The following is a 57,671-nucleotide window of genomic DNA, read 5'->3' as shown; positions in this document are numbered from 1 at the left end:
GACAAGGGTTTGCCCTTTGGCGCCCCTCAATGACCTCGCTCCTGCCTTCAAACTGCCGTCACGTATCTCGTATAAGGATGCGGTTGTGGCGGGTGAAAAGGAAGGAGGCGAACCGATATGCAGCATGAACGCGAAATCGACGCCCTGCTCTCATCCGGCGAGACCGGATCGATCATCGACCGGCTGATGGCGCTGCCGCGGCCGACCGACAGCGTGAAAAACGAATGGGATCGTGCTGTCAGCAGCCGATTTGAAGTCCGTCTGGCGAGGCAGATCCGCTCGCAGATGGACGCCGGCTGCGAACGACAGAACGCAGCCTGATCTCCCTTTGTCTGTGCATGTCGTTATCCCAAAACCGCGACACACTTTTGGGCGACATGCATCAACCTCGGCGCAGCCTGACCGGGGCTTCGCCGAACGCTCTTGAAAACGCTCTGGAAAATGCCGCGGCGGACGAGAACCCCGTCCGCCCGGCAATATCCGCCATGGCGATTCGCGTGTCGACCACCAGCCGACGCGCCGCGCCCAGCCGCAGCCTGAGATAATATGCGCCCGGCGTCTCGCCGATCGACTTGCGAAAAATGCTCTCCAATGTCCGCGCCGTCACCCCGGCGCGTTTTGCCACCGCGTCGATGGTCAGCGGCTGGTCGACATGCGATTCCATCAGCCGGATAGCCTGCGCCAGACGCGGGTCGTAGCCGTCGAGCCGGCCGAGCGAGACCAGCGGCTGCGCGTCGGTCGCGGCGCGCGCCTGGTCGTAGATGAAGACGCTGGCGACATCGAGCGCGATGGCCATGCCGAGCCGGGTGCGGATCAGATGCAGCATCAGGTCGAAGGTCGGCGACGCCCCGCCCGAGGTGAACACCGGTCCGTCGATGACGTAGCGGTCCGGACGCACGTCGACGCCGGGAAAGGCGGAGGAAAAATCCTCCATGTCTTCCCAATGGGTGGTGGCGCTGCGGCCTTCGAGGAGGCCGGCGCGCGCCACCAGCCATGTGCCGGCCTCGACGCCGCCGCAGGCGCGAGCCGCGCGGGCCGCTCGCCGTAATCCGGAAAGCAGAGCCGATGTCGCGTAATTCTGGGTGCCGAAGCCGGCGACGACGACAAGCACGTCGGTCGGCTCGGCCGCATCGAAGCGGCCCCTGACCGCCACCGGCAGGCCGCATGTGGTGACCGGCGCCTCGCCGGTGACCGAGACCAGTTTGAAATCGAACAGCGTCTCGCCGGAAATGCGATTGGCGGCGCGCAGCGGGTCGACGGCCGACGCCACGCACATGATGGACGAGCCTGAAAACACCAGCAGCGTCACCTTGAGCGGCGATCGCTCGGCGCGAAAGATGGTCGGTTTTTCGCTTTTGATCATGAGAGCTTCGTAAATCGCAAAACAGTTTCCAGCAAGTCGGGCATTGTTGGGTCTGTTTCTATGGGAGGAGATGTCCATGCCGCTCGCGATGAACCGTGAGGTTTTCATTACCTGTGCCGTGACCGGGTCCGGCGGCTCGCAGGACCGCTCCCCGCATGTGCCACGCTCGCCCAAGCAGATCGCCGATTCGGCGATCGATGCGGCCAAGGCCGGTGCCGCCATCGTCCACTGCCATGTCCGCGACCCCGAGACCGGCAAGCCGCGCCGCGATGTCCATCTCTACCGCGAAGTGACGGACCGCATCCGCGCGGCAGAAGTCGATGTGATCCTGAACCTGACCGCCGGGATGGGCGGCGACATGGTGTTCGGCTCACCGGAAGCGCCGCTGCCGCTCAATGAAAAAGGCACCGACATGGGCGGCGCCACCAACCGCATGGAACATGTGCGCCAGTGCCTGCCGGAAATCTGCACGCTGGATTGCGGCACCATGAACTTCGCCGAGGCCGATTATGTCATGACCAACACGCCCGGCATGCTGCGCGCCATGGGCGGCATGATGACGGCGCTCGGCGTCAAGCCGGAGATCGAAGCCTTCGATACCGGCCACCTCTGGTTCGCCAAGCAGCTGGTCGAAGAAAAGGTCTTGAATCCCGACGCGCTGGTGCAGCTCTGCATGGGTGTGCCGTGGGGGGCGCCGGACGACCTCAACACCTTCATGGCCATGGTTAACAACGTGCCGTCGACCTGGAACTGGTCGGCCTTCGCCATCGGCCGCAACCAGATGGCCTATGCAGCCGCTGCAGTGCTCGCCGGCGGCAATGTCCGCGTCGGTCTCGAAGACAATCTCTGGCTCGACAAGGGCGTGCTGGCCACCAATGCGCAGCTGGTCGAGCGCGCCGCCAGCATCGTCACCAATCTCGGCGCCAGGATTTTGGGGCCGGAGGAAGTGCGCAGGAAGCTCAACCTCACCAAGCGGGCGCCGATCGCAGCGGCTGCTTAAGACGGGAGCGGATCATGGCTACCGTCAAATTCACTGCGATGAAGGATGGCGACAGGCAAGACTATGAGTTCCTGACCGCCCATGAGATCGACTATGCCGCCAGGACCGGCGAGCGGCTGCTCGACGCACTGGTGCAACTCGACGAAGGCCTGTCGGGCTACAAGATCACCAGGCTCGGCCATTCGCTGCAGGCGGCGACGCGGGCCTGGCGTGACGGCGCCGACACCGACTGGATCGCCTGCGCGCTGCTGCACGACATCGGCGACATCTACGCTCCCTACAATCACGACGAATACGCCGCCTCGATCCTGAAACCTTTCGTGCGCGAGCAATGCACCTGGGTGGTGGAAAAGCATGGCGACTTCCAGCGGCTCTATTACGCGCATCATCTCGGCGGCAACCGCCATGCTCGCGACCGCTTCGCCGGCCATGCCTATTTCGACGATTGCGACCAGTTTTGCGAACGCTGGGACCAGTCGAGCTTCGACCCGGACTACGACACGCTGCCGATCGAATTCTTCCGGCCCTTCGTGCTCGAAGTCTTCGCCCGCAAGGCCTACGACCCCTCCGTGATCCGCTCCGGCGAGCGCGTGCCTCTCATCGACCCCGAAACCGCCAAGACAAGAACCGGAGCCTGACCATGAGCATCATCAACAGGGCAGCCGCCATTGGCGGCGGTGTCATTGGCGCCGGCTGGGTGGCGCGGCTGCTGCTCAACGGCATCGACGTGTCGATCTTCGATCCGGACCCGGAAGCGTCGCGCAAGGTCTCGGAAGTGATGAAGGGCGCGCGCCGCGCCTACAAGCAGATGGTTCCCGGCGGCCTGCCCAGGGAAGGCAGACTGACCTTTGCCAAGACCATCGCCGAGGCGGTGGCCGACGCCGATTTCATCCAGGAGAGCGTGCCGGAGCGGCTCGACCTCAAACACCGCGTACTGGCCGAGATCGATCTCTACGCGCCGGCCAACGCCATTGTCGGCTCGTCCACCTCGGGCATCAAGCCGACCGACATGCAGGTGGCGATGAAGAAGCATCCGGAGCGTCTGGTTGTCGGACATCCCTTCAACCCGGTCTATCTGCTGCCGCTGGTCGAGATCGTCGGCGGCGAACAGACCTTTCCAGAGGCGATCGAGGTCGCAAAGGAGATCTATGCATCGATCGGCATGAAGCCGGTGGTGATCCGCAAGGAGATCGAGGCCTTTGTCGGCGACCGCCTGCTCGAAGCGGCCTGGCGTGAGGCGCTGTGGCTGATCAAGGACGGCATCTGCACCGTTGAGGAACTCGACGACATCATGCGCTATGGCTTCGGCCTGCGCTGGGCGCAGATGGGCATGTTCCAGGTCTATCGCGTCGCCGGCGGCGAAGCCGGCATGCGCCACTTCATGGCGCAGTTCGGGCCGTGCCTGAAATGGCCGTGGACCAAGCTTGTGGACGTGCCGGAGTTCAACGACGAGCTGGTCGATCTTATTGCCACCCAGTCGGACGACCAGGCGCACGGCCTGTCGATCCGCGAACTGGAAAAGATCCGCGACGACAATCTGGTCGCGATCATGGATGCTCTGTCGAAACAGAACAAAGGCAAGGGCTGGGGCGCCGGCGCCTTGCACAAGGACTATACCAGGCAATTGGCCAAGCTGGCGGCGAAGAAGCCGGCCGCATCCAGGGCCGCCGAGAAGTCCAAGGCATCCAAGCCGGTAAAGAAGGCGGAAAAACCGAAGAAAAAGAAGAAGGGCTGAAGACCATGGATTTCGGGCTGTCGGAGGAACAGAAGCTCATTGTCGAGACGACGCGCGCTTTCGTCGAGAATGAGCTTTACCCGCATGAACGCGAGGTCGAGCGCACCGGCGTGCTGCGCCGCGAGCTGATCGAGGAGATCAAGGTCAAGGCAATCGAAGCGGGGCTCTATGCGGCCAACATGCCGGCCGATGTCGGTGGCGCCGGCCTCGATACGGTGACCTGGCTGCTCTACGAGAAGGAACTCGGCCGCGCCAACTATGCGCTGCACTGGACCTGCGTCGCGCGCCCCTCCAACATCCTGCTCGCCGGCACGCCCGAGCAGCGCGAAAAGTACCTGTTCCCGTGCATCCGCGGCGAGAAGTGGGACTGCCTGGCGATGACCGAGCCCGGCGCCGGCTCCGACCTGCGAGGCATGAAGGCGACCGCGGTGCAGGACGGCCACGACTGGGTCCTTAACGGCACCAAGCATTTCATCTCCCATGCCGATCTTGCCGATTTCGCGATTTGTTTCATGGCTTCGGGCGAGGAAGAAACGCCGCGCGGCAAGCGCAAGAAGATCACCGCCTTCTTCGTCGACAAGGGCACCAAGGGGTTCACCGTGCGCGACGGCTACCGCAACGTCTCGCATCGCGGCTACACCAACGCCATCCTCGAATTCGACGATTGCCGCCTGCCGGCAAGCCAGGTGCTGGGTGAGGTCCACAAGGGCTTCGACGTCGCCAATTCCTGGCTCGGCGCCACGCGCCTGCAGGTCGGCGCCACATGTCTCGGCCGCGCCGAGCGGGCGCTCGGCCACGCCATCGAATACTCGGCGCAACGCCAGCAGTTCGGCCAGCAGATCGGCAAGTTCCAGGGCGTGTCGTTCAAACTCGCCGACATGGCGACCGAATTGAAGGCGGCGGACCTGATGGTGTTCGAAGCCGGCTGGAAGTACGATCAGGGCACCGTCACCGATCAGGACATGGCCATGGCGAAGCTGAAGGCTACCGAAATGCTCGCCTTCGTTGCCGACGAAGCCATCCAGATCCATGGTGGCATGGGGCTGATGGACGACCTGCCGTTGGAACGCATCTGGCGCGACGCCCGCGTCGAGCGCATCTGGGAAGGGACATCGGAAATCCAGCGCCACATCATTTCGCGGGCGCTGCTGCGCCCGTTCGGGGCATAACCCATGCACAAGCTTGAGCGTCTGTTGCGCCCAAAATCCATCGCGGTGTTCGGCGGGGCCCAGGCCGCCGCCGTCGTCGCCCAATCGATCAAGATGGGCTTTGCCGGCGAAATCTGGCCGGTGCATCCGAACAAGGACGAGGTCGCCGGCCGCAAGGCCTATCGCTCGGTCGCCGAATTGCCCGGGGCGCCCGACGCTGCCTTTGTAGGCGTCAACCGGCATCTCACCATCGACGTGATCAAGGCGCTGGCCGAGCGTGGCGGCGGCGGCGCCGTCTGTTTTGCCGCGGGCTTTCTCGAGACCGAGGCCTATGACGACGATGGCGAGCGGCTGCAGGCCGAACTGGTGGCCGCGGCCGGCCAGATGCCGATCATCGGCCCGAACTGTTATGGCCTGATCAACTACGCCGACGGCGCGCTGTTGTGGCCCGACCAGCATGGCGGCATCCGGCTGCCCGAAGGCGCCAAGGGCGTCGCCATCATCACCCAGTCCTCCAACATCGCCATCAACATGACGATGCAGAAGCGCGGCCTGCCGATCGCCTTCCTGATGACGGCCGGCAACCAGGCGCAGACCGGCCTCTCCGAAATGGCGCTCGGCCTGATCGAGGACGAGCGCGTCACCTCGCTCGGCCTGCACATCGAAGCCTTCGATTCGGTAGCCGGCTTCGAGAAGCTGGCCGCGCGCGCGCGCGAACTGAAGAAGCCGATCATCGCCATGAAGGTCGGTCGCTCCGAACAGGCGCGGCAGGCGACGGTCTCGCACACGGCATCGCTGGCCGGCTCGGACGCTGCCTCGGGCGCATTCCTGCGGCGGCTCGGAATTGCCCGCGTCGATTCCATCCCCGCTTTCATCGAGGCGCTGAAGCTGCTGCATGTCACCGGGCCGCTGCCCGGCTATCGTCTGTCATCGATGAGTTGCTCGGGCGGCGAAGCCTCTGTCATGGCCGACAGCGCCGAAGGCCGCTGGGTCAATTTCCCGGAGCTCACCAGCAAACACCGCGCCCATGTCAAATCGACGCTCGGGCCGCTGGTCGCGGTCGCCAACCCGTTGGACTATCACACCTTCATCTGGAACAATGAACCGGCGATGACCGCCACCTTCACCGCCATGGTGTCGGGCGGTTTCGACCTCAACATGCTGGTGCTCGATTTCCCGCGCCCCGACCGCTGCTCGGTCACCGACTGGTGGGCGACGCTGCGCGCCTTCGAGGCGGCGCTGAAGACCAACAAGGCGCATGGCGCGATTGTCTCGTCGCTGCCGGAGAACCTGCCGGAGGAATACACCGCCGAGCTGATGGCGCGCGGCATGGTGCCGTTGTTCGGTATTTCCGAGGCCATGGATGCCGCAGGCGCGGCGGCCTTCATCGGCTGGGCCTGGGCCGAGCCGCAGGCGCAGCCGATCGACACGTCGGCTGCAGGTGCTGCCGGCGGCGACCATGTCACCCCTGACGAGGCCGAAGCCAAGGCGCGGCTGATCAAGGCCGGCTTGCCGGTGCCGAAGGCAGAACGTGCCGCCAACGCTGTCGAGGCCGTCATCTCATCCATGGCGCTCGGCTTCCCGGTGGCGCTGAAGGCGCTCGGCGTCACCCATAAGTCGGAAGTCGGCGCGGTGCGGCTCAATCTGAAAGACGCCGAATCCGTGAGCACGGCGGCGCATGATCTGCTGCCGCTCGGCACCGGCCTCTATGTCGAGCGCATGGTGCGCGACGGCGTTGCCGAACTGATCGTCGGCTTCACCCGCGACCCGATGTTCGGCGCCGTCATGACGCTGGGCACCGGAGGCGTGCTGGTCGAGCTGTTGCGCGACAGCGTCACGCTGATGCTGCCGGCGACGCGCGACGACATCGAGGCGGCCCTGCGTGGCCTTAAACTGTTTCCGCTGCTGGACGGCTATCGTGGCCGGCCCAAGGCCGATGTCGGGGCTGCCATCGACGCCATCGCGGGCATTGCCGGCTTCGTGCAGACGAATGCCGGAGAGATCGAGGAACTCGACATCAACCCGCTGATCGTCTGCGCCGAGGGCAAGGGCGCCTGGATCGCCGACGCGCTGCTGGTGCTGGGAGAGAAGAAGAATGTCTGACGTCATTTCCACCCGCCGCGAGGGCACCATCATCGAGGTCACGCTCGACCGGCCCAAGGCCAACGCCATCGACCTCAAGACCTCGCGGCTGATGGGCGAGACCTTCAAGGCGTTCCGCGACGATCCCGGATTGCGCGTCGCCATCGTCAAGACCGCCGGCGACAAGTTCTTCTGCGCCGGCTGGGATTTGAAGGCAGCCGCCGGTGGCGACGCGGTCGACGGCGACTATGGCGTCGGCGGTTTTGCCGGCCTGCAGGAGCTGCGCGACATGAACAAGCCGATCATTGCCTGCGTCAACGGCATGGCGGTGGGCGGCGGCTTCGAGCTGGCGCTGTCCTGCGACCTCATTTTCGCCTCCGACCATTCCTCCTTCGCCCTGCCCGAAATCCGCGCCGGCACGCTGGCTGATGCCGCGACGATCAAGCTGCCCAAGCGCATTCCCTATCATGTCGCCATGGACCTTCTGCTCACCGGCCGCTGGATGGATGTGGCGGAAGCGCATCGCTGGGGGCTGGTCAACGAAGTGCTGCCCAAGGACAAGCTCGAGGAGCGCGTCTGGGAGATCGCAAGGCTGCTCGCCGGCGGCCCGCCGCTGGTGTTCGCCGCGATCAAGGAGACGGCGCGGGTGGCCGAGGCGCTGACCTTCCAGGACGCGATGAACCGCGTGACGCGCCGGCAATTGGCGACGGTCGATGCGCTTTATGGCTCGGAGGACAATATGGAAGGGTTCCGGGCTTTTGCGGAGAAGCGCGACCCGGTGTGGAAGGGGAAGTAGCCTCTTTACCCTCCCCTCGATGGGGAGGGTCGGACCGAAGGTCCGGGGTGGGGTGATGCGCCACCCCGCCCCCCCCCCCCCCCGCGGCGGCGGGGGCGGGCCCCCCCGCCGGGGGGGGGGGGGCCCCCCCGCCCCACCACCCCCACCCGCCGCTTCGCGGCGACCTCCCCCATCAAGGGGGAGGTAAAGGAGCTGCATGACCGACTACAAAACCCTCATCGACGCGGAAACCTGGGCCTTCATCGAGAAGACCAACTCCTACTATCCTCCCGACACGATCGACTACACGATCGCCCAGCAGCGTGCGATCTATGACAGGATGTGCCGCGAGTTTTTTGCCGGCTATCCCGATGGCGTGACGGCGGAAACGACAATCATTGCCGCCCACGACATCCCGATCCGCATTTATCGCAGCGCGACACCGGGCCATGCCGCGATGGTGCTTTACATCCATGGCGGCGGCTTCATCCTCGGTGGGCTGGACAGCCATGACGATGTCTGCGCCGAGCTGTGCGCCCGGACCGGCTTCGAAGTGGTCTCCGTCGACTACCGGCTGGCGCCGGAGCATCTGCACCCGGCCGCCTTCGACGATGCGCTGCATGCCTTCGAATGGGCGGCCTCAAACTACGACTGCCCAAATTTGCTCTGCGGCGACAGCGCCGGCGGCAATCTCTGCGCGGCTCTCGCCCACGCAACGCGCAGCCATGCCAAAAAGCCGATCGGCCAGGTGCTGATCTATCCCGGCCTCGGCGGCGACTGGTCGAAGGGCTCCTATGTGACGCAGGCCGAAGCGCCGATGCTGACCATGCGCGACCTCGTGTTTTACAAGAGTATCCGAACCGGCGGCCTCGATGGAACCGGCGACATCACTTTGTATCCACTGGCCGACGCAGATTTCATCGGCCTACCACCGACAGTGCTGATCACCGCGCAATGCGACCCGCTGTCGTCGGACGGCGAGGCCTATCGCGACCGCGTCCTCGCTGCCGGCGGCCATGCCGCCTGGTTCGAGGAGCCGGGACTGGTGCACGGCTATCTCCGGGCCAGGCACACGGTCGGCCGGGCCCGCGCCAGCTTCAACCGTATCGTCGAAGTGGTGTCGGTGCTCGGCAAGGGCGACTGGATCGGGTGAACGGCTCAGCCGCGGACAAAGGCGATCAGCGCCTCGGCCATGCGATCGTTGAACTCCCGGCGAAAGCGGTTTTTCTTCAGCCATTCCGGATTTGAGCCGACGGTCTTGTTGGCATCGACGACAATGCCTTTGCCGTCGACGATGAAATAGTCGATGGCGCCGAAATCCAGATTGAGCCTTTGCCGCACCGCCAGCACCTCCGGCGGCACCGCGCCGCCCACCTCATTGCTCAGGATTTTTGAGCCGGCGCACAACACATCGTCGTAGACCTGCCGCATGTTGATCTCGGCGCCGAGCAGGAACATGTAGCGGTGTTTGACGATGGGCAGGTCGAGGGTTTCGAAGGCGAACTTTTCCACCATCAGGCGATTGTTGCGCCATACATTCCGAGGAACCTCGCCGATCGTCTGGTAGACCTTATAGGGCGGGCACAGGCGGTCCTTGTAGCCGGGTTCGAAGAGCTTGCGGATGACATGCGCGCTCCTGGTCAGGCCGTTGCGATGCTGCCACCAGCGCTGCTCTGGCCGACCCCTGGAGTTGAGGACGGTCTTGACGACAACCGGCCCCTTGTGGCTGTCGCCGGCCTCCAGCTTCAGTGTCGAATAAAGGTGCCGGTGGATGGACAGCGCGCGGCCATTGATGGTGCGGTCGTAGAGGTGGCCGAGACCGCGGTACGTTGGCGGCACGATTGTCAGGTCGACATGCAGAAAGGCCACCGGCGCCCGATCTCGGCCGGCCGGCCGGTCGAGCAGGCGCACTTTCAATCCAGCCTGTTCCAGGTAAGGCAGTAACTGCGCGATGCTATAGCTCCGCACCAGTCGGAAATTGCGCAGGCTCTCTACATAGACATCGAGATCGGCGGCAGACACCGAACGCTATTCCTTGATATCGACGCCCGAGAAATCGTGGTGATCAAAGGGGTCCATGACATAGCCCGTCACCTGTTCGCGCATCGGGATCGAGACCACGGAGTGGGCGATAGCGACCCACGGCATCTGCTCCCTGAAGATCGTTTGCGCCTGCGAATAGAGTTTTGCGCGGGCAGCGGGATCGACGATCCCGGCTGCCTGCTTGAGCAGATCGTCGAAGGCCGGAAAACACCAGTTGGCACGATTGGTGGTGCCGACGCCGGCACAGCCAAGCGGCACCGACAGGAAGTTATCGGGGTCGCCATTGTCGCCAGTGAAGCCGAACAGCATGGCGCCGTCGCGGTCGCGTGACTTCGAGCGGGCAAGGTATTCAGTCCACTCATACGTCACGACTTCCACGGTGACACCGATCTTTGCCAGGTCGGACTGGATCATTTCGGCCATACGCTGCGCATTCGGGTTATACGGACGCTGCACCGGCATCGCCCAGATCTTCATGTGCAGGTCTTTTACGCCGGCATCGGCGAGCCCCTGCCTGGCGGCAGCGGGGTCGAAGACATGATCGGGGCTCGTCTTGTCATAGGCCCAGGAGGTTGGCGGCAGCGGATTGCGTGCGACTTCGCCGGTGCCGCGGAATACGACGTCGACCAGCGCCTGCGTGTCGATGGCAATGGCGATCGCCTTCCTCACCCTTGGATCGTCGAAGGGCTTCTGCAAGGTGTTGAAGGCGAGGTATCCCGTATTGAGGCCCTCCTGCCGCATGACCTTGATACCGGGTGTCGCCTTGATCGCGTCCAGGTCGGCCGGATTTGGATAGGGCATGAGATCGCATTCGCCGGCGCGCAGCTTTTCCATGCGAATGCTGGCATCGGTGGCAATGGCGAAGACGAGATCGTCGATCTTCGGCTTGCCGCGCCAGTAGTCCGGATTGGCCTTGTAGCGGATGACTGCATCCTGCTGGTAGTCGACAAGCTGGAACGGACCCGTCCCGACCGGCTTCAGCGCCAGGTCGAGAAGCCGCTTCTCTGCGACGAGCTTGTCGGCATATTCCTTGGAAACGACCGAAGCGAAATCCATCGCCAGGTCGGCAAGCATCGGCGAATGCGGCGCCTTCAGCGTCATCACCACAGTATGGTCGTCAAGCTTGCGCCAACCGGCGACAAGATCCGGCATGCCGATGCCGTCGAAGTAAATGTACTGGCGTTTGGCGTAATTGTTGAACGGGTTCTGCGCGTTGGCCTGCCGGTCGAAGGTAAACAGCACATCATCGGCGTTGAAGTCGCGGCTCGGCGTAAAACCCTCGACGCTGTGGAACTTCACGCCGTGCCGCAGGTGGAATGTGTAGGTGAGGCCGTCGTCGGAAATCTCCCAGCTTTCGGCAAGGCCGGGGCGCACCTTGGTGGTGCCGGGCTCGAACTCGACCATGCGGTTGTAGAGAGCGGTGGCCGAGGCGTCGCGGGATCCGGAGGCGAGTGCGGGATCGAACGTATCGGGGCTAACCTCGGTGCAGTAGACCAAGGTCTTGGCTACGGATTGATGGACCGGCAACGCACATGGAAAAAGCGCCGCCAGCAAGAGAACGAAGTGCCTGCGTGTCATGATCCCCCCAGGGTTGGGAAGACGCTAGCAGAAGCCGGCACTGACGGTAAGTAAGCCGGCCGGTCTTTCGCGCGCCAAGACTGTTTTCCACCTTGAGTTGACACAAGGAATTAGCCGCGCCTCTGTGAAATGGCGGACAGACCCGGCCGCCGTTTTGCATGAACCTTTCCGCTTCAGCCTGCGACTGACGACCAGGCGCCGCATGGTGCGGGCCGGAAAGGATGCCCCCATGACCAGGACCCCAGAGGCTCCACGGTCTCCGGGACCAACGCAAGCTCAGCGCGACCACCGCCTTCGGGATGGAGTCGATGCGCTGGGCTTTCGGCTGATTCCGTTGACCCTGCGCAGGAGCAGGCGTATCGTGAAGATGAGGAAAGCAGACAATTCGATCAGGGACGAACGTGCCGGAACGCCACGCCTTGCCCTGTTTCGCGCGGCCGGACCGGATGTTCCTCCCGAAAACTTCGGGGGGAGTTTTATGTCCTGCGATCGCGGCGCGTCCATGTCGTCTCCAAGCGGCGGTTTGCGCCGTTCGCTCCATCTGGGCGGCGGTTTGCTTGCCCTGGCGCTGAGCGCCGCGCTCTGGTTGGGCACAGCCGCCCAAGCGCAGGAAACCCAGATCATCTATCCCGGCTCGATGGCGGTCACCGGATTTTCCGGCACCGTCATTCCCAATTTCGACTCTGCCGATTCCGAAAGGGGGGGGCTGCCGCCCGGCGTCGACCCGGTCGACGAAACCTTCATCGACACGACGCGCGCCACCTTGCGCGTCTTCGACGTTTCGGCGCTCGGCGGACCGGCTTCCGGCCAGCTCGTCTACACGCCGCCGCCTTTCGAGGTGACGGCCGAACAGATCGGCCAGGTATTCGCCATCACCTATGATGACGGTATGCGCGACGGCGTTCCCTCGGGCGTCCCCAATCTCTATGCCGGCGCGACCTCGCTGCACGGCATCCGTATCGTCACCCCGGACGAAGATGCCGACGGTCGGCCCGAGCGACAGCGCCGCGGCACCGCAGGCGCCGTCTTCATGGACGGCCAGTTCGGCACCGAAAGCGGTGGCGGTCCGGGCACGATCTGGAAGATCGACGGCATCACCGGCGCGGTCTCCAAATTCGCCGACATTGACACCAACAGCGGTTCCGGCATCGGCGACATCAGCTTCGACAGCAATCACCGCGAGTTCTTCGCCAGCGATCTCGACACCGGCCTCATCCACCGCCTCGACGCCAACGGCACGCTGATCGACACATTCGATCACGGCGTTGCCGGGCGGCCGGCGCATGGGCTGGCTCCCGTCGCCGATGACGGTGCGGTGATGGACATACAGGGTGCTGCCTTCGACTCGGAAGACCCCGACACATGGGGCTACACGCAGGACGAACGCCGCGTCTGGTCCGTCGCCTATCATGGCGGCCGGCTCTATTATTCGGTCGGCGAAAAGGCCGAGATCTGGTCGGTTGGCATTGCCCGCGATGGCAGCTTTGCCGGTGATCCGCGCTGGGAGCTGACGGTCAAGGCCGACAAGGACTACGCCGTCACCGACATCGCCTTCGACAACCAGGGTTTCATGTATCTGGCGCAGCGCGGCCCGGTCGAGAATCGCTACGATTACAGCCAGTTCGCCGATTCCGGCAAGGGCGAGGTCATCCGCTACTGGCGCGAAAACCCGGACGATCCGGCAACGGAATCGGTCTGGGTGGAAGAGCCGCAGGAATATGCGGTCGGCTTCCCGCAAGGCAACCGGCAGTCGGCCGGTGGGCTCGACCTGCAATATGGCTATGACGCCGACGGCAATCTCGACACCGGCGTGTGCACCGACACGCTGGTCAACACCGGCGACAAGCTGCGCGACAACCCGACACTTGCCGACCAGCTCGCCGCCGGCGGGCCGCTTGCCGTGCACGGCGTGCAGATCACGCCGACGCCGTTGGTCAAGCCGGCCAACGTGCCGCCTTTCGGCTCGTGGTTCGTCGACTTCGACGGCTATTTCGAAGACCCAGAAGTGGAAGGCCATGTCGGCGACGTCGAGGTCTGGCACCCCTGCGAAGGCCGTGCCGGCTATTATGAAGAGATCCCCGGCGGTTATCTGCCGCCGTTCTATCCGCCGGACTTCCCACCGCCCGGCGATCTGCCTCCGTGCATCGATGTCGAGGATGTTCAGTTCTACTGCACGCCTCGCGGCCTCCAGGCCGACCTCTATCTCCATGACCATGCCGGCTTTGGCGGCGATTCGATCAAGGTCCAGCCTTCCAGTGAGACAAAGTCCAGGACACCAGGCGTCGGGGTGACATCACCCCAGTCGCATGCTCCCGGTAAGCCTTACACGGTCGACATCACCGGCCATTCTCCGGGCGACAGAGTCGATGTTGGACTTTGCTTCTACAGGCAGTCCGACAAGGACAAGGGTGGCTACTACCCTTGCTGCAAGATGACTTTGCCGCTCAGAACCCCAGCCGTCAGCTGCGAACGTTGAGGAGGGGAAGATGAAAAATCTCGCACTTTCCCCGACCGCGAACAGCAGTCAATCCACCGGCAAGCAGCCAACCGTCATGGAGACCATCATGAAACCCCTGTCATATGCCAGGCGCGGCGCGCGCTGGCTGATGGCGGCCGGTATCGCGGTCGCGATGTTCACCCCTGTGGCAAGCCACGCCGAAGATGCAGTCCCGATCACTCCGGAACTGCGGCTCGACCTGGACAATTCAAAAATCGTCAATCCGAGGCCGGAACGGATCGTGCCGTTCTTCACCAAAACAGGCACACAGAGGAGCTGCGACTACGTCGTCTACTCCCTGAGCTTTGGCCTGCGCGGCGACCCGCAAGGCTTTGCCGACCCAAGCTTTTCGGCCAGGCTGAAGAAACTCCAACTCGACTTCAAGGATCAGCTTCCGCACGGTCTTGCGATCGTCAACGTCAACGTGTCCGGCGACGGCACGGATGCGTCTGGCGGACCGCTGCCGGGTGCGACAATCAGCACCTCGGCTAATCCGAACGATACGGCAACGGTCTCCGATTTCCGGATTTCCACCACCGATCTCGACGGCGCCGGGGCTGGCAATGAACGCGTCATCAATTTCAAGATCACCGCCAAGATCGACCATGCGGCGTTTCCTTCGCCGACCATCGTCGACAACCAGGGCATGATCAAGGTGACGCCGGGCGTCGGCACGGGGGCCATCATCCCGTCGCAGGATCCGGGCAAGCCCGACGACGGCGACTACAAGACCGGGGCCAAGACCTCGATCAAGATCGACCTCACCAATTGTGACAAGCGGCCTCCGCCTCCCGACCGGGAATGTTTCAAGGTGGAGCGCGGCACGGTCGATTGCGTGCAAGGCGGCGGCGCGTTCATCTACCACATGCCTGTCGGCCCGGAGATGGGCGGCAAATGGGTGCAGGTATCGACGACGACCCCAGGCATCACCATCATCCCCGACACGCAATTGGTGCCGGCGGGCGGCGGTGTGCTGAACTGGAAGATCGTCGGTGCGTCGCCCGGCGACGTCATCCACCTCATCGCAACCGGCATCGAGACCTATGCCGGCCCGAAGGAGGGCTGGGGACTATGCTGCACGCAGACCATCGACATCGTCATCCCGCGTGACTTGAGATGTCCGCCCAAGGACAAGGAACCGGACCTCAAGGTCGAGAAACGCGCCGACGTGACGCGTTGCACGATGGGCGGCGGCTGCGACTTCACCATCAAGGTCACCAATGTCGGCGACGGGCCGTATCACGGCAAGATCGTGCTCGACGAGGTGACGCTGCCGGCCGGCTCGACTCTGGATTCAGGGCCCAATCCGCCCTGGGTATGCATGCCCGGCGTGACCCCGATGACGTGCACCTATCCGGTGACCACGCTCAATCCGGGGGCCTCCATCAACCTCAAGCTCGGCTTCAAGCCGGCGGGTGGTTGGCAAGGCAGCGCGCTGCGCAACTGCGCCACCTATAACTACGGCGCCAGCGGCAAGCCGCTGTTCGGCAGCCAGCAGAACGATCGCGGCTGTGCCTCGATCCCGATCTGCCGGCGTGGCGACCGCGACCGCGATTGCCGGCCCCCGGTCGACAAGAAGGTCGACCTGATCCTGAAGAAGCGTGCCCGCATCCCGGTCTGCACGCCCGACGGCATCTGCTACTTCGTGATCGACATCATCAACAATGGCAGCGTCCCCTATAATGGGCCGCTGACGGTTATCGACAATTACCCGGGCGGCGCGCCGGTCTCTTCGACCTTCGGCCCGTCTCCGCCCTGGACATGCGGACCGAACGGTCCTGGCCAGTTCCGCTGCGACAATGCCGGCATCGTGCTGATGCCGGGCGCATCGACGCCGATCGTCGTCAAGGCGATCATGCCGGCCGGCTACCAGTCGGATGCGGTCGAGAACTGCGCGGCGCTGAAGCCCGTCCCCGGTGAGGTCGACCTCACCAACAACAAGGCCTGCGCCAAGGAACGCTTCCGTCGTCCCAATGGCGGCAAGCCGACCCTGCGCATAACCAAGGTGTGCAACGGCTCGCTCGCCGGTGCAGCGGTGGTTTCCTGCCGCATCACCGTCATCAGCCTTGGCACCGCTGCCCCCACCGGTCCGGTGCGGGTCAACGATGCTGCCACGCTGATATCGGGTGGCGCGCCGGTCCAGATCCAGACCGTCACACCCGACGGCGCGGAATGGGCCTGCGGAGCGGTTCCGGCCAACGCGCTGTCGTGCCAGATACCCGGCGCCGCGATGACTCCCGGAACATCGAGGCACTTCGATGTGACGGTCTCGGCCAATGGCGCGTTCGAGAACTGCGCACGCGGCTCATACGGCCCGGCCCCTGGAGACGATATCGTCTACCCGATCGGCCAGGCCTGCGCCAAGGGCGGCGGCACGTCCACCATCAGCGTCAAGAAGACCGGCGATGCCGAGTGCCAGCCCGGGCAACCCTGCTCGTTCGAGATCACCATCACCAATGATGGCCAGACCGCCTTCTCCGGTCCGGTCCGCATCGGCGATGCGATCGGGGTGGACGGCCTGGGGCGGCTGCAAGGCGTCGCGATCACCTCGATCGAACCGCCCTTTGGCTGCTCGCCCGAACCGACGACCTTGCCGTTGACCTGCATTGCCAACCTGACGCTCGGCGCCGGGGAAAGCCATGTGCACAAGGTCACCGTGGTCCTTCCCGACGCTCCCCTGGTCAATCTGCGGGGCAACGTCAGCGGCCAGAACTGCGTCGGCGTCTTGTCTCCCGACACCAGGGTGCAAGGCGGCGGCGACGTACTGCCCGGCGACCTGACCAACGTCCAGGGCGATCACGGCAAGGCCTATGCCTGCCATCCGTTCACCATCAAGCGCGAGGTGAAGAAGGAATGCTCGCCAGGCTTCGTCATGAACGATGCCGGCCGGTGCGTGTGTCCGGAAGGCACGACGTTCCGCAACGGCCAGTGCTCGCCCGACGGCGGCGTCATCATCCAGCCGAAGGATCCGAGGCCCTGCGTGCTGCTCAAGGGCCAGGTCCGCACCGAGGATGGACGCTGTGTCTGCCCGCGCGGAACCGAGCTTGAGAACGGCGCTTGCGTCAAGACCGACAAGCCTGGCTGCGCCATCCCCGGTTCGGTCCCGACGTCGGACGGCAATGGCTGCTACTGCCCGGAAGGTACGCATCTCGACCGACAGGCAAATGCCTGCGTGCGCGACAAGCAGAAGCCCGAGCAGTGCAGCATACGCGGCCAGGTTCATGACGCCGATGGCGATTGTGTCTGCCCGCGTGGGACAGAGGAGCGCAATGGAGCCTGCCGGCCGATCCGGCCAAAGCCTGAACAATGCTCGATCCGTGGTCAGATCCAAAACGCCAATGGCGATTGCGTCTGCCCGGACGGCACAGAAGTCAGGGGCAAGGTCTGCCGGCCGATCCGGCCGAAGCCCGAGCAGTGCTCGATCCGCGGCCAGGTCCACGACGCCAACGGCAATTGTGTCTGCCCGCGGGGTACCGAGGTGCAAGGCAATGCCTGCCGGCAGAAGAAGCCTGTGCTGGAACAGTGCGACATACGCGGCCAGGTGCACAACAAGCGCGGCGAGTGTGTTTGCCCGCGCGGCACCCAGGTGATCGACGGCGCATGCCGCAAGCCGAGGCCGCAGGTGGGAGACTGCGCCCCGGGCTCGCAGATGGTCGGCGGCCAGTGCGTGCCGATCATCAGGCGGCGCTGCCCCGAAGGCACCGTTGGTCGGTTCCCGAACTGCAGAGCCATCCGGCAGCAGCCGTCGCTCGACCCGACCCTGTTGCTCAATCCAGGTGTCCTTCAGCAGTTCATACCGAAGCGCACGCCGCAGACGCAGGTACAGCCGCAAAGGGATCCGGCGGCCAACTTCAAGCCATAGGATCTGATACGAGTCAAAATTCAGAACCCCGCCGGAGCGATTCGGCGGGTTTTTTTCGTCAGCGCGATCGGGGTCCGCCGCATCTCGTCGTTGAAATGCCGGTGCAATCTTCCTCGGACACCAGCAAGCCGCTGTCGCCCGACGGTCCCTCGATAAAGCCGTCCAGCGACGTCAGCATGGAAGAGACGGTCTTTCCCGTCTGAGCTCTCCTTTCTGTTTTCGCCAATTGGGCCATAACCGGAAGCGAGGCCGAGCAGGTAAGGCATCAGCCGGGCCGCTCCTAGCACAACAAATACCGACTTTCCCTTTTCGGGATCATGGTCTAGGCAGACGTTTGGATCGCGCCCGCAAACAGGGCGCCCAAAGGGGCCGCATCATGAGCAGGAAGACCCTGATCGCGCCATCGGTGCTGGCGTCGGATTTCTCGAAGCTCGGCGACGAGGTCGAGGCGGTGACGGCGGCCGGCGCCGACTGGATCCATCTCGACGTCATGGACGGGCATTTCGTGCCCAACATCACCTTCGGCCCGCCGGTGATCAAGGCCATCCGCAACCGCACCAAGGCCTTTTTCGACTGCCATTTGATGATTGCGCCGGCCGATCCTTATCTGGCTGCCTTTGCCGATGCCGGCTGCGACGGCATGACCGTGCATGCCGAGGCCGGACCGCATCTCGACCGCTCGCTTCAGACCATCAAGGGTCTCGGCAAGAAGGCCGGCGTATCGCTCAATCCGGCGACGCCGGAAAGTGCGATCGAATATGTGCTCGACCGGCTTGACCTGATCCTGATCATGACCGTCAATCCGGGTTTCGGCGGGCAGGCCTTCATCCCGGCCATGGTCGACAAGGTCAAGCGGGTGAAAGCTCTGATCGGAAACCGGCCGATTCGCATCGAGATCGACGGCGGCGTGTCGCCGGAAACTGCCCCCCTTGTCACATCAGCCGGCGCCGATGTGCTGGTGGCAGGCGCCGCCATCTTCAAGGGCGGCAGCGTCGAAGCCTACCGGGCCAATATAGAAGCCATCCGAACCGCGGCCGACCGGGCTGCCGGCTGACATCAGTTCCAGGGCAAGTTCCCGGCTGGTCGGTTCTCCTCGGCCTGATCTCCCTGCCTGATCCTTCGATCTCCCAAGAAGCCGTCAACGGGTGGCAGCCGCAAGGGCATCGCGGCACGCGACAGGATCGCGGCATCCGGCACTAGTTTTGGCCCATAAACCTAGTGGATAACTGCCGAAGGGATCTGCATGCGGGGAGAGGTCAATCCGGCGGCATGACGCGCGTTAAGACAAAATTATCCGTATTCGGGATCTCGAAGCTGTTTCTCGAGGGCACCTGCCATGCTGGGAGACAAACTTTCTTCAGAAGAACAAGTTTTTCACGATTTTAGTTACTTCCGGCGGATAAGATGCGGCCAACCTTCCTCTTTAAGTCGAATATCGTGATCTTTCGCTTGAGGGGCGGATGCCTTAGGAGCTACAGTAGATTCACACGGGAAATCGTTTGCTTCGCGAACGGGCTAGCGGAGCTTGGGAGAGCTACAGGAGTCATATTGACCTACGGATCTACCGATGTGAGCGAAGGCGCGGGACCCAAGAGCACACTCGCTAGTACGGTCTATCAACAGCTTCGCGACGATCTCCTGCGCGGCGTGTTTGAAAGTGAAAGCAAGCTTCGTGTCGAATGGGTGGTTTCCCGTTACGGCGCCGGCGCCTCACCGGTTCGCGAGGCCCTCAACCGACTTGCTTCGGAGGGTCTGCTCGGCCGCCACGACCAGCGCGGTTTCTTCATCATGCCGGTCAGTGCCCCGGAACTTGAGGAATTGACGCGCACTCGCTGCTGGCTGGAAGAGCGGGCCCTGCGTGAATCCATTGCCAACCGCACCGGCGAATGGGAAGAGCAGCTCGTGCTGGCCTTGCATCGCCTGGCGCGTGCCCCGCGCCGCTTGCCGGAGGATCCGTCCTCGAACAATCCGGAATGGGAAAAGCTGCACCGCGCCTTCCATCGGGCACTGATCGCAGGCTGCCGCTCGCATTGGCTGACCGGCTTTTGCGACCAGCTTTCGGATCAGGCCTCCCGCTACCGGCTGATCTCCCAGGACGGCAGCGAGCGCGACGAAATCAGTGAACATCGGCTGATTGCGGAGCGCACGGTGGATGGCGATGCCGATGGCGCCGTTGAAGCCCTCCTCAACCACTACCGTCTGACGGCAGCCATGTGCATGGAGCGCTTCAACGACAGCGGCGATCCACGCGTGAGCGCCACCAAGGCGCTGCGCAGCCGCAGATAGAAGCGCTTCCGGTCCGCTATCCAAAATCCGCCCGCTATCCAAAATCGCCCGTTATCCAAGTCCGCTTGCCTTCATCTGATCGGCGGCAAACCCGATTTCACGTTTTTGCCGGACGGAGGCGAAATCGTTTCCTTTGTTCCAGGCCATCCGGCTTCTAAATCAAAGGGATAGAGCATGACGTCCTCCGAAAACCGCTTCACACTTTTCGGCATCATCTCTAGGGAATGCGCATGACCAATCACCTGTTCGACGCGTTCCGCAGCCGGATTTCAGCCTCCGAGCGCATCCTGATGGCGACCGATGACGGACGCGCGATCGCCTATGGCGACACGTTGGCGCAATCGGCACAGCTGGCACATGCGCTGAGGCATTTCGGCGTCGAGCCGGGCGACCGCGTTGCCGTGCAGGTCGAAAAAACCCCCGAATGCATTTTCCTTTACCTCGCCTGCCTGCGCGCCGGCGCGGTCTTCCTGCCGCTCAACACCGCCTACACGCTGGCCGAACTCGGCTATTTCTTCGGCGATGCCGAGCCGCGGCTGGTCGTCTGCGACCCGGCCCGCGCCGGCGCTATCGCGCCCCTGGCGCAGGCGTCGGGTGCTGCCACCGTCACGCTTGGCAGCAATGGTGAGGGCTCGCTGACCGAACTGGCGGCACAACAGCCCACGGATTTCGACGCCGTAGCGCGCGGGCCGGACGATCTGGCCGCAATCCTTTACACATCCGGCACCACCGGACGCTCCAAGGGCGCCATGCTCAGCCATGAAAACCTGGCCTCCAATGCGCGCGTGCTGGTCGAGCAATGGCGCTTCACCGGGGATGACGTGCTGATCCACGCGTTGCCTATCTTCCACACGCACGGCCTGTTCGTCGCCACCAATGTCACCCTGATGGCCGGAGCCTCGATGCTGTTCGAGCGGAAATTCGACGCCGGCCGCATCGTCTCGCTCTTGCCGGGCGCGACAGTGCTGATGGGTGTGCCGACCTTCTATACCAGGCTGTTGCAGCAGGACGGGCTGGATGCCCCGGCGGCGAAGAACATCCGTCTGTTCATTTCCGGCTCGGCGCCGCTGCTCGCCGAAACGCACAAGGTCTGGCGCGAGCGCACCGGCCACGCAATCCTCGAGCGTTACGGCATGACCGAGACCAACATGAACACGTCGAACCCCTATGAGGGCGAGCGCCGCGCCGGCACGGTCGGCTTCCCGCTGCCCGGCGTTTCGCTGCGCATCACCGACCCTGACAGCGGCGATGCGCTTGGCCAGGGTGAAGTCGGCATGATCGAGGTCAAAGGTCCGAATGTCTTTTCCGGCTATTGGCGCATGCCGGAAAAAACCAAGGCGGAGTTTCGCAAGGACGGCTTCTTCATCACCGGCGACCTCGGCATCATCGACGCGGACGGCTACGTCCACATCGTCGGCCGCGGCAAGGATCTCATTATCTCCGGCGGCTACAACATCTATCCCAAGGAGATCGAGAGCGAGATCGACGCGGTTGCTGGCGTCTTGGAAAGTGCCGTCATCGGAATTGCCCATCCCGATTTCGGCGAAGGCGTCACCGCTGTCGTGGTGCGGGCGCCGGCATCGCAGATCACCGGGGCCGAGATCGTTGGCGCCATTGCCGGCCAGCTGGCCAAATACAAGCACCCGAAGCAGGTGATCTTCGTCGACGAGCTGCCGCGCAACACGATGGGCAAGGTGCAGAAGAACCTGCTGCGCGAGACCTACAAGGGTCTCTACGGCTAATCCATAGCCGGCTAATGTCTTTGCCCAAGCGCTTCGCCTGGACATCTCTGTTCGCGGTTCGGCAGTGGCGCCTTTTACCTGCGCGGCTTTTTCACCCGAGTGCTGGAACCCCACAAAGCGCGGTTCAGCAGGCTGCGTTTGCGCTTGCGCGGGATGAGGTCGACATCGCTGACGAGCTTGGCGCCGCCCTCCCGCCGCTCCAGGGTGATCTTGCGGCTGTGGAAGGCTTCGAGCTCCGTACGATGCGCCACGCTGATGATGGTGACGTCAGGCAGTTCGCGGATCACCGTCAACATCATCGTGTCCTGGCTCTTCTCGTCGAGCGCCGAAGTCGCTTCATCCAGCACCACGATATCGGGGCGATGCAGCAGCAGGCGCGCGAAGGCGAGGCGTTGCTTTTCGCCGCCCGACAGCGTCTGGTCCCATGGCGCCTCTTCCTTGATCCTGCCGGTGAGATAGCCAAGCCCCACCTTGTCGAGGGCAGCCTTGATTTGCTTGATGGTCCACTTGTCCGCCGCCGCGGGATAGGCGACCGCGCGGCGAAGCGTTCCGGAAGGGATGTAGGGGCGTTGCGGCAGCATGAACAGGCGCCTGTCGGTGTGGAAATTGACGCTGCCGCCGCCCCATGGCCACAGGCCCGCGACGGCCCGCACCAGCGTCGACTTGCCTGAACCGGATTCGCCTGAAACCAGCACCCGCTCGCCCGGTTCGATCACGACCTCGGTTTCCTTGACCACGGAGGTGCCGTCGTCGAGTGTCACGGAAAGATTGTCGAGGCTGAGGATGGCGCCGTCTTCGGCTTCGCCTCGGTTGATGCGTCCGAGCGCATCGCTCTGCTCGGCGCGCTCGAGCCCGTCGAGCGACATCATCAGCGAGGCAATGCGCCGCGCGGAGGCGTTCCAGTCGGCGAGGCGCGGATAGTTGTCGACCAGCCAGCCGAACGCGCCTTGCACGATGCCAAAGGCAGACGCCGCCTGCATCACCTCGCCAAGCGTCATCGAGCCTTCGAGGAATTTTGGCGCGCACAAAAGGATCGGCACGACCGGCGCAAACAGGCTCGATCCCTGCGACACCGCCGCCGTGCGCATGTGCTGTCCGGTCAGCAGAGCCCATTGCCTCAGCACGTGGCCGAAATTTCTGTCGATGCCGCTGCGCTCCTCGTCCTCGCCTCCCAGCAAGGCGATGCTCTCGCCGTTTTCGCGCACGCGCGTCAGCGTGTAACGCAGTTCGGCCTCCGCCTGGTTCTTCCGCTCGGAGAGTTGGACGAAATCGCGGCCGATGACCACCATCGAGGTCGAGGTGATGGCGGCATAGATGATCGCGGTGATGACCAGAAAGCCGGGAATGGTGATGCTCTCGCCGCCGATCGGCAGGGTGAGCGCGCCGCCGATGGTCCACAGCACGACGATAAAGGTCGAGGCCGACAGGAACGCGTTGAGGACGCCGGCGGTGAAATCGACCGGCGACTCGGTGGCGATGCGCAGGTCCTCGGTCATGCGGGCCTCGGGGTTCTGGTGGTCGCCGCCCACGAGGTTCAGCTGGTAGTAGCGGCCGTTTGCCAGCCAGCGCGCGACCACCCCGGTGGTCAGCCAGGAACGCCAGCGGCGCTGGATCGTCATGCGCAGGTAGACCTGCGCGACGACAAGGCTGCCGCTGCAGATCACCAGCGGCACGAATACGGCGCTGAGGAGATAGACCGTGCGGGCGTTGCGCTGCTCGAGGGCATCGAACATCGAGCGGTTCCAGACGTTGATGCCATACTGGAAACCGATGTTGATGCAGATCAGCAGCAGCACTCCGATCGTCAAAGGCCAGGCGAGCTTGTCGCCATGCCTCCCCCAATAGCCGCGCCCGCTGATCCAGAAACGCCGCAGCAGATATTTTTTGCGCGCCTGCTCGGGCGTCAGCTTGGGATCGGGTTCGACGGCATCCGGCGGCGGCGCAGCCTCGCCAACGGGCTCGGACGCGGCTTCGGCGGCCGATGCTTTTTTCTCGCGCGGCGTGTCCTCGCGCGGTCCATCTCCGCGCGTTTGCCGTGACGGCTTTTCCCGACGCGACTTCGTGGCATCGCGCGCTTCGATGCCGTCGGCCGGTTTCGATTTGGGTTTTGCCTCGGACATATGCCCCGACAACGACCTCCATATCAAAAGGTTTCATGGTATGCGCCTGCCCGACGTTTCAGGAAACGCCCGTCATTGCGGATATAAAAGCCCAACGACATGTTCTGCGATGGCGAGGCTGGCGGTAAGGCCAGGGCTCTCGATGCCGAACAGATTGACGATCTGACCGCCCCCGTGGTCAGCCGGTCCCTGGATGACGAAGTCGGCGGCCGGCTGGCCCGGACCGGACAGTTTCGGCCTGACGCCGGCATAGGCCGGTTGCAGGGCGCCGTCCGCCAGGCCGGACCAGTAGCGCCTGATTTCGTCGTAGAAGGCAGCGCCTCGTGCGGGATCGACGGTATAGTCGACGCGATCGATCCATTCGACATCCGGGCCAAAGCGCGCGCTCCCCGACATGTCGAGGGTCAGATGCACGCCGAGGCCGCCATGGACCGGCACCGGATAGATCAGCCGCGAAAAGGGCGAGCGGCCGGAAAGCGCGAAATAATTGCCGCGCGCCAGCCACAGCGGCGGAACACGGTCTTGCGGGAGGCCTTCGATGCGGCCGGCGAGCGCCTGCGCGTCGAGGCCGGCGGCGTTGATGAAGGCGCCGGTCTTCAAGGTGAAACCCTCGCCATCGGCGTCGCGCGTGTCGATCCGGATGCCGTCGGCTTCGATGCTCGCGCCTGAGACAACGGTGAGCAAGGCGAAAGATGCGCCGGCCGCTTCCGCGTCTCCACGCAATGACAGCATCAGCGCCTGGCTGTCGACGATGCCGGTTGACGGCGACAGCAGCGCGCCGGCGCAGCTCAGCGCCGGTTCCAGGCTTTCGGCCTCTGCGCGCGTCAAAAGCTTGAGGTCACCGACTCCGCATTGCGCCGCGTTGATCTGGATCGCCTGCAGTTTGTCCAACTGGTCGGGTTCGACGGCAACGATCAGTTTGCCGGTGCGATGATGGGCGACGTCGTGCTCGCGGCAATAGGCATAGAGACGCTCGCGGCCGTTGACGCAGAGACGGGCCTTCAGGCTGCCCGGCGTATAATGAAGCCCGGCATGGATGACTTCCGAATTGCGCGAACTGGTGCCCGTGCCGATGGCTGCGGCCTTCTCGACCACCAGCACCTCGCGGCCCGACAGCGCCAGCGCGCGGGCAATGGCGAGGCCGACAACACCGGCTCCGGCGACAACGCAGTCGACATCATGCATGGGTGGACTTTAGCGCGGACTGTCCGCGCCTGCAAAAACCTTGTCGCCGCCGATCCAGACGCCGTTGACGTCGAGGGCGTCCGACAGAGCGACGATATCGGCAGCCGTGCCATTGGCGAAGCGGCCGAGCCGGTGGGCCTGGCCGACCGCCTGCGCCGGATAGAGCGAGGCCATGCGCAACGCTTCCGACAGGTCCAGCCCGACGATCCTGTGCATGTAGCGGACGGCCGAGATCATATCGAGATCGGCGCCGGCCAGCGTGCCGTCGGCCAGCCGCAGACTGCCATCCTTGCGATAGATGATGCGGCCGTTAAGGGTGAACGACGTCATGTCGGTGCCGATCGTCGCCATGGCGTCGGTGACCAGCACGATCCTGCCCGGCCCCTGCTTGGCGCGCAGCGCGATTGCCATGGTGGCGGGATCGACATGGATGCCGTCGGCGATGATCCCGGCCGACAGACTGCCTATGTCGATGGCCGCACCCGCCAGCCCCGGCTCACGGTTGCCGATCTGGCTCATGGCGTTGAACAGATGTGTGACCACGCTGGCGCCGGCATCGGCAAAGGCTCTGGCCGTGGCGTAGCCGGTGTCGGAATGGCCGAGGCTGACAATCACACCGGCCTTGGCCAAGGCCGCAACGCGGGCAGGCTCGACGGATTCAGGCGCTATCGTCGTCAGCAGCACCGGCAGGTTTTTGCGTGCCGCGACCAGCGCCGCTTCATCCGCATCCGTCATCGGCCGGATCAGCGCCGGTTCATGCGCGCCCTTGCGGGCGACGGAGAGATGCGGCCCTTCGAGATGCAGGCCGAGAAATCCCGGCAGTTTTTGCCGTGCCGCCCCGGTGCCGGCGGCAATGGCCGCGGCGGTGATGTCAGGCGTATCTGTGATCAGCGTCGGCAGCAGTGCGGTCGTGCCGAACGGCGCATGCGCCCGGCAGATTGTTGCCAGCGAGGCGACATCGGGATGGTCGTTGAGCATGACGCCGCCGCCGCCATTGACCTGCAGGTCGACAAAACCCGGCACCAGCATGCCGCCCCCGGCGTCGATGCGGGCAACGCCCGACGGAATGGCGCCGACGGGATGAATGCCTTCGACCACATCGCCGTGCACGACAAGGGCGGCGTTATCATGCCAGTCGTCGCCATCGAAAATTCGGGCGCCAGTCAGGGCAAAACGGTCGCTCATACGGTTTCCGTCACCTTGCGCAGATTGCGCGGTACGTCCGGATCGAGGCCGCGATGGCGGGCGAAGGCTTCGACGAAGCCGTAGAAGGAGACGATCAGCGTCAGCGGGTCGGTCAAGGGATGACCGGTGGCGACATGCGGCAGCCGCGCCGCGCTCTTGGCTTTGTCCGAGGTTACAAAAACTGCTGCACCCTTGCCGGCAAGGTTGTCGGCAGCCTCTGCCACGGACGGCTCGGAGGCATCGCGGGCGGCGAGTGCCAGCACCGGGAAGCCTGGCCCGACCAGCGCCAGCGGGCCGTGCATGACTTCGGCTGCACTGTAAGCCTCGGCATGCATGCCGCAGGTCTCTTTGAATTTCAGCGCCGCCTCGTTGGCCATCGCCGCCGACGGGCCACGGCCGAGGATGAACAGCGATTGCGGCGTCTCCAACGCGCCGGCCAGCGCCATCCAGTCGCAGGCGATCGCCTTGCTGAAATGCTCGGGCAGGCGGGCAAGGGCGGCCAGCAGTCTGTCGTCGCCGGTGCAATGCGCCATCAGCGCCAGGCCGGCGACCGCCGAATTGACGAATGTCTTGGTCGCCGCGACGCTGCGCTCGGGGCCGGCCAGAATGTCGATGGCAAAATCCGAAGCCCGCGCCAGCGGCGAATCGGCGGTGTTGGTGATGGCGACGGTGAGCGCACCGCCGGCTCGTGCCGTCTCGGCCATGGCGACGATATCAGGGCTTTTGCCGGATTGCGAGATGGCGAGGCAAGCCGAACCGGCGAGCTTGAGCTTGGCGCCGTAGATCGAGGCGACCGATGGACCGACCGAAGCGACGGCCAGGCCGGCGGTCAGTTCGACGGCATATTTCATGAAGGTGGCGGCATGGTCGGACGAACCGCGCGCGACGGTAACGACGAAGCTCGGATCGCGCTCGCGAATGCCGCGTCCGGCCTCGGTCAGCACCGCCGCCGAGCCATCGAGCAGACGCGCGACGGCTTGCGGAATTTCGTCGATCTCGCGCCGCATATGGGTGGTCTTGGGGATCATGGTCGGCCCTCTTCGCTCGGCCCTGTCAGGCGCAGTTCGGCGACGAAATCATAGGCGTCGCCGCGGTAGATGGAGCGGGTGAACTCGATCACCTTGCCGCTCGCGAGATAGGAAATGCGTTCGATGTGCAGGCCGGCAATGCCGGATGGCACTTCGAGCAGACGCGCATCGGCGTCGCCGAGATTGGCGGCGGAAATGCGCTGCACCGCCCGCACCGGCCGGTTGCCGGTCAGTTGCAGCGCCGCATAGAGTGACGAGCCTATCCCGGCCGGATCCGGCAGCACGCTGGCCGACAACGAGGCGCGCTCGATGGCCAGCGGCGTGTCGTTTGCGATGCGCAGGCGCGCCACGCGCGCCACCAGCTCGTTCGAGGACAGGCCGAGCACCATCATCTCGTCGGGCGAGGGCGGGTAGAGGTCGCGGTCGAGCCAGGCTGAACGCACCGCCATGCCGCGCCTTGCCATGTCCTCGGTGAATGAAGTGAGCCTGGACAGCGACTGCTCGACGCGCTCCATGCGCGGCGCCACGAAGGTGCCGGAGCCGTGGCGCTGCACGAGGATGCCGCCCTTGACTAGGTCCTGCACCGCCTTGCGGACGGTGACGCGCGAAATGTCGGCCTTGGTGGCGATGTCGCGCTCGGAAGGCAGCGCATCGCCCGGCCCGATCAGGCCGCGATTGACGGCGTCCTCGATGCTTTTCCTGAGCTGCAGGTAGAGCGGGGCGCCGCTCTGCGACGACTGCCTCAGCGTGGCGAAGATCTGGTCGGCGGCATCGCTCATCGCGTCGCCTCCGCTTTGACGAAGATGCGGGCCGCCATCTGCACGGCGCCGCCCAGCGCATCGTCGAGCGGCGCTTTCAGCAGCGCCTGGTAGCGCTGGGAAAGGCGCGGCCCATAGAGCGGCGCCAGCCCGCCGAGCAGGCAGAGCGGGGCGTCATCAGAGAGGTCGAGCGCGTGGAGCGACGCCTCGACATCGGCAACCGACTTGTCCACGATCCAGTTGGCGACGCTGTCGCCCTTCTCGGCATGCTCGAAAACCTTGGGCGCGAAGCCGCCGAAATCGCCGGGCTTGGCATTGGTGGTGAACTCGACCACGTCTTCGGGATTGTTGCGGAAAATGGCCATCATGCTGTCGGTCAGGGCTGAGCGCGGCCGGACGCCGTCATGGGCGAGCAGCGTCTGCTCCAGCAGGTCGCGGCCGATCCGGGCGCCGCTGCCTTGATCACCGACCTGAAAGCCCCAGCCGCCGATGGCGCGCGACGTGCCGCCCTTGCGCGCCATATAGGCGGTGCCGGTGCCGAGGATGGCCATGGCGCCGTCACCAGAGCCGACTGCCCCTTCGAGCGCGATCTCGGCGTCCGTCTCGACGCGGCTGATGCTGAACGGCAGGATTGCTTCAAGCTGCTGGCGGTAGGTGCCGACATTGGCGCCGGCAAGGCCGAGAATGGCTGGTGTCTGCGGGATCAGGTCCGGATCTTGCCCGGCGGCGATGAAGGCCTGACGAGCAGCCTCGACGATGTGGGTGCGAGCGCCGGTGAGATCGGTGCGGATGTTGGCGGCGCCGCTTTTGGCACGGCCAATGACAACGCCATCGCCTGTCGCAAGGGCTGCCCTGCAGCTGGTGCCGCCGCCGTCGATACCGAGCACGAATTTCACGCGATGTCTCCTCCGGGCGATAATACCAATAAAATACCAATAGCCAAGGGATTAATTTCCGTTTCAAAAAGATTAAGGCGTATCAGGTTGAAAACCCGGAATTTCGCCGGCTCAACGCTTTCTAGTTCGCAATTTCGTTAATGCGTGTGGACAAGTGGTATTTTTTTGGTATTGTTCGTCCATCGGAGGGACAGGGATGGCCGAACCGCGCACCGAAGCGCTTCACAGCAATGCCGAGGGACTGGACATCCAGGCCCCGGACGCCATCCTTTCTTCTTTGGTCAATGCGCAGATCGAGGCCGCCAAGGCTGTGCGCGACGCCATTCCCGCCATCGCCGCCGCAGCCGAAATCATCGCCGGGCGGCTGAACGGCGGCGGCAAGCTCGCCTATGCTGCGGCCGGCAGCTCCGGCCTGATGGCGCTGGCCGACGCGCTGGAGTTGCCCGGCACCTTCGGCATCAAGCGCGAACGCATCGCCATCCTCATCGCCGGTGGCGACGACGCTTTCAAGACCCTGGCCGGCGGACCGGAAGACGACACCGACGAAGCCTCGACGGCAATTGCCGGCGCCGGCATCGGCAAGGGCGACTGCCTGATCGCGATTTCGGCCAGCGGCTCGACGCCCTATGCGGTGCAGGCGCTGAAGGATGCGCGCAGCCGGGGCGCGGCAACCATCGCCATTGCCAACAACAAGGACACGCCCCTGCTCAGGCTGGCCGACGTCGCCATCCTGCTCGAGACGCCACCGGAGGTGATTGCCGGCTCGACGCGCATGGGCGCCGGCACTGCCCAGAAGATCGCGCTCAACATGCTGTCGACGCTTACCGCCATTCATCTCGGCCATGTCCATGACGGCTACATGGTCAATCTCACCGCCGACAACATCAAGCTGCGCGACCGCGCGGCTCGCATCGTCGCCGCTATCAGCGGCCGCGACCGGCAAGACGCCGTGCGGCTGCTCGAAGCGAGCGGCGGCGTCGTCAAGACAGCCATTCTGCTCGCCGCCGGCGCTGCCAACGCCGTTGCGGCCGAGAAGATACTGGAAGGGACCGGCCAGAAGCTGCGGCCGGCCCTTTCCGCGATCGAGGGGAACAAGGGCGCGAAGGCCCCTGTTCTCAAAACCGAACCTGAAAAAGGTCAACAGGGAGACTAGCATGACAACGAAATTACTGACGGCACTGCTTCTCGGCACCAGCATTCTCGGCACCGCCGGGTTGGCTCACGCCGATGACGTAACGCTCAATATCGAAAGCTGGCGCGGCGACGACCTTGCCATCTGGAAGGACAAGCTGATCCCGGCTTTTGAGGCCAAGAACCCGGGCATCAAAGTGGTGTTCGCAGCGTCGGCGCCGACCGAGTATGACGCCGCACTCGGCGCCAAGCTCGCCGCCGGCTCGGCTGGCGACCTGATCACCTGCCGCCCGTTCGACAAATCGCTCGAACTGTTCAAGAAGGGCAACCTTGCCGATCTGTCTTCGCTGCCCGGCATGGAGAACTTCTCACCGGTCGCCAAGGCGGCATGGCAGACCGACGACGGCAAGGCGAGCTTCTGCGTCCCGATGGCCTCGGTCATTCACGGCTTCATCTACAACAAGGACGCCTTCGACAAGCTCGGCCTCAAGGTGCCGACGACGCGTGACGAGTTCTTCGCCGCGCTCGACAAGATCAAGGCCGACGGCACCTACATCCCGATGGCCATGGGCACCAAGGACCTATGGGAAGCCGCGACCATGGGCTATCAGAACATCGGTCCGAACTACTGGAAGGGCGAAGAGGGCCGCGCAGCGCTGATCAAGGGCGACCAGAAGCTGACCGACAAGGACTGGGTTGCTCCCTATGAGGAACTGGCCAAGTGGAAGCCTTATCTCGGCGACGGCTTCGAGGCCCAGACCTATCCGGACAGCCAGAACCTGTTCACGCTTGGCCGCGCCGCCATCTACCCGGCGGGATCGTGGGAGATCGGCCTGTTCAACACCCAGGCGCAGTTCAAGATGGGCGCCTTCCCGCCGCCGGTCGAGAAGGCCGGCGACACCTGCTACATCTCCGACCATACCGATATCGGCATGGGCCTGAATGCGGCGTCGAAGAATGCCGACGCGGCCAAGACCTTCCTGTCCTGGGTCGCCTCGCCGGACTTCGCCACCATCTACGCCAACGCACTGCCGGGCTTCTTCAGCCTGAATTCCACCCCGGTGAAGATGGAAGACCCGCTGGCGCAGGAATTCGTCTCCTGGCGCGACAAGTGCAAGTCGACGATCCGCTCGACCTACCAGATCCTGTCGCGCGGCACGCCGAACCTCGAGAACGAAACCTGGGTTGAATCGGCCAACGTCATCAATGGCACCGACACGCCGGAAGCTGCCGCCAAGAAGCTGCAGGACGGCCTCGACAGCTGGTACAAGCCGGGCAAGTAAGAGCTCAGACAACAGACAGGGCCCCAAGTGGACGGCCCTGCGTTTTTCGACAGCATCATCGACTGCGAACGACGGCGCCGCCCCTCATCCGCCTGCCGGCACCTTCTCCCCGTATAGTGACGGGGAGAAGGATCAGCCGAAACGCAGGCGCCCCCTCTCCCCGTCTTTCACGGGGAGAGCGTGAGGGTGAGGGGCAGCGCTGCCGTCGAAGGCATTGCTAAACCTGATCGGCGGGGACCGCACTCATGGCCGCACAAACACGACCGAAACGACCGTTCCGCTGGCATATCGGCGTCTTCCTGGCGCCGGCGCTGCTGGTCTATACGGCGATCATGATCCTGCCGCTGGCCGGCACCTTGCAGCTGTCGCTGTTCCGCAACGTCGAGCAGCATCAGGTGTTCGTTGGCTTCACCAACTTCCGTACGTTGTTCGGCGACCCCAACTGGTCGGTGGGTTTCTGGAACGCGCTGAGGAACAACACCTGGTTCTTCATCATCCACATGGTGGTGCAGAACCCGATCGGCGTGCTTCTGGCCGCACTTCTTTCCAGCCCGAGGCTGAGGTTCGCCGCCTTCTACCGCACCGCGATCTTCGTGCCGACCATCCTGTCCTTCGTCATCGTCGGCTTCGCCTGGAAACTGATCCTGTCGCCGTTATGGGGCGTGGCGCCGCATCTGATGGACCTGGTCGGCTTGAAAAGCCTGTTCACGCCGTGGCTGGGCAAGGAACGATATGCGCTGACCGCGCTCAGCCTGATCTCGGTGTGGCAGTTCGTCGGCATCCCGATGATGCTGATCTATGCAGCCCTTTTGTCGATCCCCGAAGAGGTGATCGAGGCGGCCGAATGTGACGGCATCACCGGCATGTCGCAGTTCTGGAAGATCAAGCTGCCGCTGATCCTGCCGTCGATCGGCATCATCTCGATCCTGACCTTCGTCGGCAATTTCAACGCCTTCGACCTGATCTACACCGCGCAAGGGGCGCTCGCCGGCCCGAACTATTCGACCGACATTCTGGGCACTTTCCTCTACCGCGCCTTCTTCGGCTTTCAGCTGCAGACCGGCGATCCCAATATGGGCGCGGCGATCGCCACGATGATGTTCCTGATCATCCTCGGCGGCGTCTGCGTCTACCTCTTCCTCGTCCAGACGCGCCTGCGTCGCTACCAGTTCTGAGGGGCGAGATGTCGAGCTTTGAACACCCCCCTCTGGCCTGCCGGCCATCTCCCCCGCAAGGGGGGAGATTGGCAGCTCTGGCCTTGCCGCTCGTCTTGCAACGTTGGCGATTGGCGAAAGCAGTCGCGGCATCTGATCTCCCCCCTTGCGGGGGAGATGTCCGGCAGGACAGAGGGGGGTGCCTTGGTGCCGACCTCAACAGTCATCGCTCGTCAGGAGACCTTTCAATGAGCACCGCCACCCGTTCGCTGCCCCGCACCATCGGCGCCCACGCGATCCTGTTGACCTACACGGCGATCGCGCTGTTTCCGGTGATCCTGGTCATCATGAACTCGTTCAAATCGCGCGCCGGCATCTTCAGCGAGCCGCTGACGCCGCCGACGCCAAAAACCTTCGACCTGATCGGCTACACCACGGTGATCGGCCAGGGCGACTTCATCCATTATTTCCAGAACAGCCTGGTCGTCACCGTCGCCTCGCTGTTCTTCGTGCTTCTGTTCGGCGCGATGGCGGCGTTCGCGCTCTCGGAATACCGCTTCCGCGGCAACACGCTGATGGGGCTTTACCTCGCGCTCGGCATCATGATCCCGATCCGGCTCGGCACCGTCGCCATCCTGCAATTGATGGTGGCGAGCGGGCTGGTCAACACGCTGACGGCGCTGATCCTGGTCTACACCGCGCAGGGGCTGCCGCTGGCCGTCTTCATCCTGTCGGAATTCATGAAGCAGGTGTCCGACGATCTGAAGAATGCCGGCCGCATCGACGGCCTGTCGGAATACACGATCTTCTTCCGGCTGGTGCTGCCGCTGGTGCGGCCGTCGATGGCGACGGTCGCCGTCTTCACCATGATCCCGATCTGGAACGATCTGTGGTTCCCGCTGATCCTGGCGCCGTCGGAAGAGACCAAGACGGTGACGCTCGGCGCGCAGTTGTTCCTCGGCCAGTTCGTCACCAACTGGAACGCCATCCTGGCCGCACTCTCGCTGGCGATCATGCCGGTGCTGACCCTCTACGTCATCTTCTCGCGGCAGCTGATCCGCGGCATCACATCCGGAGCCGTCAAGTGAGCGGAGCCCTACAAATCTCTGCTGGAGCCTTCACCCCACCCGGCGCTGCGCGCCGACCTCCCCATCAAGGGGAGGTAAAAGGTCGTGGCTTCATTCACGACCGCCAAAGGGCGACTTTCGGAGAAGCTTCTTTGGCAGTGAGGGTGTTCGCGCCAACGTCCTACCTCCCCTCGATGGGGAGGTCGGCGCGAAGCGCCGGGTGGGGTGACACCCTCTCAGAAGGAACAACTGGAACATCTGGAGTAGTTAGGTGACCTCTAAATCGCCCCTTCGCGTCGTCGTCGCAGGCCTCGGTAACATGGGGCGTAGCCATGCGCTGGCCTACCACACTAATCCGGGCTTCGAGATCGCGGCCCTGATCAACCGCTCCGACGTGCCGTTACCGGACGGGCTGTCGGGCTATGGCATCAGGCGCTCCTTCGACGACGCGTTGCGCGATGAAAAGCCGGATGTCGCCTGCATCGCCACCTATTCCGACAGCCATGCCGACTATGCGGTGAAGGCATTCGAGGCCGGCTGCCACGTCTTCGTCGAGAAGCCGCTCGCAACGACGGTGGCGGACGCCAAGCGCGTCGTCGCCGCGGCCAAGGCCAATGGCCGAAAATTGGTGATCGGCTACATCCTGCGCCACCACCCGTCCTGGGTCAGGCTGATCGCCGAGGCGCGCAAGCTTGGCGGCCCTTACGTGTTCCGCATGAACCTCAACCAGCAATCGTCAGGCCCGACCTGGCAGACGCACAAGCAGTTGATGCAGACGACGTCGCCGATCGTCGATTGCGGCGTGCACTATCTCGACGTCATGCTGCAGATCACCGACGCCAAGCCGGTCGAGGTGCGCGGCATGGGGCTGCGGCTGACCGAGGAGATCGCGCCGACAATGTACAATTACGGCCATCTCCAGGTGCTGTTCGACGACGGCTCGGTCGGCTGGTACGAAGCGGCCTGGGGACCGATGATCTCGGAAACGGCGTTCTTCGTGAAGGACGTGATTTCGCCCAATGGCTGCGTGTCGATCGTCATGAAAGAGGGTGTGAAGTCGGACGACATCGACACCCACACCAAGACCTCGACCATCCGCCTGCACAGCGCTGCGACGGGTGCGGACGGCAAGTTCGCCAGGCCGGACGAGATGCTGTCGATGGACGGCGAACCCGGCCACCAGGATCTCTGCGACCTCGAACAGGCTTTCGTGCTGAAGGCGATCCGGGAAGACATTGACCTGACCCGCCACATGGACGACGCGGTGAAATCGCTCGCCGTCTGCCTTGCCGCCGATGAGAGCGTGCGCAGCGGCGCCCCAGTTAAGCTCTAGTAGGGCAAACTCTAGAACAAGGACGAAGCCGTGGGCTCGCTGGTAATCGAGAATGTGAAGAAGGCCTTCGGGCCGGTCGAGGTGCTGAAAGGCATCAACCTCGAAGTGACCGACGGCGAATTCGTCGTCTTCGTCGGCCCATCTGGCTGCGGCAAGTCAACCTTGCTCAGGGTCATCGCCGGGCTGGAGGATTCGACCTCCGGCAGAGTGGTGATCGACGGCGCCGATGTCTCGGCCACGCCCCCGGCAAAACGCGGCATCGCCATGGTGTTCCAGACGTACGCGCTCTACCCGCATCTGACGGTGAAGAACAATATGGGCCTCGGCCTCAAGCAGGCCGGCACGCCCGCCCCGGAGATCGAACGCCGCATCGGCGTCGCCTCGTCGATGCTGTCGCTGGAACCGTATCTCGAGCGGCGGCCGGCGGAACTGTCGGGCGGCCAGCGCCAGCGCGTCGCCATCGGCCGCGCCGTGGTGCGTGAGCCAAAACTGTTTCTCTTCGACGAGCCCTTGTCGAACCTCGATGCAGCGCTTCGCGTCAACACGCGACTGGAGATCGCGCAGCTGCATCGCCGGCTGAAGGCAACGATGATCTACGTCACCCATGATCAGGTCGAGGCGATGACGCTGGCCGACAAGATCGTCGTGCTCAACGCTGGCCAGATCGAGCAGATCGGCGGCCCGATGGAGCTTTACAATTCGCCGGCAAACGAGTTCGTCGCCGGCTTTATCGGCTCGCCGAAGATGAATTTCATCGACGGCGCCAGATTGGGCGAGACGGCCAAGACGATCGGCGTGCGGCCGGAGCATCTGACCGTGGATCCAAGGTCCGGTGCCTGGAAGGGAACGGTGGTGCACGCCGAACATCTCGGCGCCGACACCAACCTCTATCTCGACTGCGAAAAGGCCGGGCTGATCACGGTGCGCATTTTCGGTGTCTACGACGCCGAGCCCGGTGCGACGCTGTATGCAACGCCCGAGCCGGGTAAGACATACCGGTTTGGGGCGGACGGCAAGACGATCAAGTAATCCTTCGCCGACAGCAACCACGGCGATCACACCGCGCCGAGCAGCACCGCGCCATGGATCGCCGCCTGCCAGCCCAGGGCCGCCCAGCGTATGTCCAGAGGCTCTACAACAAGCGAATGCGGTAGGCTGTCCGCGATGCGCTGCTTGAGCGTCTGGCGGGGATAGGACTTCATGTCGACGATACCGCCGCCGATCAGGATCGTCTGCGGGGAAAACAGGGCGGCTGCCGTTGCGACGGCCACCGCCTGCTGCCAGACGATTTCGTCGAGCCATTCGCGCAGCGATGGCGGCTGCCCGGCCGCCGAAAACAGATCGGCCACCGGGATATCGTAGTCTGTCGCGAGTTCGACGAGCGTTGCCCCTGAGGCATAGGTCTCGACCCGGTTTGGCGGACCGCTTTCGTCAGGCCGGTAGATCGGCATATGGCCGATTTCCAGCGCCCAGCCGCCGCCCCTGAAAATGCCGTCCTTGCCGAGATAGGCCGCACCGATGCCGGTGCCGAGATAGACCGCCAGCACCTCCTTTTGCCGCTTCACCGCGCCGGCAACGCTTTCGCCCAGCAATTGCAGCACGACGTCGCGTTCGAGCCGCACGGGAACGCGGAGCCGCGATGCCAGTTCCGTACCCAGCCGGATACCGTTCAGTTCGGGAATGTTGGCCGTGTGCAGCACCGTGTCGAAGTCGCGGTCGATGAACCCAGGCACCGTCGCAACGACCCGTGCAGGTTTGAGCCCGGCATCGCGGCAGGCTGCGGTGACCGCATCGGCCAACCCCGCCACAGGCGCGCCCTTGCGCAGTTGCGCGGTCGGGTAGGTGCGGGCGAAATCCACCGGGTGGCCGCGATCGGCAAAGCCAACCTTGACCGACGTGCCGCCGATCTCGACCACGGCGATGGTCTCATCAGTCGTTTTGTCGGTCATGCGAGCGGTTCCAGGAATTCCGAAAGACAGGCGCGGAATTCCAGCCGGTAGGCGGCGCGATCCTGCGATTTGGCTGTGATGGTGCAAAGCCGGGCCGACGGAATGAGCCCGGCCAGCGTCTGTGCGTCGTCCAGTCGATGGACGAGGTCATGGTCATGGCCGATGACAAGAGTCGGCACCGCGATAGCGCGGATCTCCGCCTCGCTCACGCCGGGACCATCGCCGGCGATCGCCGAAAGCAGCCTGCCGAACAGAACCGGGTCCGGGCGAGTGAAGAAGCCTTGCAGGCTGCCGAGATTGTCCGGCGCCAATCTGGCCAGTTCGCCGGCAACAGCGCTGTCATCGAACAGACGCCTGGCGTCTTGGGGCGAATGCCGCATCAAGAGATCGCCGACGACGGCATAGGGCTTCATATTTTCCGGAGCCGCCTGGACCACCCAGGCTGGTCGGGCGAGCACCAGCGCCCGCACACGAGCCGGCTTGTGCACTGCCAGGCGCAGCGCCAGTGCGGCACCCATCGAGATGCCGCCGACGACGGCCGAGCCGAGGCCGAGTTCGTCGGCCAGCGCTTCGACGTCTTCGGCAAACGTGGCAACCGAAAGCCGCTCGACCGGCCCGTAGCTGGATCCGCCCTGGCCCCGGCATTCGAGCGTCACGCGCCGGGTCACCGGCAGATCGGGAAACACGTCGGCGACCTGCGCTTCATCACCGCCCAGCCCATGCTGAAAGATGACGGGGAAGCCGGCGCCGACGTCCCGGTAAGCAAGGTCGGCACCGTCGCGGCTGAAGGTCTGTTTCACGCTCTTCCGCTTTCTTCGAGCGCAGAGCGAAGGAAGGCGCCCACGCCGGGCGCCTCGGCCTCCATCAGGCCGTGCGTGATCAGGGGGCCGTCGAACCCGGCAGCTTGAAGGCGGCTAATGAAATGCGGGAAGTCGACAACGCCCTGTCCGGCGGCGGCAAAACTGCCGTCGGCATGGCGGTCCTTGGCATGGGCCATGCCGATCTCGGCGGCCAGCAGGTCGACGGCCTCGTCGATCAGGCGATGACGCTCCGCGCTGTCAGCCACTTCGAACAGATTGGCCGGGTCGAGCACAATGCGCAGGCGCTTGCTGTTCACCTCATCGAGCAGGCGGCGTGCGGCCCGCGCGCTGGAGACGACATTGGCAAGTTCCGGTTCGATGCCAAGCTCGATGTCGAAGCGCTCGGCAATCGCGATCGCGGCTTCCATCTCCACCCGAAGATCGCTCCAGGCGGCGTCAGTGGCATTGTCGGCATGCCAGCGCCACTGATCCTCAGCATCCCTGGTGCCGGTGCACAGCGTAATCAGCCGCGTGCCCATGTCAGCGCATGACGCAGCCAGTACCTCGAGCCGGGCGAGTCCCTGATCGCGAACCCTGCGATCGGGATGGATCATGTTGTAGGTTCCAGACACTGCTGCAATCGAAACACCGGTCTGGCGGCTCGCCTCAACGACGGATCGGGCCGCATCCGGCTCGATGCTGTCCGGCATCGACGGCAGTCCAAGGCACGCCAGGTTGAACTGCGCCGCCGCGTAGCCGGCGTCCGCGACCGCGCGCAGAACCGGCAAGGCGCCGGTGGTGGTGAAGGTCTTGGCGAAGATCCCAAGCTGCATCACACGACCCCGTCGACGTCGGCGAGGCGGACGGCGCGGCCGCCGGCAGCGGCGGAGCGGGCGATGGCCGCCATCCCCCTGACCGATGCGATGCCGTCGTCTATGCCGGCGCCAACCATGGGCGCGCCATTCAGCACGACATCGGCAAAGCCTTCGAGCTGGCGGCGATAGAAGTGACCGTCTGCGCCAAGCGTGCGATGCCAGCTGCCATCGGCCTCGCGGAAAATGTCGACCTCGCTGCTCTTGTAGTACCAGGGGTTATAGGTCTTCGCGAGAACGCTGCCGTTCTGACCATACATCTGAAACCCTTCGTGCCAGTCCATGCGCACGGCAACCGTCAGGTCGAGATGGCCGACCGACCCGTCGGCGAAGATGGTGGTGATGAACCAGCAATAGGCGCCGTAGCGCTCGGTGAGCCGGGCCTCGACCGCCTCGATTGGGCCGTGCAGATGGCGCGCCGTGTCGATGAGGTGGCTGCCATGCGCCAGCATGTAATACTGGCGCAGATCCGCCTTGGGATTGACGGAAGGCTTGCGCGCCTTGGTGCTGGTGATGATCAGCGGCTGGACCGCATCGGTCATCGGGTAGCGATGGGTGCTGTCGCAATACCAGCCCTTGAACGCCAGCCGCTCACCCATCTCGTCGTCGACGAAGGCCTTGGCCGCCTGGATGCCGGGATCGAAGCGCTTCATATGACCGACCTGGAGCACCTTGCCGCTCCTGTCGACCGCCGCCCGCAAGCCTTCGACTTCCTCGACCGAAACGCCCAGCGGCTTCTCGCACAGCACGTGCTTGCCGGCATCCAGCGCCAGTTCCGTGGCCTTGACGTGGAACGTGTCCGATGTCGCGATGATGACGGCATCGAGGTCGGGATCGGCCAGCATCTGGCCATAGTCGGCATAGGATTTTTCGGGCGCGTAGGTCGCCGCCATCCTGTCGCGCAGATCGTCGGCGACATCGCAGATGGCATAGAGATCGGCATTGCGCGCCTTGGTGCAGGATTCGAAATGCGCCGCCTGCGCAATCGGACCGCAGCCGAGCACGCCGACACGCAGCCGCTTTTCATCTTTGCGAGGCATGGAATCTTTCTCCTGATTAGCGCGCGGCGAGGCCGCGAAGTTGAAATTGCGGATCGCCCGACAAAGCTGCCTGATGCAGCAGGCAGGCAGCGCCCAATGCCGGACCGTCGGCGCGGACGCGCGCCAGTTCGATCCGGGGAACGGGATAGCCTTCGGCGAGGAAGTCCGACAGGAAAGCCTCGACCTGCTCAGCGACGAAAGGATAGACGGCATTGACCGAGCCCGAGAGGATGATGCGCTCCGGCTGCAAGGTGCAGGTGAGCGTCGCCAGGCCGCGGCCGAACCAGAGCGCCCAGTCGCGCGCGGTGGCGACGGCTGCCGGATCGCCGCCGGCAAGCGCCGCGACAAACTCATCCACGCCGGCGCGCAGTCCGCTTATGTGCAAATAGCGAGCCAGCAACGCATCTTTGCCGACATAGGATTCCAGCCGCCCCGGGCGCTTCGCGTCGAAGACAAAACCTTCGTCGCCGATGCGCAGATGACCGATTTCGCCGGCGCCGCCGAGTCGGCCGCGATGCAGCCTGCCGGCATTGATGATGCCGCCGCCGACGCCGTTCTCGATCAGGATGACCAGGGCATCCTCATCGTCCTTTCCCGGCTGCGGCCGGTATGTCTCGGCCACCGCGACGGCATTGGCATCGTTTTCCAAGAGGATCGGAAAATCGTCGCCAAAGGCATTGCCCAAAAGCTCCGCCAGATTGACCCCGTGCCAGCCAAGGATGGTGGCATGGTATGAGACGCCATCAGCTGCGGGGAAGCCGGGCACGGCGACATTGAGCCCGTAGGGGCGCGTGCCTTCAGGCAATTGCGACCGGATCTCGGCAACGAGCTCCTTGATGATGTCGACCGCGGCTTCGGGCGTGCTACCGGGGCCGGCAAATGCCCTAGAGGCGCTCGCACGCCGCGCGCCGGCAAGGTCGACAGTCACGACTGCGATCCAGTTGACGCCGATATAAGCGCCAAGGAAGAAGCCGCCATTGCCTTCGATCTCGACCAGGATACCGGGACGGCCGACCCGACCCTCGCTATCCTGCTCGTCATCCGTTCCATCCGACCGCTCGCGCGCCAGACCGGCTTCGGTCAGCCCCAGCACCAGGGCGCCGGTGGTCGACCGGGTCAGGCCGAGATCGCGTGCGAGCGCCGCTCGGCTCAACGCGCCGGCACGAAACAGCGCCGCAAGTGCCCTCGTTTCGTTCGGCCGAAGATCGGTCGACACCAGCACGTCGTTCTCCACAATTTGTTTGATTTGCATACTAATAGAATTTCTAGGCGGTTTGAAAGACCCAAGGTTGGGTGCATTGCAACAAGATATTCAGCATCCCCAAGCCCTTTGACCCAAGTTTCAAACGAGGATTTGTATCAGAAACTTACAAATTGGCATGGGAGGATGCGTGCCGGTTCTAGCGCGTCTCGAACATATCGTGAAGGATTTCGGTGCCGTCCGCGCGCTGGACAATGTGTCGCTCGACATCAATGAGGGCGAGGTTCTCGGCCTGATGGGCGACAATGGTGCCGGCAAATCGACGCTGGTCAAAACCATCGCCGGAAATTTCCAGCCGACGTCCGGCGCCTCCCAAGCCTGTCCTCCGGCGCATCGGCCGGGGGACATCTCTTCGAAGGCAGGCTTGCAGTTGGGCCGGCCCGCTTCGCAATCAGAGACTGCCTGTGTCCCTCCAGCAGGCGATCAGATGACCGTCGCCGGCCTGCCTGACGGGTGGTTGCGCCTTTCGGCAATCGGGCAGCGCGACAGGACAGCGGGCGGCAAAGGAGCATCCGGAGGTTTCGGCATCGTGTGCCGCGACGTCGAGCTGAGCCGGAGCCCTCGGCGCCGTCTCATCCGAGGAGGCGGCCAGAAGCAGCTTCGTGTAGGGGTGGTTGGGGCCACGGAAAATCTGCTCGGATGACCCCGCCTCGACCAGCCGGCCGCGATAGAGCACGCCGATCCTGTCGGCCATATAGCGCACCACCCTGAGGTCGTGGCTGATGAACAGATAGGTGGTGTCCTTGTCGCGCTGCAGGTCGTTGAGCAAATTGAGCACGGTCGCCTGCACGGAAACGTCGAGCGCAGAGGTCGGCTCGTCCAACACCACGAGCTTCGGCACGCCGGCAAAGGCGCGCGCAATCGCCGCCCGTTGGCGCTGGCCACCAGACAGCGATCTCGGCTTCTGGTCGACGGTCGTAGCGGCAAGACGAACCGAGGCCAGGAGATCGCCGACACGCTGCTTCACCTCGCTGCGGCCAAAGCCGGCGAGCCGCCGCAGCGGACGGCCGAGGATCCTGCCGATCCGCTGGCGCGGATTGAGCGTGCGGTCGGGTGACTGGAACACCATCTGCACGTCGCGCCGTTCGCTCAGGCTTCTTTTCTCGACGCGCGGCGCGACAGTGCTGCCGAACAGCTCGACCGACCCAGCGTCCGGCGTCTGGAGGCCAGTCACGATCCTTGCCAATGTCGACTTGCCGGAGCCGGATTCGCCGATCAGCCCGAACGTCTCGCCCTGGGCTATCTCCAGGTCGATATCGTGCAGGACGGCCTGGGAGCCGAAGGCGTGGCTGATGCCTTTGCAGGCGACGGCGATCGGACGTGCGGCTTCCGGTTGATCGCTGCGGACAGGCTTCGACGGGCCGGTTGTGTGCATCTCGGCCAGCCTGCCGTCGCGCTTGGTGAAGTTGAGCGCCGGGATCGAGGCGATCAGCGCCTTGGTGTAGGCGTGAACAGGGTTCTCGAAGACATCGTTGGCGATGCCGCTTTCGACCACCGTCCCCGACTGCATCACGGCCACCCGATCGCAGGCCCGGCGGACCATGTTGATGTCATGGCTGATCAGCAGAACGCTGGTTTGGTGATCGCGGCGCAAGTCCTGCAGGATGGCGACGATCTCGGACTGGACGCTGTCGTCAAGCGCCGTCGTCGGCTCGTCCAGCACCAGCAGCGACGGGTCGAGCGCAATGGCAATCGCGATGTTGGCGCGCTGCTGCATGCCGCCCGACAATTCGTGCGGATAGAGATCGAGCACCCGCTCCGGATTGCTCACCCTGACGCGGCCGAGCAGCTCGGCGGCGCGGGTGCGTGCTTCGTCCTGCCGAACCGGGCGATGCCGCATGATCGTCTCGGTGATCTGCCGGCCAATCGTCATGGCCGGATTGAGCGCCGCACCCGGATGCTGGTAGACGGCCGCGATGCGATCGCCCCTTAGCCGGCGCAGCTGTTCGCCGGAGAGATTGCGGATCTCGCGGCCCTGGAACTCGAGCGCCGACGCGGCGATCCGGGCGTTACTCGGCAGATAGCGCAGAATAGCGAGTGCCACCGAGCTTTTGCCCGAGCCGGACTCGCCGACAAGGCCGAGCGCTTCGCCTTCGCCGATGGTGAGCGACACGCCGTTGACGGCCGGATGCGATCCTCGGCGTTCATCATAGGCGACGGTGAGCTGCTCGACGTTCAGAACCGATGACGACATGTCTTGCTGAAACCACTTTCTTTCGGCGCGGTCTTCGAGGGCAATCGCTTCCGCTTTCGCGCCGCACAATCTCTATAAAATTACTCGAATTAAGCTGGAGCGCAATCTACCTTTCACCGCTCAGGAGAGATTGTCGCAGCCGGTCGAGGCATCGCGACGGTCGCCTGAAGCAGTTCTGCAAGGAGACCGGCATGGCACGCGACCACATGATCCTCAGCGCGTTTTTCTTCAATCCGCAGGGCGATCATCGCATGTCGTGGCGCCATCCGCGCGCGCCGGGCCGCGAAGTGCTCGACTTCGACTTCTACCGCGATCTCGTCCAGTCTGCCGAGCGCGCCAGGATCGATACGATCTTCGTCGCCGACCATGTCGCGATCTGGGATTCCGTACAGAGCGGCGTAGCCCATTACGCCAATGCCCGCCTGGAACCGCTGACGCTGTTGTCGGCGCTTGCCGGCGTGACCAGGCATATCGGCCTCATCACCACCGCCTCGAGCTCCTACAGCGAGCCCTACAATGTCGCCCGCATGTTTGCCACGCTCGACCATATCAGCAAGGGCAGGGCGTCTTGGAATGTGGTGACGTCGGCCATGGACGAGGAGGCCCGCAATTTCGGCCGCGACGGCAATATCGAGCACGCCTTTCGCTATGAGCGCGCCACCGAATTCCTCGATATCGTCAAGGCACTGTGGGACAGCTGGGAAGACGAAGCCCTGCTTATCGACAAGGCATCGGGCTATTTCGCCGATCCCGACAAGGTCCATGCGATCAACCACAAGGGCCCGCACTTCAAGGTGCGCGGACCGCTCAATGTCTCGCGCCCGCCGCAGGGCCATCCGCTGATCGTCCAGGCCGGCTCGTCCGAAGACGGCAAGAATTTCGCTACCGCGCATGCCGATGCGCACTTTGCCATCTACAGCACCAAGGAAGACGGCATCAACTATAGGCAGGACATCAACGAGCGCCTCGCCCGTTACGGTCGCAAGCCCGAGAGCTTCAAGATCCTGCCGGGCATCCTGCCGATCGTCGCAGCTTCCGAAGCGGAGGGACGCGAGCGGCAGGAGTATCTGCAGAGCTTGCTTCCCGATAGGGTCGGCATCGACCTTCTCTCGAGCTGGAGCGGCGTCGATCTCTCCGTATATCCGCCGGACGGCCCGCTGCCGCCGCTGCCGGACGAGAGCACCTTCAATGGCGGCCGCACCTCGCTCAATCGCGTCAAGGAATGGTCGAAGCAGAACCTCACTCTGCGCGAGATCGCTCGCAAGCTCGCCAACAGCGGTTCGGTGCCGACCGTCGTCGGCACACCGAACCAGATCGCCGATCAGCTGCAGGACTGGTTCGAGGCAGGTGCCGCCGACGGCTTCAACCTGATGTTCCCGCTGCTCCCGGAGGATTGGGTGAATTTTGCCGAGCAGGTCGTGCCGGAACTGCAGCGCCGCGGCGTATTCCCCACCGAATATGCGCCGGGGACGCTGCGTGACCGTTTCGGCCTGGCTCGGCCGGCCAACCGCTTCGCCGAACAGCGCGACAATGTGCGCGCCGTATCCTGACTTGGGGCAATTGATATGACCGCAGCGCCAAAACTTCAGCCCCGCGAAGCCACGGCTCCGCAGCTCATCAATGTTCTGCACAGCCCCAAGCGCATTCGGGTCAAATTCGCCGGCCGCACCATCGCCGACAGCCGCAACGTCCTGGTGCTGCGCTCCAACCATTTTCTGCCGATCTATTTCTTCCCGGCCTCCTCGGTGGACCGCTCGCTCTTAAAGCCGTCCGAGCATAGCCAGCGCCATCCCGTCGGTGGCGAAACCACCTATTGGAACCTGGAGACGGGAGAAAAAGCTTCGCCCAACGCGGCCTGGTCGCTTGTCGCGCCGCCGGATGAAAATCTGTCGCCGCTGGCCGGGCGTATCGCCTTCACCTGGAAGGCGGTCGACCAATGGTTCGAGGAGGAAGAAGAGGTCTTCGTCCACGCCCGCGATCCATACGCACGCATCGATGTGCTGCAGAGTTCAAGTCACGTCCAAATCTGGTTCGACGGCGAACTGATCGCCGACAGCCATCGCCCGGTGCTGCTGTTCGAAACGCATCTACCGACGCGTTTCTACCTGCACCCGGACGATGTCAGGCTCGACCGGCTGGTCGCTTCGGACAGCACGACGCGCTGTCCCTACAAGGGCATCGCCTCCTACTGGTCGGGCCGGCGCGCCGACGGCTCGGTAAGCCCCGATGTCGCCTGGAGCTACCGCGATCCCATTGCCGAAATGCCCAAGATCAGGGGCCTCATCGCCTTTTACCCGCAAGCCGTCGACCGCATCCATCTCGACGGCGAACCAGTCGCTTAAGCCATTCAACAGTCATTTCAGACAGGGGTTTCAAAATGACCAAACGCAACGACATCGATACGCTTCGCAATCTGTCCGGCGACATCTGGAACGTCGCCGTCGATGAGCACCAGGCCGGCTTCCTCAAGCGCCGCGATCTGCTGAAATACGCAGCCTTGATCGGCCTCACCGGCTTTGCCGCCTCGCAGGGACTTGCTGGTTTCGGCACTGCGCGCGCTGCCGGCGCCGGCGGCACGGTCCGCGTTGGGCTCGGACAGCCGACCAAGGCGATCGATCCCGTCTCCATCACCGATCCGGCCAGCATCGGCGTCATCAGCCAGGTCGGCGAATATCTCATCCTCGACGATCCCAAGGACGGTCTGCAGCCCAAGCTCGCTCTGTCGTGGGAGGCCGACGAGACCGCCAGCCGCTGGACCTTCAAATTGCGGCCGGGCGTGAAATTCCACGACGGCCGCACCGTCACCGCCAAGGATGTGGTGGCGAGCTTCGAGCGGCTGGTCGATCCGGCCAGCGGTTCGTCCGCTTTGTCTGCCTATAAGGGCATCCTGTCCAAGGGCGGCGCCAAGGTCGTCGACGACCAGACAGTCGCCTTTGATCTCGACGGGCCCAACAGCAACTTCCCCTTCTATGTCTCGTCCGACGTCTACAATGCCGTCATCCTGCCGGCCGACTATGCCGGCGATTTCGAGAAGAATTTCAACGGCACCGGCCCGTTCAAGCTCGAATCCTTCCGCCCCAAGCAGGGCGCCAGCTTCGTGCGCAACCCAGACTATTGGGGCGACAAGGCGCTGCCCGACCGCGTCGAGATCAAGTTCTTCGACGACGAGCAGGCGCAGGTGCTGGCGCTGCAGGCCGGCCAGCTCGACGTCATCCCGAGCACGACCCGGCTCGAACTGGCGATCGAGGGCAATCCCAACTTCAAGCTGCTCAGCGTGCAGGCAAGTTCGCATGACGAGGTGCATCTGCGGACCGACCAGGCGCCGTTCACCGACAAGCGCATCCGCCGCGCCTTGGCGCTCACCATCGACCGCGAGGCGGTGGTCAAGGGCTTGCTCAAGGGCCGCGCCATCGTCGGCAACGACACCCCGTTCGCGCCGATCTTCCCCTCGGCCGATCCGTCGGTGCCGCAGCGCAAGCAGGACATCGCCGAGGCCAAGCGCCTGCTTGGCGAGGCCGGCGTGCCGAACGGCTTCCCGGTGACGCTGACCACCGAACGCGCCTATGACATTCCCGATTATGCGGTGCTGATCCAGAACTTCGCCAAGAAGGCCGGCATCGACATCAAGCTCAACGTGCTGCCGCAGGACGCCTATTATGGCTCGGCGAAGTTCGGCTCGTCGCCATGGCTCGATTCCAATCTCGGCATCACCGATTTCGGACATCGCGGCACGCCCGACATCTTCCTCAACGCGACGCTGAAGAGTTCGGGCGCCTGGAACGCCGCGCATTTCAACAACCCGGCCTATGACGGGCTGCTGCTCGAATACGGCAAGGCCCGCGACCTTCAGGCGCAACGCCTTGCCGCGGGCAAGATCCAGACCTTGCTGCTGGACGAGACGCCGCTGATCATCAGCTACTTCTCGCAATACAGCCGCATCGTCTCGTCGAAGGTCGAGGGCGTCCGCTTCACGGCGATCTCGCATCTGCTGCTCGACCGCGTGACGTTCGCCCAGGCATGATTGCGAGACGTCCAGCCACTCCGGGCACTAAAATCCGATGCTGACCGGCCGCACTGTGTCGGCGCGGGCAGCCTCGCTTCTGCTCACGCTGTGGCTGGTCAGCATGCTGGTATTCTTCGCCGGGCAGGTTCTGCCCGGCGATGTCGGTCGCCTCATGCTCGGGCCGTTCGCCGATGCCGAGGCGGTCGCGGCGCTGAACAGGCAGCTCGGCGCCGACCAGCCGGTGCTCGTGCAATACTGGCACTGGTTCAGCAGCGTGCTGTCAGGCGACTTCGGCACCTCCCTGTCGCTGCGTTTGCCGGTGGCGCCCTTCGTTCTGGAAAGCCTCAAGCGCTCGGCGGCCCTTGCCGGAATTATCCTCGTCTTTCTGTTGCCGCTGGGCATCGGCGCCGGCATCGTCGCCGGTCTCAACCAGGGCCGCTTTATCGACCGCCTGATCGTACTCGCCGGCGTGTCCTTCGGCATCGTCCCGGACTTCGTCTCCGGCCTGCTGTTGCTCATCGTCTTCGGCCTGTGGCTGAACTGGTTCCCGATCACCGGCGCTGCTCCCGATGGCGCCGGGCTGTGGGTCAGTGGCTATTATCTGATCCTGCCGGCGCTGCCGCTGGTGCTGAACCTTGCCGGCTACATCGCTCGCATGACGCGGGCCGGCGTGATCGAGGCGCTGGCCGCCGACTATACGCGCACCGCCGTCCTGAAGGGCCTCGAGCGTCGCGAGATACTCATCCGGCACGTGCTGCGTAATGCGCTGACGCCGACCATCGCCGTGCTCGCGACCCAGACCGGTTACATGCTGGGTGGTCTGGTGGTCATCGAAGCCCTGTTCGGCATACAGGGCCTCGGCAACCTTGTCCTCAACGCCGCCAAGGCGCGCGATTTCCCGATGCTCGAAGCCGGCGTGCTGGTCATGGCGACCATCTTCGTGCTGTCGGCCGCGGCAGGCGATCTCGTGAATGCCTTGCTCGATCCGCGGCAGCGCCGCCGTGTCTCGCCATGATGGAACTGATGGAATTGCCGGAGCGCCGTACGCTGCGCTGGCGGGCAGCAAGTCGCATCCGCGAGACTGTTTCGCAGCTGCCGCCCTCGGTCATCATCGGCTCGCTGATCCTGCTGTTCTGGGTCGGCTGTGCCGTGTTCGGCAGCCTGTTTGTGCCCTACGATCCCTATGCCGAGGATTTCCTCGTCATGCTGGCGCCGCCCGACGCGGCGCACTGGTTCGGCACCGACCAGCTCGGTCGTGACGTGCTGTCGCGCATCGTCGTCGGCTCGCGTGACATCCTGCTGGTCGCGCCGGCAGCAACACTGCTCGGCGTTGCCGCCGGCAGCGTGCTTGGCCTCGTGCTCGGCTATTTCGACGGGCTGATCGACGCCATCGGCGCCAGGCTGCTCGACACGCTGATGGCCTTTCCCTTCATCGTCCTCGTCACCATGGCGCTGGTCGCGCTTGGGTCATCGAACCTCACCGTCATCCTTGTGATCGGCATCGCCTATGCCCCGCTGGTGGCACGGACGGTGCGTGCCGCCGTGCGCGAGCAGCGCGAACGCGACTATGTCAGCGCCGCCCGTCTCGGCGGCGAGAGCGCTCTTTCCATCATGTTCCTCGAGATCCTGCCTAATGTCAGGGAAACCATCCTCATCGAGCTGGTCACAAGGCTTGGCTACGCCTTCTTTTCGATCGCCACGCTGAGCTTCCTCGGCCTCGGCATCCAGCCTCCCTCAGCCGATTGGGGACTGGCGGTCGCCGACGGCTACGGCTTCCTGACCGGCGGCAAATGGTGGGTGGTGATCTTCAACTCCGCAGCCATCGTTTCGCTTGTCATGGCAACCAATCTGATCGCGCAAGGCATGGGCGCCTTCGAAAACAGCGATCGGTGAAGAGCGGAACGCTCAGCAAAGCTGACGCGCAATCGCGGACCGTGCGCTAAAATCGTTCCTCGTGATTCGGCTCTGACAGGCCTCAAAGAAAGGAACGGCATGAGCAAGGCCCTCATTACATTCGCATTGGTCGCGGTGCTCACCGCATTGCTCATGGCGCTCAGCCTGGCGGTGGCCAGGCACGGCTATCCCTATGGCGCGATCGGCGTGAGGCGGCTGGACGGCATTGCCGATGCCCGCTCGTTCCTGCCGCTCGCCGCCGTCTATTTTTTCGGCGCCATGCTGATGATGATCCTGCCGATCCGCGCCGCCGGCATCGTCTTGACCCATGCTGCGGATGCGCTGTTCTGGGCGGTGATTGCCCTGTTCGCCACAATTGTCGGCTGTCTCGTCGCCCGCTGGGCTTTCGGCCAGAGCAGCGTGCTGTGGGCGCTCCTGAACTGGCGTTTCCTGTTCGCCGCGGCCATCGTTGGCAGCCATTTCACCATGAACGGGCTGCGCCGCAACATCCTGCTCAGGAGCTTGTTCTTCGTCATCTTCGCCGCGGCGACGCTGGCTTGCCTGTTCTGGACTTTTCCGACCTGACAGGGCCGCTTCATATTGTCCATCTTGAGGTCGCGGCTTTCATAGCCGCGCGCCATCGGCTATCCAGTCCGCAGCTAGATTTCAGCCCTCACAGTGTCGTCATTTGTCTGATAAATGATTCAGGCATACGGCACCGCCAGCGAACCAATACAAGGAAACCGCGACATGAGCCTGTTTCGTAAAAATCTGATCGATGGCGAGTGGGTGGGCGAGGCCGGCTCGCGCAACATCAATCCCTCGAACACGGGCGATGTCGTTGGCGAATATGCCTCGGCCGGCGCCGAACAGGCAAAGCAGGCCATAGCGGCGGCCAAAGCCGCCTTCCCGGCCTGGTCGCGTTCGGCGCCGCTGGTGCGCCACGCCGTGCTGAAAAAGGCGTCGGACGAGATCATGGCGCGCAAGGACGAGATCGGCCGCGCGCTGTCGCGCGAAGAGGGCAAGACGCTGGCCGAGGGCATTGGCGAGACCATCCGCGCCGCCCAGATCTTCGACTTCTTCGCCGGCGAGACGCTGCGCCTGTCGGGTGAATTGGTGCCCAGCGTGCGCCCGGGCGTCGGCGTCGAGATCACCCGCGAGGCCGTTGGCGTCGTCGGCATCATTACGCCGTGGAATTTCCCGATCGCCATTCCCACCTGGAAGATCGCGCCGGCGCTCGCCCACGGCAACACCATCGTCTTCAAGCCGGCCGAATTGGTGCCGGAGAGCGCCTGGACCATTGTCGACATCCTGCACCGCGCCGGCCTGCCGAAAGGCGTGCTCAATTTGGTCATGGGCAAGGGCTCGGTGGTCGGCCAGGCCATGCTCGACAGCCCCGACCTCAACGCCATCACCTTCACCGGCTCGGTCGGCACCGGCAAACGCGTGGCCGCGGCAAGCGTCGAGCACATGCGCAAGTTCCAGCTCGAAATGGGCGGCAAGAATCCGATGGTCGTGCTCGACGACGCCGACCTCGCCACGGCGGTCGAGTGCGCCATCAACGGCGCCTATTTCTCGACTGGCCAGCGCTGCACGGCCTCGTCGCGCCTGGTGGTGACCGAAGGCATTCATGACCGCTTCGTTGCCGTGCTCAAGGAGCGCCTGGAAAAACTCGTCATCGGCGATGCGCTTGATGCCAAGACCCAGATCGGGCCCGTCGTCGATGCGAGCCAGCTGAAGCAGGACGAGGACTATATCGCCATCGGCAGCCAGGAAGGCGCCAACCTCGCCTTCGGCGGCGAGCGGCTGGACCGCGAAACACCCGGCTTCTATCTCAGGCCGGCGCTGTTCACCGAGAGCACCAACGCCATGCGCATTTCGCGCGAGGAAATCTTCGGTCCGGTCGCCAATGTCATCCGCGTCAAGGATTATGACGAGGCGCTGGCGGTGGCCAACGACACGCCCTTCGGCCTGACCTCCGGTATCTGCACCTCCAGCCTCAAGCATGCCACGCATTTCCGGCGCAATTCCGAGGCCGGCATGGTGATGGTCAATCTGCCGACGGCGGGCGTCGACTTCCACGTCCCGTTCGGCGGCCGCAAGGGCTCGAGCTACGGCCCACGCGAGCAGGGCCGCTATGCCGCGGAGTTCTACACTACGGTGAAGACAGCCTACACCTTTGCCGGCTAATTGACGGGTGAACCGATGACAGCGGCGAAAGAGGAACTGACCTGGCTCAACCCGCCGCCGCACCATGCTTTCGGTAATGGCATCGTGCATGTGCGCACCGGCGGGGAAACCGACTTCTGGCGCGAAACCTTTTACGGCTTCTGGCGTGACAATGGCCATTTCCTCTATCGCCCGGTTGAGGGTGACTTCAGCGCCGAAGTCACCGTCAAGGGCGACTACAAGGTGCTCTACGACCAGGCCGGGCTGATGCTGCGGCTGAGTGAAACGCACTGGATCAAGGCCGGCATCGAATACACCGACGGGCTGGCTTACTTTTCGGTGGTGGTCACCAACGACACCTCGGACTGGTCGCTGCTCAGCATTCCCACCGGCCCCGACGGCGTGCGCATCCGGCTGACCCGCCATGCCGAGGCGATCCGCATCCAATATCTTGATACCACCGACGGCAAGTGGAAGCCGGTGCGGCTGGCTTATTTCCCGATCTCCAAATCCGTCGATGTCGGCATGATGTGCTGCTCGCCGCAGCGCGAAGGGTTTGAGGTAACATTCTCCGGCTTTACTGTCGGCCCGCCGATTTCCAGGCAATTGCACGACTGACGGCCATATCGATGGCGGACTAACCGTCTGCCCGATGCTGGAAGAACTGCAAAAACAGCTCCCGTTCGGTGGTTATGTCGAGCTTCTCGTAGATGCGGCGGCGGTGGTTCTTCACCGTGCCGACGGCGATGCCGAGCCGTTCCGCGATGTTGGCGGTCGGATGTCCCGCCAGGATCAACTGCACCAATTCCCGCTCGCGCAGCGACAGCTCCGGCCACAGGCTCGCCGGGATGGTCGGCTCCTGCCGGGGCGAGGCGCCGGGGCCGGTCGGCGCCGATGTGCGGGAGAACTCGGTGCCGCGCGCCTTGATGTCGAGCGCATGCAAGGCCTCGAACACCGGCAGCCGCTCGTCCAGCAGGGCGATCTCGCTCTCCTTGAAGGTGGAGGTCGAGCGGTCGAGGAAGATGCCGAGGCACCAGTCGCCGCCATCGGCCAGCATGATGCCGACCTCATCGCAGATTTCCGACTGCGCCAGGAAGCCGGCTATGTACTGGCCGCGCTTGGCCTCGTCATCGGCAAGCCGCTTCAGCGGCAGGATGCCCAGCCTCTGCTCACGCCGCCACGAGGCATAGAACGGGTCGAAGACGTAGTAATTGTCGAGATAGCGCCGGACCATCTCGTCGGAGAAGCGCCGGTGCTTGATGAATTCCGGCGTCTTCGTCGCCGAATATCGGGTCACGGTGACGAGATCGTGCTCGATGTCGGCGCCGATCAGGTCGATCAGGCAGTCGACATGCCTGTCCGTACCGGTGGCGGCAATCGCCTTGGCGAGCGGCCCCCAGATATTGCCCATGCGCATGCCCTTTTCTCAGCGATCCCGGTCCGGCGGTCATTGTGTCTTTTGGCACATGGCGCAAGGCCGCCCAAGGAATCTAGCTTGAGCATCCTAGAGCAATCCCGAGGCGACCGTGACACAACCCAACCTCACCAGTCCCATCGTCGGCAATCCAATCGTCATCGGCATCGACGCCGGCGGCACCATGACCGACACGATCCTTGTCGACCAGGACGGCCACTTCAAGATCGGCAAGTCGGCAACCACGCCCAAGAACGAGGCCGAAGGCTTCCTCGCATCGGCCGAAGACGCGGCCGACGCCTGGGGCATCTCGCTGGAGCAGCTGTTCTCCGGCGTCAACGTCGTGCTCTATTCCGGCACCGGCATGCTCAACACGCTGTTGTCGCGCACCGGGCGCCGGCTTGGCCTGATCACCACCAAGGGTCTGGAAGACATGATCCTGATGGGTCGGGGCCTGCAGGCCTGGGCCGACTATTCCTATGCCGACCGGCTGCATGCGGTGACCCACCATCATCCCGATCCGCTGGTGCCGCGCCGTCGCACCCATGGCGTCACCGAGCGCATCGACCAGTTCGGCGACATCGTGCTGCCGCTCTACGAGCATGAGGTCGCGACTGCAGCCAGGAAGCTGATCGCCGACAAGGTCGAGGCGATCTGCATCATGACGATCTTCTCGCACGTCAATCCGGTGCACGAAAAGCGCATCGCCGAGATATGCCGCGAGGAGGTGCTGAAAGCCGGCGCCGACATCCTCATCTACACCAGCCACGAGGTCCGCCCGGTCATCCGCGAACAGTCGCGGCTGAACTCGGTGCTGATCGAAGCCTACGCGACGTCGCGCGGCCGCAAGCAGCTTAGGGGTATCGAGGACGTTTCGAAAAAATACGGCTTCAAATACGGCGTGCAGACGCTGCTGTCCTTTGGCGGCCTGACCTCAATCAACCATCCGCGCCTGCACGAAACCATGATTTCCGGCCCGATCGGCGGTATTCTCGGCGCGGCCTATGTCGGCAAGCTCATCGGCAACGACTCCCTGATCTGCTCGGACATGGGCGGCACCTCCTTCGACATGGGCGTCATTTCGCGCGGCCAGACGCGGATCGAGAACGAGCCGCTGATGGACCGTTTCAAGCTCAACGTGCCGACGCTGCATCTCGACACGATCGGCGCCGGCGCCGGCATGATCCTCAAGGTCGACCCGCTGACCAAGAAAGTCTCGCTCGGGCCGGAAAGCGCCGGTTCCGACCCCGGCCCCATCTGCTTCGCCAAGGGCGGCACTGAACCCACCATCGCCGATTGCGACGCCATACTAGGCCGCCTCAACCCGTATTATTTCCTCGGCGGCAAGGTCGTCTTGCAGGTCGAGAAGGCGCGCAAAGCGTTTGAGGAAAAATGCTCCAGCATCCTTGGCGTCGGTGTCGAGGAGGCTGCCGAAGGCGTGATCGACATGCTGGAAGCCGATGCCAACAACGCGCTGCGCCGGGTCATCTCCGGCCAGGGCATCCATCCCTCGGAATTCACGCTGCTGTCCTATGGCGGCTCGGGTCCGCTGCATCTGGCCGGCTGCTCCAGGGGCATCGGCTTCAAGGACATCATCACCTTCCAGTTTGCCGCCGCCTTCTCGGCCTTCGGCTGCACCACCGCCGATTTCATGCGTCGGCATTCGGTCTCGACGCAGCACGACATCGGCGCCCGCGCAAGCGATGACGAGCTGCTCGCTTTCGGCAAGAAGGTCACCGACGTCTGGAATGATCTCACCAAGGCGGCGGTCGACGAGATGATCAGCGACGGCCATATCAGAGACAAGATCAAGACCGTGCCGTTCCTGATGATGCGCTACACCGGCCAGCTCGAGGATGTCGAGGTCATGGCACCGCTTGCCGAGGTCAATTCGGCTGACGACATGCGTAGGGTCATCGACGAGTTCGAGGCGGTCTACGCCAAGGTCAACCATCGCGTTTCGCGCTATGGCGAAGCCGGCTTCACCATCACCGAGCTCGGATTGATCGCCACTGCCGACAAGGTCAAGCCGGTGCTCTTGAAGCGCCCGCTCGGCAAGTCGGCCCCGGCAGCAGCGCACAAGGGCGTGCGCGAGGCCTATATCGGGGGACGCTGGCACAAGGCCAATCTCTACGAGATGGACCTACTGCAGCCCGGCCATGAGGTGATCGGTCCGGCCATCATCGAACATCCCGCCACCACGCTCGTTGTTCATCCGCAGGACCGTGTCCACGTCGATGAGTGGACGCTGCTGCATTACACCCATTCTTGAAAGGGCACCGCCATGTTGGACAGACCTGCCTCGGCCCTGCGCCTTCGCGAACGGCTGCTCGATTCAGAACGGCTGATGGAAGAGACCGGCTGCTATGACGGCATCACCGAGCTCACGCTACGCAACCAGGACCCGCTGAAATTCGAGACGCTGCACACCAAGCTGCGCGCCTATTGCGTCTCGGCCCGCGAAATGGCCCGCCGCATCTCGGCCTCGCCCGGCGTGCGCGAAGTCGGCGAAATGGTGGTGGCGATCTATACGCCCGAGGGCGATGCGATCGCGCTGTCCAACGGCATCATGGTTCACGTCCACACGATGAGCCGCTTCATCAAATGGATGATCAAGAACAATTACGAGGAAAACCCGAAGATCCGCGAAGGCGACATCTTTGCCAACAACGATGCCTTCATCGGCACCGTGCAGGTGCCCGACGTCATGGACGTGGTGCCGATCTTCCATGAAGGCACGCTGGTCGGCTGGGCCGGTGCGGTCTGCCACGAGCTCGAAGCCGGCGGCATCACGCCCGGCGGCGACGTCTGCCTGGCGCAGGAGCGCTTCACCGAAGGCCTGTTCGTCTGCGCCGAGAAGATCGGCGAGAATGACGAGATCCGCCGCGACTACGTCATCCGCTGCGAGCGCAATCTACGCATGCCGATCTACTGGGTGCTCGACGAGAAGGCCAAGGTCGCCTCCTGCATCGACATGCGCGAAAGCGTCAAGCAGCTGATCTCCGAGATCGGCCTCGACTACTGGATGAAGGTGTCGAAGGAGTTCATCGAGGAGGGCCGTCGCGCCCAGCTCGCCCGCACCCGCCAGCTCACCGTGCCCGGCATCTATCGTGGCCACACCTTCTACGGCCATGTCACGGCGGGCAAGCCCGGCTTCCAGCTGCTCGGCGATCCCGACTGGCTCTACAACATCCCGATCGAGATGGAGATCACCACCGACGGCAAGATCACCATGGACTTCGAGGGCACACAGCCCTGGGGCTACCATTCGATGAACTGCACGCCGGCCGGCATGGATGGCGGCATGTTCGTCACCTTGACCCAGCACATGAATTTCGAGGGCCTGGTCAATGACGGCGCCTGGATGGCGACCGAGCTGAAGCTGCCGCACGGCACCTGGACCAACCCCGACAATGAGATGGTGGCGACCGCCACATCCTGGGCGCTGCTGCTGCCGGCCTATGGCGTGTTCCAGCGCCTTTTGTCGCGCGGCTTCGTCGCGCGCGGCTTCGTCGAGGAAGCCTTCGTCGGCCAGGTCAACAGCCCGATGATCGAGATGGGCGGCGAAAGCCAGTACGGCACGCCGTTCGGCATGGCGCATTTCGAATGCGCCGCCGCCGGCTCCGGCGCGCTGGCCATCGCCGATGGCCTCGACACCGCCTATGTCGGCTGGAATCCGGAATCCGACATGGGCAACATTGAGGTCTGGGAACAGTCGATGCCGATGGTCTATATCGGCCGCTCGATCATGCCCAATTCGGGCGGCGCCGGCAAATATCGCGGCGGCTGTTCCTTCGTCTCGACCTGGCTGATCAACAAGACCTCGCACCTGCGACTGCACACCTCGGAACACTCCTCGCGGGTATTCGACAATGGCGGCATGTGTGGCGGCTATCCCGCGCCGACCTGCCAGAAGCATCGCGCGGTACGCAATTCCAACATCCATGAACTGGCGGCAAAAGGCGAACCGCTCGCGCATGCCCCAGGTATCGATCCGCATGTCTCCGACTACGAGAAGAACATCGGCGGCGACCATGCCGTGGTCGAAGGCCCCTACATCACCTCGCCGCACAAGTCGGGGGACATCTTCAGCCATTCCTACAATGGTGGCGGCGGTTACGGCGACGTGCTGGAGCGCGATCCGGTCAAGACCGCCTGGGATGTCGAGAACGGTTTTCTCACCCGCCAGGCGGCGGTCCAGATTTTCGGCATCGTGCTGAAGGACGACGCCGAGGGTTATCCGGTTGCCTATATCGACGCCACCGTCGAACGTCGTGCCGCCATGCGCAAGGAGCGTCTGGCCAAGGCGATCCCGGTTTCGGACTGGATCGCTGCCGAACGCGGCCGTGTCGAGAAGGCCGACTTCGCGCCCGAGGTGAAGAAAATGTATGCCAGCGCGATCAAGCTATCGTCGCGCTTCACTAGGGATTTCAGCGATTTCTGGACCGTCGACGCCAGATCGATCTTCATGCCGGGAGCAAAGCCATGACCTCATACAGCAAGGAAGTCCTCGGCGATCTCTCAGCCGGCAAGCTGCCCTGGCCGCAGACAAAGCGCATCATGAGCGCCTACAAGGACGACGACCGCTTCTTCAAGATGCTCGCCGTCTATCAGGACCGTGTCACCTGGAAGGACCCGATCCTGCTGCCGGTCTCGGATCATTTGTTCATCTGCCAGAGCGGCGACGAGCGCATCACCCGTTGCGAATGCGGCCACTCTTTCGGTGACTATCGCAAGAACTGGAAGCTCAAGGCCGCGATCAACGTGCGCAACACCGAGGAGGCGCTGCGCGAGATCTATCCCAATAGCGATATCCCCGATCCGC

Annotated in this window: 46 protein-coding genes and 1 pseudogene (1 of these 47 cut by a window edge); 31 read left to right on the top strand and 16 right to left on the bottom strand. The window is 64.0% G+C overall.

Annotated features, from left to right (window positions below):
- The first annotated feature begins 117 nt into the window (after window positions 1-117).
- Entirely contained in the window at window positions 118-321 is a 204-nt protein-coding gene (locus NKK50_RS12575) for a hypothetical protein (RefSeq protein WP_352543505.1), read from the top strand.
- A 61-nt stretch (window positions 322-382) separates the two neighbouring features.
- On the opposite strand, the gene NKK50_RS12570 is transcribed toward NKK50_RS12575, so the two are convergent.
- Entirely contained in the window at window positions 383-1,363 is a 981-nt protein-coding gene (locus NKK50_RS12570; RefSeq protein ID WP_352543504.1) for a GlxA family transcriptional regulator, read from the bottom strand.
- Window positions 1,364-1,439: 76 nt separating this feature from the next.
- Here NKK50_RS12570 and bcoG point away from each other — a divergent pair, with 76 nt between their 5' ends.
- The 7 genes from bcoG (at window position 1,440) to NKK50_RS12535 (ending at window position 9,256) form a co-directional block, all read left to right on the top strand.
- Window positions 1,440-2,363, top strand: a complete 924-nt coding sequence (gene bcoG / locus NKK50_RS12565; protein WP_023668863.1) for a 3-dehydrocarnitine:acetyl-CoA trimethylamine transferase BcoG — start codon at window positions 1,440-1,442, stop codon at window positions 2,361-2,363.
- 14 nt (window positions 2,364-2,377) lie between these two features.
- Complete coding sequence (locus tag NKK50_RS12560) at window positions 2,378-3,001, top strand: HD domain-containing protein (RefSeq protein ID WP_027049243.1); 624 nt, start codon at window positions 2,378-2,380, stop codon at window positions 2,999-3,001.
- Window positions 3,002-3,003: 2 nt separating this feature from the next.
- A complete protein-coding gene (locus tag NKK50_RS12555; RefSeq protein WP_352543503.1) occupies window positions 3,004-4,098 on the top strand; it encodes a 3-hydroxyacyl-CoA dehydrogenase NAD-binding domain-containing protein in 1,095 nt (364 codons plus the stop codon).
- Between the two features lie 5 nt (window positions 4,099-4,103).
- Window positions 4,104-5,267, top strand: coding sequence for an acyl-CoA dehydrogenase family protein (locus NKK50_RS12550; protein ID WP_023694246.1), 1,164 nt, complete (start codon window positions 4,104-4,106; stop codon window positions 5,265-5,267).
- A 3-nt stretch (window positions 5,268-5,270) separates the two neighbouring features.
- Window positions 5,271-7,349, top strand: coding sequence for an acetate--CoA ligase family protein (locus tag NKK50_RS12545; protein ID WP_352543502.1), 2,079 nt, complete (start codon window positions 5,271-5,273; stop codon window positions 7,347-7,349).
- Window positions 7,342-8,124 (top strand): carnitinyl-CoA dehydratase, encoded by a 783-nt coding sequence (locus NKK50_RS12540; protein WP_352543501.1) that lies wholly within the window; start codon window positions 7,342-7,344, stop codon window positions 8,122-8,124. The genes NKK50_RS12545 and NKK50_RS12540 overlap by 8 nt, the downstream gene beginning before the upstream one ends.
- Window positions 8,125-8,320: 196 nt before the next feature.
- Window positions 8,321-9,256 (top strand): alpha/beta hydrolase, encoded by a 936-nt coding sequence (locus NKK50_RS12535; protein ID WP_352543500.1) that lies wholly within the window; start codon window positions 8,321-8,323, stop codon window positions 9,254-9,256.
- A gap of 5 nt (window positions 9,257-9,261) precedes the next feature.
- On the opposite strand, the gene NKK50_RS12530 is transcribed toward NKK50_RS12535, so the two are convergent.
- Window positions 9,262-10,125: a hypothetical protein gene (locus NKK50_RS12530; RefSeq protein WP_023745175.1), complete on the bottom strand. Its 864-nt coding sequence runs from the start codon at window positions 10,123-10,125 to the stop codon at window positions 9,262-9,264.
- Between the two features lie 6 nt (window positions 10,126-10,131).
- On the bottom strand, window positions 10,132-11,724 hold the full coding sequence (locus NKK50_RS12525; protein WP_352543499.1) for an ABC transporter substrate-binding protein: 1,593 nt from the start codon (window positions 11,722-11,724) through the stop codon (window positions 10,132-10,134).
- Between the two features lie 202 nt (window positions 11,725-11,926).
- Here NKK50_RS12525 and NKK50_RS12520 point away from each other — a divergent pair, with 202 nt between their 5' ends.
- From NKK50_RS12520 to NKK50_RS12500, 5 genes are all read left to right on the top strand, one after another.
- Complete coding sequence (locus NKK50_RS12520) at window positions 11,927-14,200, top strand: hypothetical protein (RefSeq protein WP_352543522.1); 2,274 nt, start codon at window positions 11,927-11,929, stop codon at window positions 14,198-14,200.
- A 10-nt stretch (window positions 14,201-14,210) separates the two neighbouring features.
- Window positions 14,211-18,083: a DUF7929 domain-containing protein gene (locus NKK50_RS12515; protein ID WP_352543498.1), complete on the top strand. Its 3,873-nt coding sequence runs from the start codon at window positions 14,211-14,213 to the stop codon at window positions 18,081-18,083.
- A 376-nt stretch (window positions 18,084-18,459) separates the two neighbouring features.
- Window positions 18,460-19,137 (top strand): ribulose-phosphate 3-epimerase, encoded by a 678-nt coding sequence (gene rpe, locus NKK50_RS12510; RefSeq protein ID WP_023668852.1) that lies wholly within the window; start codon window positions 18,460-18,462, stop codon window positions 19,135-19,137.
- 494 nt (window positions 19,138-19,631) lie between these two features.
- Complete coding sequence (locus tag NKK50_RS12505; protein WP_352543497.1) at window positions 19,632-20,369, top strand: GntR family transcriptional regulator; 738 nt, start codon at window positions 19,632-19,634, stop codon at window positions 20,367-20,369.
- A gap of 230 nt (window positions 20,370-20,599) precedes the next feature.
- Window positions 20,600-22,111, top strand: a complete 1,512-nt coding sequence (locus NKK50_RS12500) for a malonate--CoA ligase (protein ID WP_352543496.1) — start codon at window positions 20,600-20,602, stop codon at window positions 22,109-22,111.
- Between the two features lie 74 nt (window positions 22,112-22,185).
- On the opposite strand, the gene NKK50_RS12495 is transcribed toward NKK50_RS12500, so the two are convergent.
- The 6 genes from NKK50_RS12495 to NKK50_RS12470 form a co-directional block, all read right to left on the bottom strand.
- Entirely contained in the window at window positions 22,186-24,231 is a 2,046-nt protein-coding gene (locus NKK50_RS12495) for an ABC transporter ATP-binding protein/permease (protein WP_352543495.1), read from the bottom strand.
- Between the two features lie 72 nt (window positions 24,232-24,303).
- Window positions 24,304-25,416 (bottom strand): NAD(P)/FAD-dependent oxidoreductase, encoded by a 1,113-nt coding sequence (locus NKK50_RS12490; RefSeq protein ID WP_023834395.1) that lies wholly within the window; start codon window positions 25,414-25,416, stop codon window positions 24,304-24,306.
- A 9-nt stretch (window positions 25,417-25,425) separates the two neighbouring features.
- A complete protein-coding gene (gene nagA, locus NKK50_RS12485; RefSeq protein ID WP_023806186.1) occupies window positions 25,426-26,601 on the bottom strand; it encodes an N-acetylglucosamine-6-phosphate deacetylase in 1,176 nt (391 codons plus the stop codon).
- Window positions 26,598-27,629 (bottom strand): SIS domain-containing protein, encoded by a 1,032-nt coding sequence (locus NKK50_RS12480; protein WP_023684262.1) that lies wholly within the window; start codon window positions 27,627-27,629, stop codon window positions 26,598-26,600. The genes nagA and NKK50_RS12480 overlap by 4 nt, the downstream gene beginning before the upstream one ends.
- Window positions 27,626-28,408, bottom strand: a complete 783-nt coding sequence (locus NKK50_RS12475) for a GntR family transcriptional regulator (RefSeq protein WP_023668847.1) — start codon at window positions 28,406-28,408, stop codon at window positions 27,626-27,628. The genes NKK50_RS12480 and NKK50_RS12475 overlap by 4 nt, the downstream gene beginning before the upstream one ends.
- Window positions 28,405-29,283 (bottom strand): glucosamine kinase nucleotide-binding domain-containing protein, encoded by an 879-nt coding sequence (locus NKK50_RS12470; protein ID WP_023668846.1) that lies wholly within the window; start codon window positions 29,281-29,283, stop codon window positions 28,405-28,407. The genes NKK50_RS12475 and NKK50_RS12470 overlap by 4 nt, the downstream gene beginning before the upstream one ends.
- A 196-nt stretch (window positions 29,284-29,479) precedes the next feature.
- Between NKK50_RS12470 and NKK50_RS12465 the strand changes: the two genes are divergently transcribed.
- From NKK50_RS12465 to NKK50_RS12440, 6 genes are all read left to right on the top strand, one after another.
- A complete protein-coding gene (locus NKK50_RS12465; RefSeq protein WP_023696935.1) occupies window positions 29,480-30,436 on the top strand; it encodes an N-acetylmuramic acid 6-phosphate etherase in 957 nt (318 codons plus the stop codon).
- Window position 30,437: 1 nt separating this feature from the next.
- Window positions 30,438-31,697: an ABC transporter substrate-binding protein gene (locus NKK50_RS12460; protein ID WP_352543494.1), complete on the top strand. Its 1,260-nt coding sequence runs from the start codon at window positions 30,438-30,440 to the stop codon at window positions 31,695-31,697.
- A 245-nt stretch (window positions 31,698-31,942) separates the two neighbouring features.
- Window positions 31,943-32,872, top strand: coding sequence for a carbohydrate ABC transporter permease (locus tag NKK50_RS12455; RefSeq protein ID WP_023707791.1), 930 nt, complete (start codon window positions 31,943-31,945; stop codon window positions 32,870-32,872).
- Between the two features lie 227 nt (window positions 32,873-33,099).
- Window positions 33,100-33,939, top strand: a complete 840-nt coding sequence (locus tag NKK50_RS12450; RefSeq protein WP_023668842.1) for a carbohydrate ABC transporter permease — start codon at window positions 33,100-33,102, stop codon at window positions 33,937-33,939.
- 250 nt (window positions 33,940-34,189) lie between these two features.
- Window positions 34,190-35,251 carry a Gfo/Idh/MocA family protein gene (locus NKK50_RS12445; RefSeq protein WP_352543493.1) on the top strand — a complete coding sequence of 354 codons (1,062 nt, stop codon included), beginning with the start codon at window positions 34,190-34,192 and terminating at the stop codon, window positions 35,249-35,251.
- Window positions 35,252-35,281: 30 nt separating this feature from the next.
- Window positions 35,282-36,280, top strand: a complete 999-nt coding sequence (locus NKK50_RS12440) for an ABC transporter ATP-binding protein (RefSeq protein WP_023668840.1) — start codon at window positions 35,282-35,284, stop codon at window positions 36,278-36,280.
- A 26-nt stretch (window positions 36,281-36,306) separates the two neighbouring features.
- Here the strand turns inward: NKK50_RS12440 and NKK50_RS12435 are convergent, their stop codons facing one another.
- The 5 genes from NKK50_RS12435 to NKK50_RS12415 are packed head-to-tail and all read right to left on the bottom strand — an operon-like array spanning window position 36,307 to window position 41,164.
- Window positions 36,307-37,200, bottom strand: coding sequence for an ROK family protein (locus NKK50_RS12435; protein WP_023752415.1), 894 nt, complete (start codon window positions 37,198-37,200; stop codon window positions 36,307-36,309).
- Window positions 37,197-38,000, bottom strand: a complete 804-nt coding sequence (locus NKK50_RS12430) for an alpha/beta fold hydrolase (protein WP_352543492.1) — start codon at window positions 37,998-38,000, stop codon at window positions 37,197-37,199. Before NKK50_RS12430 ends, NKK50_RS12435 begins: the two co-directional genes overlap by 4 nt.
- Window positions 37,997-38,833: a sugar phosphate isomerase/epimerase family protein gene (locus NKK50_RS12425; RefSeq protein ID WP_023694227.1), complete on the bottom strand. Its 837-nt coding sequence runs from the start codon at window positions 38,831-38,833 to the stop codon at window positions 37,997-37,999. Before NKK50_RS12425 ends, NKK50_RS12430 begins: the two co-directional genes overlap by 4 nt.
- The gene (locus NKK50_RS12420; RefSeq protein WP_352543491.1) at window positions 38,833-39,912 is read right to left on the bottom strand and encodes a Gfo/Idh/MocA family protein; all 1,080 of its coding nucleotides are present in this window, start codon (window positions 39,910-39,912) and stop codon (window positions 38,833-38,835) included. Before NKK50_RS12420 ends, NKK50_RS12425 begins: the two co-directional genes overlap by 1 nt.
- Before the next feature lie 16 nt (window positions 39,913-39,928).
- Window positions 39,929-41,164, bottom strand: a complete 1,236-nt coding sequence (locus NKK50_RS12415; protein ID WP_050590935.1) for an ROK family transcriptional regulator — start codon at window positions 41,162-41,164, stop codon at window positions 39,929-39,931.
- A 139-nt stretch (window positions 41,165-41,303) separates the two neighbouring features.
- On the opposite strand from NKK50_RS12415, the pseudogene NKK50_RS12410 reads away from it, so the two are divergent.
- Window positions 41,304-41,483, top strand: a pseudogene (locus NKK50_RS12410) (ATP-binding cassette domain-containing protein); the annotation flags it as partial.
- Between the two features lie 81 nt (window positions 41,484-41,564).
- Here the strand turns inward: NKK50_RS12410 and NKK50_RS12405 are convergent.
- The gene (locus NKK50_RS12405) at window positions 41,565-43,367 is read right to left on the bottom strand and encodes a dipeptide ABC transporter ATP-binding protein (RefSeq protein WP_352543490.1); all 1,803 of its coding nucleotides are present in this window, start codon (window positions 43,365-43,367) and stop codon (window positions 41,565-41,567) included.
- Between the two features lie 191 nt (window positions 43,368-43,558).
- Here NKK50_RS12405 and NKK50_RS12400 point away from each other — a divergent pair, with 191 nt between their 5' ends.
- From NKK50_RS12400 to NKK50_RS12365, 8 genes are all read left to right on the top strand, one after another.
- The gene (locus NKK50_RS12400) at window positions 43,559-44,917 is read left to right on the top strand and encodes an LLM class flavin-dependent oxidoreductase (RefSeq protein WP_023738074.1); all 1,359 of its coding nucleotides are present in this window, start codon (window positions 43,559-43,561) and stop codon (window positions 44,915-44,917) included.
- 15 nt (window positions 44,918-44,932) lie between these two features.
- A complete protein-coding gene (locus NKK50_RS12395; RefSeq protein ID WP_023738075.1) occupies window positions 44,933-45,709 on the top strand; it encodes a DUF427 domain-containing protein in 777 nt (258 codons plus the stop codon).
- A 35-nt stretch (window positions 45,710-45,744) separates the two neighbouring features.
- Entirely contained in the window at window positions 45,745-47,388 is a 1,644-nt protein-coding gene (locus NKK50_RS12390) for an ABC transporter substrate-binding protein (RefSeq protein ID WP_023738076.1), read from the top strand.
- 37 nt (window positions 47,389-47,425) lie between these two features.
- Window positions 47,426-48,385 carry an ABC transporter permease gene (locus tag NKK50_RS12385; protein WP_352543489.1) on the top strand — a complete coding sequence of 320 codons (960 nt, stop codon included), beginning with the start codon at window positions 47,426-47,428 and terminating at the stop codon, window positions 48,383-48,385.
- Window positions 48,382-49,263, top strand: a complete 882-nt coding sequence (locus tag NKK50_RS12380; protein ID WP_352543488.1) for an ABC transporter permease — start codon at window positions 48,382-48,384, stop codon at window positions 49,261-49,263. The genes NKK50_RS12385 and NKK50_RS12380 overlap by 4 nt, the downstream gene beginning before the upstream one ends.
- 99 nt (window positions 49,264-49,362) lie before the next feature.
- Window positions 49,363-49,848 (top strand): hypothetical protein, encoded by a 486-nt coding sequence (locus NKK50_RS12375; RefSeq protein WP_023745190.1) that lies wholly within the window; start codon window positions 49,363-49,365, stop codon window positions 49,846-49,848.
- A gap of 165 nt (window positions 49,849-50,013) precedes the next feature.
- A complete protein-coding gene (locus NKK50_RS12370; RefSeq protein WP_023696950.1) occupies window positions 50,014-51,453 on the top strand; it encodes an aldehyde dehydrogenase family protein in 1,440 nt (479 codons plus the stop codon).
- A 15-nt stretch (window positions 51,454-51,468) separates the two neighbouring features.
- Window positions 51,469-52,050, top strand: coding sequence for a DUF1349 domain-containing protein (locus tag NKK50_RS12365; RefSeq protein ID WP_023732560.1), 582 nt, complete (start codon window positions 51,469-51,471; stop codon window positions 52,048-52,050).
- Window positions 52,051-52,069: 19 nt separating this feature from the next.
- Here NKK50_RS12365 and NKK50_RS12360 read toward each other — a convergent pair whose 3' ends face one another.
- Window positions 52,070-52,849, bottom strand: coding sequence for a helix-turn-helix transcriptional regulator (locus tag NKK50_RS12360; protein ID WP_023668824.1), 780 nt, complete (start codon window positions 52,847-52,849; stop codon window positions 52,070-52,072).
- Between the two features lie 109 nt (window positions 52,850-52,958).
- On the opposite strand from NKK50_RS12360, the gene NKK50_RS12355 reads away from it, so the two are divergent.
- The 3 genes in view from NKK50_RS12355 to NKK50_RS12345 are tightly spaced (at most 12 nt apart) and all read left to right on the top strand, a layout consistent with a single transcriptional unit that may run on beyond the window.
- On the top strand, window positions 52,959-55,118 hold the full coding sequence (locus NKK50_RS12355; RefSeq protein WP_023694215.1) for a hydantoinase/oxoprolinase family protein: 2,160 nt from the start codon (window positions 52,959-52,961) through the stop codon (window positions 55,116-55,118).
- A gap of 12 nt (window positions 55,119-55,130) precedes the next feature.
- Window positions 55,131-57,335, top strand: coding sequence for a hydantoinase B/oxoprolinase family protein (locus NKK50_RS12350; RefSeq protein ID WP_352543487.1), 2,205 nt, complete (start codon window positions 55,131-55,133; stop codon window positions 57,333-57,335).
- Window positions 57,332-57,671: the 5' portion of an acetone carboxylase subunit gamma gene (locus NKK50_RS12345; RefSeq protein WP_023725869.1), read on the top strand. The gene runs 146 nt beyond the window's last position; 340 of the gene's 486 nt are visible here — the first part of the coding sequence; the start codon lies at window positions 57,332-57,334; its stop codon lies off the right edge, out of view. Before NKK50_RS12350 ends, NKK50_RS12345 begins: the two co-directional genes overlap by 4 nt.

It is taken from the genome of Mesorhizobium sp. M0001, from assembly GCF_040324255.1.
In the GTDB taxonomy this organism is placed as follows: domain Bacteria; phylum Pseudomonadota; class Alphaproteobacteria; order Rhizobiales; family Rhizobiaceae; genus Mesorhizobium.
This window is presented reverse-complemented; position numbering and strand designations above follow the sequence as displayed.

Coding starts and splice junctions, on each gene's coding strand:
- NKK50_RS12575 (WP_352543505.1), top strand. CDS start 118: ATGCAGCATGAACGCGAAATCGACGCCCTGCTCTCATCCGGCGAGACC.
- NKK50_RS12570 (WP_352543504.1), bottom strand. CDS start 1,363: ATGATCAAAAGCGAAAAACCGACCATCTTTCGCGCCGAGCGATCGCCG.
- bcoG (WP_023668863.1), top strand. CDS start 1,440: ATGCCGCTCGCGATGAACCGTGAGGTTTTCATTACCTGTGCCGTGACC.
- NKK50_RS12560 (WP_027049243.1), top strand. CDS start 2,378: ATGGCTACCGTCAAATTCACTGCGATGAAGGATGGCGACAGGCAAGAC.
- NKK50_RS12555 (WP_352543503.1), top strand. CDS start 3,004: ATGAGCATCATCAACAGGGCAGCCGCCATTGGCGGCGGTGTCATTGGC.
- NKK50_RS12550 (WP_023694246.1), top strand. CDS start 4,104: ATGGATTTCGGGCTGTCGGAGGAACAGAAGCTCATTGTCGAGACGACG.
- NKK50_RS12545 (WP_352543502.1), top strand. CDS start 5,271: ATGCACAAGCTTGAGCGTCTGTTGCGCCCAAAATCCATCGCGGTGTTC.
- NKK50_RS12540 (WP_352543501.1), top strand. CDS start 7,342: ATGTCTGACGTCATTTCCACCCGCCGCGAGGGCACCATCATCGAGGTC.
- NKK50_RS12535 (WP_352543500.1), top strand. CDS start 8,321: ATGACCGACTACAAAACCCTCATCGACGCGGAAACCTGGGCCTTCATC.
- NKK50_RS12525 (WP_352543499.1), bottom strand. CDS start 11,724: ATGACACGCAGGCACTTCGTTCTCTTGCTGGCGGCGCTTTTTCCATGT.
- NKK50_RS12520 (WP_352543522.1), top strand. CDS start 11,927: ATGGTGCGGGCCGGAAAGGATGCCCCCATGACCAGGACCCCAGAGGCT.
- NKK50_RS12515 (WP_352543498.1), top strand. CDS start 14,211: ATGAAAAATCTCGCACTTTCCCCGACCGCGAACAGCAGTCAATCCACC.
- rpe (WP_023668852.1), top strand. CDS start 18,460: ATGAGCAGGAAGACCCTGATCGCGCCATCGGTGCTGGCGTCGGATTTC.
- NKK50_RS12500 (WP_352543496.1), top strand. CDS start 20,600: ATGACCAATCACCTGTTCGACGCGTTCCGCAGCCGGATTTCAGCCTCC.
- NKK50_RS12495 (WP_352543495.1), bottom strand. CDS start 24,231: ATGTCCGAGGCAAAACCCAAATCGAAACCGGCCGACGGCATCGAAGCG.
- NKK50_RS12490 (WP_023834395.1), bottom strand. CDS start 25,416: ATGCATGATGTCGACTGCGTTGTCGCCGGAGCCGGTGTTGTCGGCCTC.
- nagA (WP_023806186.1), bottom strand. CDS start 26,601: ATGAGCGACCGTTTTGCCCTGACTGGCGCCCGAATTTTCGATGGCGAC.
- NKK50_RS12480 (WP_023684262.1), bottom strand. CDS start 27,629: ATGATCCCCAAGACCACCCATATGCGGCGCGAGATCGACGAAATTCCG.
- NKK50_RS12475 (WP_023668847.1), bottom strand. CDS start 28,408: ATGAGCGATGCCGCCGACCAGATCTTCGCCACGCTGAGGCAGTCGTCG.
- NKK50_RS12465 (WP_023696935.1), top strand. CDS start 29,480: ATGGCCGAACCGCGCACCGAAGCGCTTCACAGCAATGCCGAGGGACTG.
- NKK50_RS12460 (WP_352543494.1), top strand. CDS start 30,438: ATGACAACGAAATTACTGACGGCACTGCTTCTCGGCACCAGCATTCTC.
- NKK50_RS12455 (WP_023707791.1), top strand. CDS start 31,943: ATGGCCGCACAAACACGACCGAAACGACCGTTCCGCTGGCATATCGGC.
- NKK50_RS12450 (WP_023668842.1), top strand. CDS start 33,100: ATGAGCACCGCCACCCGTTCGCTGCCCCGCACCATCGGCGCCCACGCG.
- NKK50_RS12435 (WP_023752415.1), bottom strand. CDS start 37,200: ATGACCGACAAAACGACTGATGAGACCATCGCCGTGGTCGAGATCGGC.
- NKK50_RS12425 (WP_023694227.1), bottom strand. CDS start 38,833: ATGCAGCTTGGGATCTTCGCCAAGACCTTCACCACCACCGGCGCCTTG.
- NKK50_RS12420 (WP_352543491.1), bottom strand. CDS start 39,912: ATGCCTCGCAAAGATGAAAAGCGGCTGCGTGTCGGCGTGCTCGGCTGC.
- NKK50_RS12415 (WP_050590935.1), bottom strand. CDS start 41,164: ATGCAAATCAAACAAATTGTGGAGAACGACGTGCTGGTGTCGACCGAT.
- NKK50_RS12405 (WP_352543490.1), bottom strand. CDS start 43,367: ATGTCGTCATCGGTTCTGAACGTCGAGCAGCTCACCGTCGCCTATGAT.
- NKK50_RS12400 (WP_023738074.1), top strand. CDS start 43,559: ATGGCACGCGACCACATGATCCTCAGCGCGTTTTTCTTCAATCCGCAG.
- NKK50_RS12395 (WP_023738075.1), top strand. CDS start 44,933: ATGACCGCAGCGCCAAAACTTCAGCCCCGCGAAGCCACGGCTCCGCAG.
- NKK50_RS12390 (WP_023738076.1), top strand. CDS start 45,745: ATGACCAAACGCAACGACATCGATACGCTTCGCAATCTGTCCGGCGAC.
- NKK50_RS12385 (WP_352543489.1), top strand. CDS start 47,426: ATGCTGACCGGCCGCACTGTGTCGGCGCGGGCAGCCTCGCTTCTGCTC.
- NKK50_RS12380 (WP_352543488.1), top strand. CDS start 48,382: ATGATGGAACTGATGGAATTGCCGGAGCGCCGTACGCTGCGCTGGCGG.
- NKK50_RS12375 (WP_023745190.1), top strand. CDS start 49,363: ATGAGCAAGGCCCTCATTACATTCGCATTGGTCGCGGTGCTCACCGCA.
- NKK50_RS12370 (WP_023696950.1), top strand. CDS start 50,014: ATGAGCCTGTTTCGTAAAAATCTGATCGATGGCGAGTGGGTGGGCGAG.
- NKK50_RS12365 (WP_023732560.1), top strand. CDS start 51,469: ATGACAGCGGCGAAAGAGGAACTGACCTGGCTCAACCCGCCGCCGCAC.
- NKK50_RS12360 (WP_023668824.1), bottom strand. CDS start 52,849: ATGCGCATGGGCAATATCTGGGGGCCGCTCGCCAAGGCGATTGCCGCC.
- NKK50_RS12350 (WP_352543487.1), top strand. CDS start 55,131: ATGTTGGACAGACCTGCCTCGGCCCTGCGCCTTCGCGAACGGCTGCTC.